The sequence below is a fragment of the Bradyrhizobium sp. CCBAU 45389 genome (assembly GCF_028128625.1).
Lineage (GTDB): Bacteria > Pseudomonadota > Alphaproteobacteria > Rhizobiales > Xanthobacteraceae > Bradyrhizobium > Bradyrhizobium liaoningense_B.
Map to the genome: position 1 here is coordinate 56124 of NZ_LBIY01000081.1, position 55617 is coordinate 111740.

The following is a 55617-nucleotide window of genomic DNA, read 5'->3' on the forward strand; positions in this document are numbered from 1 at the left end:
CCCTCGCGCGGCATCGCCGCCGATGCCGGTGAACGCGCTTGGCGCTTGCGTCCGACGGCGCATTCGGTCAATCGTAGCGAGCGACATCCAGGAGGTCATATGAGCGCACATGAAAGCATGGAGCATGCCGAGCACGCCGAGCACGCGTCCGGATCGAACAAGAAGATCGCGCTCCTGATTGCCGTGCTGGCGCTGTTCCTGGCGATCTCGGAGACGCTCGGCAAGGGCGCCCAAACCGAAGCGATCAGCAAGAACGTCGAGGCCGCCAATCTCTGGGCGTTCTTCCAGGCCAAGAGCATCCGCCGCACCGTGGTCGTGACCGCAGCCGAGCAGGGCAAGCTCACGCTCGGCGCCACCGCCGACGACGCCCAGAGGGCGGCGGTGCAGAAGCAGGTCGACGACTGGACCAAGACCGCGGCGCGCTACCGCTCCGAGCCCGAGACCGGCGAAGGCACCGAGCAGCTCGCCGAGAAGGCCAAGCATGCCGAGCACCAGCGCGACGAGGCGACCGCGAAGTACCACCACTTCGAGCTGGCGTCCGCTGCCTTCCAGATCGGCATCGTGCTGGCGTCCGCCACCATCATCACCGGCATGATCGCGCTGGCCTATGTCGGCGGCGTGCTGACCCTCGCCGGCCTGATCATGACCGCCCTCGGCCTGTGGTGGCCGCACCTGGTGCATTTGCATTGAGAGGCTGAGCGCAACAAACTCCGCCTTCGCCGGGACGACACCCGGAAAGCTCAGCGCGCCTGGTGCACGCTCTTCCTAAAACGCTGGATCATACGCAGCGTGCGGGCGGACCAGCCTTCGCCGTTGCCGGCGATCAGCTCGCGGATGCGGCGCTTGATCGGGTCGACCAGCAGGTGCGCCTTGGCGCGCACCTTCATCACGAGATCATAGATCCGCTCGAACCAGGGCATCTCCAACAGCTTGTCGCGCGTGACGTCGAACACGAAAGCGGTGACGCCGACGCCGGCGAGCTTTGCGAACACGATCGTGACGACCGCGCTGGTCCAGTACTCATGCGTGAGCAGCCACAGGCCGACCAGCTTGAGCGGAAACAGCGGAATGATGGGGACCGCGAACACGATCAGCGTCATGGCCGGCGACAGCGCGTCGACACGCTCCGTCAGCCACTGCTTGAAACGTGCGAGCGGGATGGCTGCGACAACCCGCGCGACGATCGGTTCGAGATGGTCCCACAGCCAGGCTTCGATCAGAAAGACGATCGCAAGCAGGACCCAGACCGGTTGAAGAAGGCGGCGCAGCATGTGTTTCCCGCCCGATTCCTCGCTAGGCGCGAACCTACATATGGATGGCCCGCTTGCCGACTGCAAGCGCGGCTTCCTTGACGGCCTCCGAGCGGGTCGGATGGGCGTGGCAGGTGCGCGCGAGATCTTCCGCACTGCCACCAAATTCCATGAGAACGCAGGCTTCATGGATCATTTCGCCGGCCTCTATGCCGATAATGTGCACGCCGAGCACGCGATCGGTCTTCGCATCTGCGAGAATCTTCACAAAGCCGTCGGTGGTCTGGTTGACCTTGGAGCGGCCGTTGGCGGTAAAGGGAAACTTCCCGACGGTATAAGCGACACCCGCCTGCTTCAGCTCCTCCTCGGTCTTGCCGACGGAGGACACTTCCGGCGTGGTATACACGACGCCCGGGATCACATCGTAATTCACGTGACCGGCTTGGCCGGCGATGATCTCCGCAACCGCAACGCCTTCATCCTCGGCCTTGTGCGCGAGCATCGGGCCGGCGACGACGTCGCCGATGGCATAGACGCCCTTCAGGCTGGTGGCGAAATGCGGGTCGATCTGGACGCGGCCGCGCGGATCGAGCGCCACGCCGGCTTCCTTCAAGCCGAGCCCGTCCGTGTAGGGCGTGCGGCCGATGCAGACCAGAACGACATCGGCCTCGATGGTCTCGGCAGCGCCGCCGGCTGCCGGCTCGATTTTCGCGAGCAACGTCTTGCTGTTCGCTTCGACGCCGGTGACCTTCGACCCCAGCTTGAACGCAAATCCCTGCTTTTCAAGGATGCGCTGGAATTGCTTGGCGATCTCGCCGTCCATGCCGGGCAGAATGCGATCGAGGAATTCGACCACCATGACTTCGGATCCAAGCCGGCGCCACACAGAGCCAAGTTCGAGCCCGATCACGCCGGCGCCAATGACCAGCAATCTGCCTGGCACCTTCTCCAGCGACAGCGCGCCGGTCGAGGACACGATGCGCTTCTCGTCGATCTCGATGCCCTTGAGCCGCGCGATGTCGGAGCCTGTCGCGATCACGATGTTCTTGGTCTCGACCACCTGCGACTTGCCGTCGGCGGAGACTTCGACCTTGCCGGTGCCGAGGATCTTGCCGGTGCCCTTGAGCACGTCGATCTTGTTCTTCTTCATCAGGAACTCGACGCCCTTGACGTTGCCGTCGATGCCCTGCTGCTTGAAGTTCATCATCGCAGGCAAATCGAGCTTCGGCGACGACACCGACACGCCCATCTTGGCGAAGGAATGCCCGGCTTCCTCGAACATCTCGGACGCGTGCAGCAGCGCCTTCGAGGGCATGCAGCCGACATTGAGGCAGGTGCCGCCGAGGGTGGCGTTCTTTTCGACCACGGCGACTTTCATGCCGAGCTGGGCTGCGCGCACTGCGCAGACATAACCGCCCGGTCCGGTGCCGATGACGACGAGATCGTAGGTAGCCATGAGAGAAAGTCCCGTAGGTTTAGCGTGATGAGGATGTGTCAGCGTCCGCGCGGCGCGTCAGCGTCCGCCGGACACATCGAGAATGGCTGAGGTGACATAGGAGGCCTCGTCCGACATCAGCCAGACGATGGCATTGGCGATTTCGTCGGCGGTGCCGACACGCTTCATCGGCACCATGTGGGCCAGACGATGGGCGCGGTCGGGCTCGCCGCCGGCGGCGTGGATTTCGGTGTCGATCAGGCCGGGACGGATCGCGGCGACACGGATGCCTTCGTTCGCGACCTCATAGCCGAGGCCGACGGTGAAGGAATCGACCGCGCCCTTGGACGCGGCATAGTCGACATAAGTGTTGGGGGCGCCGAGCCGGGCTGCGACCGAGGACAGGTTGACGATGACGCCGCCCTTGCCGCCATGCTTGGTCGACATCCGCTTGACGGCTTCGCGCGCGCAGAGGATGGAGCCGGTGACGTTGACGGCCATCACGCGCTGGATGCGCTCGGCCGACATCTCGTCGACGCGCACGCCGCTCTTGCCGACGATGCCGCCATTGTTGACGAGCGCTCCCAGCGTGCCGAACTTGTCGGCTTCCTTGAACAGCGCCAGGATGTCGCTTTCCTCGGCGACATCGCATTTCACCGCGATGGCCTTGCCGTTGCTGGCCTCGATCTGCGCGACCACTTCGTCGGCGGCCTTCTTGTTGCTGGCATAGCCGACCACGACGCGAAAGCCGCGCGCAGCCGCCGCGATCGCGGTCGCCCGCCCGATGCCGCGGCTGCCGCCGGTGATGACAACGACTTTATCCGTCACGCGCGCCTCCATGGTTCGACACGCGCCGCCGCACGAAAGAGCGACGGCGCTCGCAGAGCATCAGGGATCAGAGATCGAGCACCAGGCGCGCCGGATCTTCCAGGCTCTCCTTGACGCGGACCAGGAAGGTGACGGCTTCCTTGCCGTCGATGACGCGGTGATCGTAGGACAGCGCCAGATACATCATCGGGCGGACCTCGATCTTGCCGCCGACGACCATCGGCCGCTCCTGGATCTTGTGCATGCCCAAAATGCCGGACTGCGGCGCGTTCAGGATCGGGGTCGACATCAACGAGCCGTAGATGCCGCCGTTGGTGATGGTGAAGGTGCCGCCCTGCATCTCGTCGATCTTGAGCTGGCCGTCACGGGCGCGGCGGCCGAAATCGGCGATGCCCTTCTCGATGTCGGAGATCGACTTGTGGTCGCAGTCGCGCACCACGGGCACGACAAGGCCCTTGTCGGTGCCGACGGCGACGCCGATGTGATAGTAGTTCTTGTAGATCAGGTCGCTGCCGTCGATCTCGGCGTTGACCGCCGGAATGTCCTTGAGCGCCTGCACGACGGCCTTGGTGAAGAAGCCCATGAAGCCGAGCTTGGCGCCATGCTTCTTCTCGAACGCGTCCTTGTAGTGGGCACGCAGCGCCATGACGTTGGTCATGTCGACCTCGTTGAAGGTCGTGAGCATGGCCGCGGTGTTCTGCACGTCCTTGAGGCGGCGCGCGATGGTCTGGCGCAGGCGGGTCATCTTGACGCGCTCTTCGCGGGCGGCGTCATCGGCCGGCGACGGCGCGCGGACCTGCACGGCGGCGGCGGGCTGGTTGACCGGGGTCGGCGCGGACGCGGCGCGCTCGATCGCAGCGAGCATGTCGCCCTTGGTGACGCGGCCATCCTTGCCGGAGCCGGGAACGGTCGAAGCATCGATGCCGGTCTCGGCCGACAGCTTGCGCACGGACGGGGCAAGCGGCGCATCGGCCGGCGGCGCCTTCGGCGCAGCAGCGGCAGCAGCCGGAGCCGCAGCGGCGGGCGCCGGAGCAGCGGCAGGCTTGGCGGGAGCAGCGGCGGGCTTGGCAGCGCCGGCACCATCGGTGATCTGACCGAGCAGCGCGCCCACAGCAACGGTCGCGCCATCGGCCGCGATGATCTCGCTCAGCGTGCCGGCGGAGGGCGCGGGGACCTCGATGGTGACCTTGTCGGTCTCGAGCTCCACCAAGGGCTCGTCGACGGCGACGGGATCGCCGGCCTTCTTGAACCAGCGGCCGATGGTGGCCTCGGTGACGGATTCGCCGAGCGTCGGCACACGAATTTCAGTCATGGTCTCTTCCTTAAGGGATCGCCGGTAGCGGTCATGAATTCAGGTGTCATCGGCCTGCGAAAAGCAGGCCATCCAGCAAGCCGGGACGTTCGCATTCACGTCACGGCTACTGGATGCCCCGCCCCGGTGCGCTGGTTGCGCACAAGGCGGGGCATGACGCAGTTCAAAAAGTTCAGCTCAGCGCTTCGTCCAGGAACGCCTTCAGCTGAGCCTGATGCTTGGACATCAGACCCGTGGCGGTCGCGGCGGAAGCAGCGCGGCCGACATAACGCGGACGCCGGCTCACGCCGTTCACCTGGTTCAGCACCCATTCCAGATAGGGCTCGATGAAGTGCCAGGCACCCATGTTGCGGGGCTCTTCCTGGCACCACACCATTTCGGCCTTCTTGAAGCGGGACAGCTCGGCCACCAGCGCCTTCAGCGGCACCGGATAGAGCTGCTCGACGCGCATCAGATAGATGTCGTCGATGCCGCGCTTCTCGCGCTCCTCGTAGAGGTCGTAATAGACCTTGCCGGAGCACAGCACGATGCGGCGGATCTTCTCGTCCGGAACGAGCTTGATGGCCTCGTTCGGCAGCATCTGGGCGTCATCGTACAGGATGCGGTGGAACGTCGTGCCCTTCGCGAGCTCCTCGAGACGCGACACCGCCCGCTTGTGACGCAGCAGCGATTTCGGCGTCATCATGATCAGCGGCTTGCGGATCTCGCGATGCAGCTGCCGGCGCAGCACGTGGAAGTAGTTGGCCGGCGTGGTCGGGTAGACCACCTGCATGTTGTCTTCCGCGCACATCTGCAGGTAACGCTCGAGGCGCGCCGAGGAGTGCTCCGGTCCCTGGCCCTCATAGCCGTGCGGCAAGAGGCAGACGAGGCCGGACATGCGCAGCCATTTGCGCTCGCCCGAGGAGATGAACTGGTCGAACACGACCTGCGCACCATTGGCGAAGTCGCCGAACTGGGCTTCCCACAGCGTCAGCGTGTTCGGCTCGGCGAGCGAATAGCCGTATTCGAAGCCGAGCACGGCTTCTTCCGACAGCAGCGAGTTGATGACCTCGTAATGGCCCTGCTCGTGGCCGAGATGGTTGAACGGCGTGTAGCGGCTCTCGTCCTCCTGGTCGATCAGGACCGAATGGCGCTGCGAGAAGGTGCCGCGCTCCGAATCCTGTCCGGACAGACGGACGTGATGGTTTTCGTTGAGCAGCGAGCAGAACGCCAGCGCCTCGCCGGTCGCCCAGTCGATGCCGGCGCCGGTGTCGATCGCCTTCGAGCGGTTATCGAGGAAACGCTGGATGGTGCGGTGAACGCGGAAGCCGTCCGGCACCTTGGTGATCTTGCGGCCGATATCCTTCAGTGTGGCGATGTCGACGCCGGTGACGCCGCGCCGCGCATCCTCTTCCTGATCGGCGATCTTGAAGCCGGACCACTTGCCGTCGAGCCAGTCGGCCTTGTTCGGCTTGTAGGAGGTGCCGGCCTCGAACTCGGCATCAAGCCGCGAGCGCCAGTCGGCCTTCAGCTTGTCGACCTCGCCCTCGGTGACCACGCCTTCGGCGATCAGGCGCTTCGAGTAGAGAGTGAGGGTCGAGGGATGGGCCGCGATCCGCTTGTACATCACGGGCTGAGTGAACGCGGGCTCATCGCCCTCGTTGTGGCCGTAACGACGATAGCACCACATGTCGATCACGACCGGCTTGTGGAACTTCTGCCGGAATTCGGTCGCGACCTTGGCGGCGAACACCACGGCTTCCGGATCGTCGCCATTCACGTGGAAGATCGGCGCGTCGATCATCTTCGCCACGTCCGACGGGTAAGGCGAAGAACGAGAATAACGCGGATAGGTGGTGAAGCCGATCTGGTTGTTGACGATGAAGTGCACGGAGCCGCCGGTGCGGTAGCCCTTCAGGTCCGACAGGCCGAAGCACTCCGCGACCACGCCCTGGCCGGCGAACGCAGCGTCGCCGTGCATCAGGAGCGGCATCACCGAGATGCGCATGTCCGGGGGATCGCCGTGCTGGTCCTGCTTGGCGCGCACCTTGCCGAGCACCACGGGATCGACGATCTCGAGATGCGAGGGGTTGGCGGTCAGCGAGAGATGGATGCGATTGCCGTCGAACTCGCGGTCCGAGGAGGCGCCGAGGTGATATTTGACGTCGCCGGAGCCTTCGACCGCGTCGGGGTTGGCCGAGCCGCCCTTGAACTCGTGGAACAGTGCGCGATGGGCCTTGCCCAACACCTGGGTCAGCACGTTGAGGCGGCCGCGATGCGGCATGCCGAGCACGATTTCCTTCACGCCGAGATTGCCGCCGCGCTTGATGATCTGCTCGAGCGCGGGGATCAGCGCTTCACCGCCATCGAGGCCGAAGCGCTTGGTGCCGGTGAACTTGGTGTCGCAGAATTTTTCGAAGCCCTCGGCTTCGATCAGCTTCGTCAGGATGGCTCTGCGACCTTCAGGCGTGAACGAGATCTCCTTATCGGGTCCCTCGATGCGCTCCTGGATCCAGGCCTTCTGCGCGGCATTGCTGATATGCATGAACTCGACGCCGAGCGTCTGGCAGTAGGTACGCTCGCAGATCGCGGTGATCTCGCGCAGCGTGCCGTATTCGAGGCCGAGCACGTGATCGAGGAAGATCTTGCGGTCGAAATCGGCTTCACTGAAGCCGTAGGTGCGGGGATCGAGCTCTTCGCGGTTGCGCTGGGCTTCGATGCCGAGCGGATCGAGCTTGGCGTGGAAGTGGCCGCGCATGCGGTAGGAGCGGATCAGCATCAGGGCGCGGACGGAGTCGCGCGTGGCCTGAAGCACGTCGGCGGAGGAGATGTCGGCGCCCTTGGCCTGCGCCTTGGCGGCGATCTTGGCGCCGACCGCCTTCTCGACTTCGGCCCAGTTGCCGTCGAGGGCGGAGGTCAGATCATCCTTGGGCGTCAGCGGCCAGTTGTCCCGCTCCCAGGACGGGCCTTCCGCGTTCTTCCGGACGTCGGCGGGCTGGTCGTTGAGGCTCTTGAAGAACTCCTGCCACTCGGCGTCGACCGAGGACGGGTCCTTCTCGTAGCGGGCGTAGATTTCGTCGATGTAGGTGGCGTTGGTGCCCTGCAAAAAGGATGACAGGGCAAAGGCTGCGTTCGCGTCCTGGCGAGACATACTTGAGTTCCTGGCGATTTCGGTTCGCGCATAACAAACGGCGCTGGCGCCGAGCTCCCCGGCAGAGGCTCGGCGCGACAGGCACCCTTTACCCTATTTGCTGCGAAACTTCGCCCGGAAAAGCACGAAGAAGTGAATTAGCCCTTCAACTTTTCGGCAAGCGTATGCCCGAGGCGGGCGGGCGACGGGGACACTGTAATCCCTGCCGATTTCATCGCCTCGGTCTTGGAACCGGCGTCGCCCTTGCCGCCCGAAATGATCGCGCCGGCATGGCCCATGCGGCGGCCGGGAGGGGCAGTGACGCCAGCGATGAAGCCGACCATCGGCTTCTTGCGGCCGCGCTTGGCCTCGTCCTTGAGGAACTGGGCGGCGTCCTCCTCGGCGGAACCGCCAATCTCGCCGATCATGATGATCGATTCGGTCTTGGGGTCGGCGAGCAGCATCTCCAGCACGTCGATGAACTCGGTGCCCTTGACCGGGTCGCCGCCGATGCCGACCGCGGTGGTCTGGCCGAGGCCTTCCTGGGAGGTCTGGAACACGGCCTCATAGGTCAGCGTGCCCGAGCGGGAGACGATGCCGACCGAGCCGGTCTTGAAGATGTTGGCGGGCATGATGCCGATCTTGCACTCGCCGGCGGTCATGACGCCCGGGCAGTTCGGCCCGATCAGGCGCGACTTGGAGCCGGCTAGCGAACGCTTGACGCGGACCATGTCGACGACCGGAATACCCTCGGTGATGCAGACGATCAGCGGGATCTCGGCGTCGATTGCTTCGCAGATCGCATCCGCCGCGCCCGGCGGCGGCACGTAGATCACCGACGCGTCGGCGCCGGTCTTCTCACGCGCATCGCGCACGGTGTCGAACACCGGCAGGCCCAGATGCGTCGAGCCGCCTTTGCCCGGCGAGGTGCCACCGACCATCTTGGTGCCGTAGGCCATCGCAGCCTCGGAATGGAAGGTGCCGTTCTTGCCGGTGAAGCCCTGGCAGATGACCTTGGTGTTCTTGTCGATCAGGATGGACATGAGGTCTGCTTTCGCGAAACTAACTGAGTGAGAGGGTCAGTGGATGCGGCGGTAGACGCCGGTGAGCACGTCAGCCCAACCTTCCGCGTCCGGCGAGAACTGGATCTTCAACGAGTAGGAATCCTCATTGATGATCTCGTAGACGTGGCGCGCATTGCCGCGGAGCGAGCCGCGCACCAGCGTCAGGGTCTGGCCGACCCACCCGCCGGAGGCGGGCGAGGGCGGCGTGTAACCGAGCGAGTCGTACCAGAACAATTTGTAGGTCCGGTCGTCACGGTCGAAGGTGAAGAGGCCGTGGGTGGCGAAGACCTGCTTGCCGTCGCGCATCTGCACCGCGTCCTGGATCAGATAAAATCCATTCAGGTCCATGCGCGCGACGACGTGAGAGGTTGCCGGCCCGCCCGCCGTCCAGCGCGACGGGAAGACCACCTCTTCGCCATCCCATTCGCCGGCGAACGCGGCGAGGCGCGTGTGCTCGGGGAGCGGAGATGATGCGGCGAGATGGTCCTGGGCCATGGCCTTAGCCTCCCTTGACGGCCTTCACGATCTTCTGCGCGGCGTCGTCGAGATTGTCGGCCGGCACCACGTTCAGTCCGGATTCACGGATGATCTTCTTGCCGAGCTCGACATTGGTGCCTTCGAGGCGCACCACCAGCGGCACGCTGAGGCCGACCTCGCGAACCGCAGCCGTGACGCCCTCGGCGATCACGTCGCACTTCATGATGCCGCCGAAGATGTTGACCAGGATGCCCTTCACGTTGGGATCGGCGGTGATGATCTTGAACGCGGCCGCGACCTTCTCCTTGCTGGCGCTGCCGCCGACGTCGAGGAAGTTCGCCGGCGCCATGCCGTAGAGCTTGATGATGTCCATCGTCGCCATGGCGAGACCGGCGCCGTTGACCATGCAACCGATGTTGCCGTCGAGCGTGACGTAGTTGAGGTCGTACTTCGACGCCTCGATTTCCTTGGCGTCTTCCTCGGTCTCGTCGCGCAGCGCGAGCACCTCGGGATGACGGAACAGCGCGTTGTCGTCGAACGACACCTTGGCGTCGAGCACGCGGAGCTGGCCCTGCTTGGTCACGACCAGCGGGTTGATCTCCAGCATCGACATGTCCTTGGCGACGAACGCGGCGTAGAGCTGAGCGGTGAGCTTTTCGGCCTGCTTGGCGAGGTCACCGGAGAGCTTCAGCGCGTTCGCAACCGTGCGGCCGTGATGGCCCATGATGCCGGTGGCGGGATCGACCGAGAAGGTCACGATCTTCTCGGGGGTGTTGTGCGCGACGTCCTCGATGTTGACGCCGCCCTCGGTCGAGACGACGAAGGAGACGCGCGAGGTCTCGCGGTCGACCAGGATCGAGAGGTAGAACTCCTTGTCGATGTCCGAGCCGTCCTCGATGTAGAGGCGGTTGACCTGCTTGCCGGCGGGGCCGGTCTGGATCGTCACGAGGGTTGCGCCCAGCATCTGCTTGGCGAATTCGGAGACCTCTGCTGCCGACTTGGCGATGCGGACGCCGCCCTTGTCGCCGGCCGAGGCTTCCTTGAACTTGCCCTTGCCGCGGCCGCCGGCATGGATCTGGCTCTTCACCACATAGACCGGACCGGGCAGCGCCTTGGCGGCGGCTTCCGCATCAGTGGCCTTGAGGACCGGGACGCCCTTGGAGATCGGGACGCCGAACTCACCCAGCAGCGCTTTGGCCTGATATTCATGGATATTCATATGGTCGCTCCCTGAACCCGCGGGCGGTGACCTCTTGGGCCCACCTCAGTCTTGTGGCTGGCATACCATATACCACAGGAACTGCAACCCGGATTCTTTGACTTCGAGATCTCTGGACTGCTGACCGGGAACCCGCCCCGGCAGTGGGGTCCCGGAAGTGAAACCGCCGAAGACCGGTTTTTCGATCTTCGGCGGGGTATTGTCTGAGCCTTAGCGGCCGAGAAGATCGGGGGCGATCTTCTTGCAGGCATCGACCAGGCCCTGCACGGCGCCGACCGACTTGTCGAAGGCTTCGCGGTCCTTGCCGGCGAGTTCGATCTCGACGACGCGCTCGACGCCCTTGGAGCCGATCACGACGGGCACGCCGACATACATGTCCTTCACGCCGTATTCGCCGTTCAGGTACGCGGCCGAGGGCAGCACGCGCTTCTTGTCACGCAGATAGCTCTCGGCCATCGCGATCGCGGAAGCGGCCGGGGCGTAGAAGGCCGAGCCGGTCTTGAGCAGATTGACGATCTCGGCGCCGCCGTTGCGGGTGCGGTCGACGATCTCGTCGAGGCGCGCCTGCGAGGTCCAGCCCATCTTGACGAGGTCGGGCAGCGGGATGCCGGCGACGGTGGAGTACTTCACCAGCGGCACCATGGTGTCGCCGTGACCGCCGAGCACGAAGGCGGTGACGTCCTCGACCGAGACGTTGAATTCGTCGGCCAGGAAGTAGCGGAAGCGCGCGGAGTCGAGCACGCCGGCCATGCCGACGACCTTCTTGTGCGGCAGGCCCGAAGCCTTCTGCAGCGCCCAGACCATCGCATCGAGCGGGTTGGTGATGCAGATGACGAAGGCGTCGGGGGCGTACTTCTTGATGCCGGCACCGACCTGCTCCATGACCTTGAGGTTGATGGAGAGGAGGTCGTCGCGGCTCATGCCGGGCTTGCGCGGCACGCCGGCGGTGACGATGCAGACCTTGGCGTTGTCGAGCGCTTCGTAGGAGTTCGCGCCGGTGTAGTGGGCGTCGAAGCCGTCGACCGGCGAGGACTGCGCGATGTCGAGCGCCTTGCCCTGCGGCACGCCCTCGGCGATGTCGAACATCACGACGTCGCCCAGTTCTTTCAGGCCGATGAGGTGAGCCAGCGTTCCGCCGATTTGACCGGAGCCAATCAAAGCAATCTTGTCGCGCGCCATGTGAACCTGTCCTTTAGACATCCGAAGGAGGGAAAACTGATGGGTGGTTATCCCTTTCGCTTCCCGCGTTCAAGTCGGCGGATGCCCATTTGTCGGGCTTGCCGATGCCTCGGGCACGCAGCCCTGTCATTCCGGGGCGCGCGAAGCGCGAACCCGGAATCTCGCGCGATAATCTCGGGCTTCCGGGTTCGCCCGCATTTTGCGCGGGCGCCCCGGAATGACAGCGGTACCTTCGACGGGAATAGGACTTAAGTCTCCACCAGGCCCTTGGTGGAGCCGCTGGCGGTGGAATCCTTGCGGCCGTGAGGCAGCGCCAGATAGGATTCCGAGCTCATTTCGATCAGGCGCGAGGCCGTCCGCTTGAACTCCATGGCTTCGGTGCCCTCGGTGGCGAGGTAGAGCGAGATCGGGTTGGCGTCCGCCGAGGCCATCAGCTTCACGGCATTGTCATAGAGCGTGTCGATCAGCGTGATGAAGCGCTTGGCGGCGTTGCGCTGGGAGAAATCCATCACTGGAATATGGTCGACCAGGATGGTGTGATAGTCGTGCGCCAGCCTGAGATAGTCGGATGCGCCGAGCGGCTTCTCGCAGAGATCGGCGAAGGAGAATCGCGCCACGCCATGGGCCGAGCACGGCACGTGCAGGATGCGGCCCTTGATCGAAATGTCGCGCGACCTGCATTTGGCGCCGCCCGACATCTTCGACCAGGCGCGGTCGAGCGCGGCATCCGCATCGCCGTCGGCCGGCGTCAGCCACATCGGCACGCCCTGCAGCTTCTCCAGCCGGAAGTCGGTGCGCGCATCGAGCCGCGCGACGTCCATGTGGTCGGTGATCTGCTTGATGAAAGGCAGGAACAGCGAGCGATTGAGGCCGCCCTTGTAGAGATCGTCGGGCGCGACGTTGGAGGTCGCGACCACGACGGTGCCGAGCTCGAACAGCTTTGCGAACAGGCGTCCCAGGATCATCGCATCCGCGATGTCGGTGACGTGGAATTCGTCGAAGCAGAGCAGCCAGCTCTCCTCGAAGATCGCAGTCGCCGTCAGCACGATGACGTCGCCGTCGGCGATCTCACCGCGTGCGATGCTCTGGCGATAATCGTAGATGCGCTCATGCACATCCGCCATGAATTCATGGAAATGCGCGCGGCGCTTGTGCTCGACCGAGGAGTGCTGGAAGAACAGATCCATCAGCATTGTCTTGCCGCGGCCGACCTCGCCATGGATGTAGAGCCCGTGCGGCGCATCGTCCTTGTCGCTGCTGAACAGGCGGCTGAGCAGGCCCTGCTTGCGCGCGGGCTTGTAACTTGCGAGCCGCTGGTCGAGCGCCGCATAGGCCTCGGCGACCTCGGCCTGCGCGGCATCCGGCTCGATCGCGCCCGATGCGATCTCGGCCTGGTATGCCTCGTGGAATGAGGAATTTTGGGTGGAGAGCATGGCCCCTTACCGCCAGAGATGGGCGGAAATTGCAAGCCGTGAATTGGTGCGGGGCGCTATGCGTTCCGTGCCCCGGACGCGGTGCGGCGTGCAACGCTGCTACGCAGAGCCGGGACGCACTGTTTCGTTCATTGCCGTGGAGCGATCAGCCCCGGCTCAGCAGTGCACCACTTCGTGGCGCACTGCGTCCGGGGCACGAAAGCGGATCATTCACACAGCTCGTAGGCGTCCTCGACGATGTACGGGCCGCCGCCCGTCGATGCCCGCGACGAGAACAAGACAAAACGTTCCGCCATGAACGCCTTGCTCGGGAAGTAGCCGCGGATCGAGAGATAGTCGGCGACGTCGCGGTCGGAAGCGTCGTGCAAGCGTGCCAGCGTGACGTGCGGGGTGAACTTGCGTCCCTCCGGATCAAGACCGATCCGCTGCATCATGCGTTCGAGCTCGGCCTGCAATTCCATCAGCGGCTTGCTCGGCGCGATCGTGGCGACCACCGCGCGCGGCTTGCGGCCGCCGAAGCTGGTGAGGCCCTGCACCTTCACCTCGAACGGCTTGCGGTCGACGCGAAACAGCATCGAAGCAATCTCGTTGGCGGAGACGCCGTCGATATCGCCGATGAAGCGCAGGGTGACGTGATAATTTTCGGGATCGATCCATCGGGCGCCGGGAAGGCCGCCCCGCAAGTTGGAAAGCGACTGGCCGATGTCGGCCGGGATTTCCAGACCAGTGAACAGACGCGGCATCGTTTCGCACTCCCGATGCTTGGGTACGGCCCTCGACCGAGAACCATATCCAAATTAGAGCCGGCGACGAATCACCGGTACCCTGATTCCTATCGCAGTTGTGTGACTCTGCGAAGCATCGCGCGGCCCACCCCGTGAAAACCCTGGGAATTAGGGTTAGCGTTGCCTGCTTTTCAACGCCGTTGCTCGGTTATCGTGCCAAGGAATGCCTCCACCATGGGCATGATGTTGCCGACGATGATGTCGACGCCCGCCGCGGTCGGATGGATGCCGTCGGCCTGGTTGAGCTTGGCGTCGGCAGCAACGCCCTCGAGGAAGAACGGATAGAGCGGCACGTCGAATTGTTTCGCCAGATCCGGATAAATCGAATTGAAGCGCGCCGCGTATTCGGCGCCGTAGTTCGGCGGCGCCAGCATACCGCACAGCATCACTGGAATCTTCCGCGCCTTGAGCCGCTGCACGATGTCGGTCAGCGCCGTGCGCGTCAGGGCGGGATCGATCCCGCGTAGCGCGTCGTTGGCGCCGAGCTCGACGATGACGCCATCGGTTCCATCGGGCACGGACCAGTCGAGCCGGTCGCGCCCGCCGGAGGTAGTGTCGCCGGACACCCCGGCATTGGTCATGTCAACCGCTATGCCTTTGGCCTGCAAGGCTTTTTGGAGTTTTTGAGGGAACGCCTCCTGGGCCGGGAGGCCGAGACCGGCGCTCAAGGAATCGCCGAGAACCACAAGCTTGATCGGTTTTGTCGCCTCGGCCCAGGCCGGGTTCGCGACCGTCATCAAGGCGAACATCAACACGGCTATGTGCATGAACAATCCGTAACGCCTCTCGACCGCGCTATCGGAGTTGCCATATGACCGGACCATGGACACCTATTCCTCTTCGCTCGCCACGACCGCGATGGACACCATCGCCATCTCCAACGTCAATCTCTCATTGGGCACGGGCGCGGCACGCGTTCACATCCTCAAGGACATCAGCCTGCGCGTCGCCTCGGGCGAGACGATCGGCCTGATCGGCCCGTCAGGCTCGGGCAAATCCACGCTGCTGATGGTGATGGCGGGGCTGGAGCGTCCTGATAGCGGAGAGGTGGTGGTGAGCGGCACGCCTTTCAATGCCCTCGACGAGGATGCGCTGGCCCGCTTCCGCGGCCGCCAGGTCGGCATCGTCTTCCAGTCCTTTCATCTGATCCCGACCATGACGGCGCTCGAGAACGTCGCCGTGCCGCTCGAGCTCGCCGGCAATCCCGACGCCGCCAAGCGCGCGGCGCAGGAGCTGCAATCGGTCGGCCTCGGCGATCGCCTGCATCACTACCCGACGCAGCTCTCCGGCGGCGAGCAGCAGCGCGTGGCGCTGGCGCGCGCGCTGGCGCCCGACCCCGCCATCCTGGTCGCGGACGAGCCGACCGGCAATCTCGACGAGGCCACCGGAAAGCAGATCGTCGACCTGCTCTTCACCAAGCATGCCGAGCGCGGCATGACCTTGGTGCTGGTGACGCACGATTCCTCGCTGGCGCATCGCTGCGATCGCGTCATCCGTCTGCGCTCGGGGCGCATCGACACGCAGTCTGCGCCGGCATGAGCGCCGCTGTCGAACCGTTCACTAAGCCGAACGCCGTGGCACTGTCGCTGCGCTACGCGCTGCGCGAATTGCGCGGCGGCCTGCGCGGCTTCTACGTCTTCATCGCCTGCATCGCGCTCGGCGTGATGGCGATCGCCGGCGTCGGCTCGGTCTCGGCGAGCCTCTCCGACGGGCTCGCCCGCGAGGGGCGCACGCTGCTCGGCGGCGACGTCTCCTTCGTGCTGTTCCAGCGCGAGGCCAAGCCCGAAGAGGTCGCCTTCCTGCGTTCGCGCGGCACCGTCTCGACCGCGGCGACCTTGCGCGGCATGGCGCGCTCGGCCGAGGGCAAGCTCGCGCTGGTCGAGATGAAGGCGGTCGACAGCACCTATCCAATGCTGGGACAGCTGACACTGGCACCGCAGCTGGCGATGTCCGATCTCGTCGCCGAGCGCGACGGCGCGTTCGGTGCCGCCGCCGATCCGACCCTGCTGGCGCGGCTCTCGCTGAAGACCGGCGACCGCGTCACCATCGGCTCCGCAACCTTCCAGATCCGCTCGACCGTCGAGGCCGAGCCGGACAAGCTGGCCGGCGGCATCGGCTTCGGTCCGCGCTTTTTGATCAGCGAGGCGGGCCTGCGCGCCACCGGGCTGATCCAGCCCGGCAGCCTGGTGCGCTGGGTCTACCGGGTGAAGCTGCCTGATGCCGCCAACAACGAGCGCGCCACCGAGGCCTTCATCGCGGATGCGCGGAGCGCCGCGCCGCAGGCCGGCTGGGAAGTCCGCAGCCGCTCCAATGCCTCGCCGCAGCTGGAGCGCAACATCAGCCGCTTCACGCAGTTTTTGACGCTGGTCGGCCTCGCCGCGCTGCTGGTCGGCGGCGTCGGCGTCGCCAACGCTGTCAAGAGCCATATCGACCGCAAGCTCGAGGTGATCGCGGCCTTCAAGGCCGTCGGCGCCACCGGGCGGGACGTGTTCGGCATCTACCTGGCGCAAGTCATCCTGCTGGCGGCGATCGGGTCCGTGATCGGCCTTGCGCTCGGCGCCGCCATGCCCTTCGCCATCGTCGGGCTGTTCGGCAAGCTGCTGCCGCTGCCAGTGGTGCCGGCCGTGCATGCCGACGAGCTCGCGCTGTCCTTCGTCTATGGCCTCCTCACCGCGCTCGCCTTCGGCCTGTGGCCGCTCGGGCGCGTGCATGACGTGCCGGTGGCGGCGCTGTTCCGTGACACCATCAGCTCCGAATGGCACCGGCCGCGGGCGAGCTATCTCGTGTTCATGGGCGTCGTGATCGTCCTGCTCATCGCAGTCGTGATCGGCCTGTCGTTCGACAAGCGCATTGCCGCGGTGTTCGTGGCCTCCTCCGTCGTGGTGTTCGCGTTGCTGCGCGGCATCGCCGCGCTGCTGATGACAATCGCGCGGCGGCTGCCGCGGACGCGGCAGCCGATGCTGCGGCTGGCGATCGCCAACATCCACCGGCCGGGCGCGTTGACGCCCTCGGTGGTGCTGTCGCTCGGTCTCGGGCTCGCCGTGCTCGTCACCATCACCCAGATCGACGGCAATCTGCGCCGGCAGTTCCTCGCGGCCCTGCCCGACCGCGCACCGTCGTTCTTCTTCATCGACATCCCGAGCACGCAGGCCGAGCAGTTCGACTTCTATCTGCGCCAGATCGCGCCGGGCGCGAAGGTCGAGGACGTGCCGATGCTGCGCGGGCGTATCGTCGCCGCGCGCGGGGTGCGCGCCGAGGAGCTCAAGCCGACCACGGATTCCGAATGGGTGCTGCAGAGCGACCGCGGCCTGACCTACACAGCCGAGCTGCCGAAGGGCTCCAAGGTGGTCGAGGGCGAGTGGTGGAGCGCCGATTATTCCGGCCCGCCGCTGGTCTCGATGGAGAAGAAGATCGCCGACGGGCTCGGCCTCAAGCTCGGCGACGAGGTCGTGGTCAACGTGCTCGGCCGCGACATCCCGGCGAAGATCAGCAACCTGCGCAACATCGACTGGCAGGGCATGGGCATCAATTTCGTCCTGGTGTTCTCGCCCAACGCCTTCAAGGGCGCGCCCCACACCCATATCGCGACGCTGACGGAGACCGGCGGCGATGCCGCGGGCGACGGCAAGATCATCAAGCAGGTGGCCGACGCCTATCCCATGGTGACGAGCGTGCGCGTGCGCGAGGTGATGGAGACGGTCGGCTCGGTCGTGACCAATCTGGCGCTGGCGATCCGCGGCGCCAGCGCCGTAACCCTGATCTCGGCGATCCTGGTGCTGGGCGGGGCGCTTGCCGCCGGCCACCGTCACCGTGTCTACGATGCGGTAATCCTGAAGACCCTGGGCGCGACGCGCCTGCGGCTGCTCGGCGCCTATGCGCTCGAATACCTCCTGATCGGGCTCGCCACCGCCGTGTTCGGCGTGATCGCCGGCAGCATCGCGGCCTGGATGATCGTGACGCGGCTGATGACGCTCAGCTTCGTCTGGCAGGCCGGCAGCGCGGCCGGCGTGGTGGCGGCCGCCCTGATCGTCACGGTTGGGCTCGGGCTCGCCGGCACGCTGCTGGCGTTGAACAAAAAGCCCGCCACGGTGTTGCGGAATTTGTGACAAATGGTAGCGGGCAGCCGTGCGGTAGCGAAATCGCACGATTCCTGCGATTAACCACGCTCCGCCCGTCTGGATTGTAGCCAAGGGCGACATTCAGCCGCGCGTGGACGGTTGCAGCGAATGTGTTAGTTTCCCACATATCGAATGGGTTCGGAGCCCCGATTGTTAGCCAAAATTTAGTCGGCAGGCAGCGGTATCCGAGATAGAGTTTGACGAACCGGCGGCATGGCGACCCTCGTGCCGGACCGGCCAACCAGCGGGAATTCGACCATGTCGGACCTAGACCGTAACTACGCTTCTCCTTTCGGCAGGGCCGCCGGGCGTGTTGACGCCGCGACGGTCGATGCCGGCCTGCGCGCTTACATGCTGCGCATCTACAATTACATGAGCATTGGCCTCGCCATCACGGGCCTTGCCGCGCTCGGCGTCTACATGGCCGCCGTGACCGACGTTCCGACCGCGGACGCCGTCCGTGTCGGCAAGCTGTTCCTGACGCCGTTCGGCTACGCGATGTTCGTCAGCCCCCTGAAGTGGCTGTTCATGCTCGCGCCGCTTGCGATGGTGTTCGTGATCTCGGCGGGCATCAACCGTCTCGCCCCCTCGACCGCCCAGATCCTATTCTGGGTGTTCTCGGCGCTGATGGGCATCTCGCTGTCGTCGATCTTCCTGGTGTTCACCCACACCTCGATCGTGCGGGTGTTCTTCATCACCGCGGCGACCTTCGGTGCGCTCAGCCTCTACGGCTACACCACCAAGCGTGACCTGACCGGCATGGGCTCGTTCCTGTTCATGGGCCTGATCGGCATCATCATCGCGAGCCTGGTGAACCTGTTCCTGGCGAGCTCGATGCTGCAGTTCATCGTGTCGGTGGTCGGCGTGCTGGTGTTCGCGGGCCTCACCGCCTGGGATACGCAGCGGCTGAAGAACGACTACATCTACGGCTACGCTTCGGCCGGCGGTGACATCGCAGAGCGTGCGGCCATCACCGGCGCGCTGTCGCTGTACCTGAACTTCATCAACCTGTTCACGCTGCTCCTGCAGCTCCTCGGCCAGCGCGATTAAGCGACAGGCCCGAGAGAACGGACACGAACCCCGGCCGGGAGGCCGGGGTTTTTGTTTGGGGCCGCGGTGGCAGCCACATACGCGGTGTCATCGCCCGCGCAGGCGGGCGATCCAGTATTCCAGAGGCAGTCGTGATTAACCGAGAGGCCGCGGGTACTGGATTCCCCGCCTTCGCGGGGAATGACGGCGGAGAAAGTGGTGGCTAAGCTCGCAATGACGGAGGATGTGGGATGCGCCCAGGCCCCTTCCAGCGCCCGCGGGAAGGCTCTAATCTTGCCCTTATGTCCGCACCTGAAATCAGGCCCACGACCGAGGCCGACCTTCCCGCAATCACCGCCATCTACCAGCAGGCCGTCCGCGAGGGCACGGCGACGTTCGAGTTGGATCCGCCCGACCTCACTGAGATGACGCGCCGCTACCGCGCGCTGGTCGACGGCGGCTATCCCTATTTCGTCGCGATCCTCGACGGGCGCGTGGCTGGCTATGCCTATGCCGGCGCCTACCGGCCGCGGCCGGCCTACCGCTTCACGGTGGAGAACTCGATCTATCTCGACCCGTCCTTCCACCGCCGCGGCCTCGGCTCATTGCTGCTGGAGCGGCTGATCACCGAATGCGAGGCGCGCGGTTTTCGCCAGATGATCGCGGTGATCGGCGATTCCGCCAATGCCGGCTCGATCGGCGTGCACACCAAGGGCGGCTTCAAGATGATCGGCACGCATCCCAATGTCGGGCTGAAATTCGGCCGCTGGCTGGATACGGTGATGATGCAGCGCGACCTCGGCGAGGGCGCGCGCACGGTGCCGACAAAATAGCGCAGTCCCGTAGCCCGGGTGAGCGTAGCGATACCCGGGAACATCATAAGCAAAGACCCGGATGTCGCTTCGCTCATCCGGGCTACGAAGACTTCGCCACATCACCGGTGTCGTAGGGTGGGCAAAGCGGAGCGTGCCCACCATCTGCGGCGATGGAGAAGGGACGTGGGCACGGCGCGTTGCGCCTTTGCCCACCCTACGGCACCGTTCGCTTGGCTACACCACCGCCAATTTCCGATCGATCACCAGCAGCACGCGCTCGAGTTCGTGGCCGCGGCGCAGAATCAAACCCGTCGCCGAGATCACGCTGTACATGCCCTGCTTGCGTGCAAGGCGCGGATCCTTCTCGATGCGATAGATCGGCACTTCCGAGGCGCGGCGAAACACCGAGAACACCGCCCGGTCCTTCAGGAAGTCGATGGCGTAGTCGCGCCACTCGCCGTCGGCCACCATGCGGCCGTAGAGATTGAGAATACGATGCAGCTCGAGCCGGTTGAAGGTCACCCGGTTCGCCTGCGCGTTCGCAGCGGCGGGATACGCCGCCGCGCGCTGCCCGCTTGGATCGGCATCCTCCGGCATCAGACTCATGGGAAGCGCCTCCTCATCGCACGGCATGACCGCGTCCGCGAAAACCGTCCCCGGAACCGCGGATCATGACAGTTGCATGATTGCGCCAACCGCTGTCCTCCGCAAGGGCTCTCGATGGAACCCGGGAAAAGTGCCCTAAAGAGTCTCTAAAGGGTCTGGGGGCTCAACCGATGGAATCGGGTACGGACCAGACCACACGCAGGGGTGGAAATCCGTCGCGACGAACCGTCACGGGATCGTGCTCAAGAATCTTAGTCTCGCCGCTTTTCCGCCCAGCGCCTGCCGCCCTGCATTGCGAAAAGAACGATGTGCGTTGACCCGGTCCTTTCGGTTCCGGATTCCTCAGCCCCCAGCCCCCCGGGGTCGAACAGGATCGGGTCTGTACGCGCGACAAGGAGGGCCAACGCGAGTTGGTCCTTTTTTGTTTGTGTCGGGATGTTGCTGGGCTCGACGAACTCTCCCTCATCCGCGCGAGTACTTTCCCTCCTCATCCTGAGGAGCCGCGAAGCGGCGTCCCGAAGGATCGAGGCCGAGCTGCATCAGCGGGGCCTTGCATGGTTCGAGACGCGCGCGAGGGCGCGCTCCTCACCGTGAGGAGCGAAAGCGAATGCGACGCTAGGGAGAATCAGTGCAGCGACGTGTACGCCGCGCCGAGCATCGGGCCCGGCCTCTCGCGGCTGCCGTCCTGGACGTAGACCACCGCACCGTCGACGCCGTCGCGCGTAAGGTTCTCGATCGGCACGGTCCAGCTCTCCGGGCGACCGGTCCAGTCGCCGACCTTGAGCAGGTTGCGCACCACGTTGTGATAGGTGATCTGCTGTCCGCGATTTTCGCCCTTGGCGATCGAGATCGGCACCGACTTGGAGATCGAGCAGATCCAGACCTCGCCGTGCGAGACCGCCGGCTCCTTGCTCGCGGCCACCGACACGTTGATCTGCTTGCCCGAGAGCGACATCGTCACCGGCACGCTCATCACGCCGATGCCCTTGTCGGTCTTGCCGATCGCGTTTTCGATGCCGGCGCGATCGCTGCCGATGACATGCGTCGAGCCATTCACCACGACCTGCGGCGTGTAGACCTCGCGGTCACCGCGCATGCGCGAATAGGCACGCTGCCGTGCAGAGAAACGCGAATCCGCCAGCGTGTCCTTCCAGCCGAGATAGTCCCAATAATCGATCGGCATGCTCAGCGCGATGATCGAGGGATCGCTGGAAAGATCGCCGATGATCTTGTCGGCGGGCGGACAGGACGAGCAGCCCTGCGAGGTAAATAATTCGACAACGGCGCGGGGATCGGCGTGGGCGGGACGGATGACGGCGACGATTGCACAGATGCCGAGTGCTCCCGACCAGAGGGCACCGGACCAACGTGAAATCAGGGGAGAAGCCGTCATTGTTGTCATGTCGAACGCCGCACACCAAAGCTCGTGGGAGGGGGAATCTTATCGATTGATGGTCACCGTAGTCTTACGGGGCGCGGCCTGCTCAACCATCCAGGAAACCGTGCCAGGCCGATTTTCGCCAAGCCGATTTTCCGCCGGATGGGCCCATCCAAAGCATGCCGCAAACGCGCGAAGGCGGCCTTGTGATAGGCCGCCTTCGTTTAACCTTCTACTCACGTCGCAGTGAGCCACCGTTCACAAATTCGCGCTTAGGCCGCGAGCTTGCGCAGCACGTAGTGCAGAATGCCGCCGTTACGGTAGTAATCGAGCTCATCCAGCGTATCGATGCGGCAGAGCAGCGAAACGCGCTGCAACGAGCCGTCGCCGGAGACGATCTCCGCGGTCAGCTTCTGGCGCGGCTTGAGATCGCCGACCAGACCGCGCAGCGTGACCTTCTCGTCGCCCTTGAGGCCGAGCGACGACCACGAGGTGCCCTCCTCGAAGGTCAGCGGCAGCACGCCCATGCCGACCAGGTTGGAGCGATGGATGCGCTCGAAGCTCTGGCAGATCACGGCGCGCACGCCGAGCAGACGCGTGCCCTTCGCGGCCCAGTCGCGCGAGGAGCCGTTGCCGTATTCGGCGCCGGCGAACACGACCAGCGGCACCTGCTCCTGCTGGTACTTCATCGCGGCGTCGTAGATCGACATCTGCTCGCCGTCCGGCCAGTGCTTGGTGAGACCGCCTTCCGGAATGTTGCCGTCGGCGCCCTTCAGCATGAAGTTCTTGATGCGGATGTTGGCGAAGGTGCCGCGCATCATCACTTCATGGTTGCCGCGACGCGTGCCGTACTGGTTGAAGTCGGCGGGACGCACCTGGCGCTCGCTGAGATACTTGCCCGCGGGCGAGGTGAGCTTGATCGAACCGGCCGGCGAGATGTGGTCGGTGGTGATCTTGTCGCCGAACATGGCGAGAATGCGCGCCTCGACAATGTCGGTGACCGGCTCCGGCTCCTTCTTCATGCCTTCGAAATAGGGCGGGTTCTGCACATAGGTCGAAGACATGTTCCAGCGATAGGTCTCGCTCTCGACCGTCTTGATCTTGCGCCAGTTGGTGTCGCCCTTGAACACGTCGGCATACTTCTTCTTGAAGATCGCCGAGGTCACGAACTTCTTCATGAAGGCGTTGATCTCCTTCGTCGTCGGCCAGATGTCCTTGAGGTACACCGGCTTGCCGTCCTTGCCTTCGCCGATCGGCTCGACGGCGAGGTTCTTGGTGACGCTGCCGGCGAGCGCGTGGGCGACGACCAGCGGCGGCGAGGCCAGATAGTTCGCCTGCACGTCCGGCGAGACGCGGCCTTCGAAGTTGCGATTACCCGAGAGCACGGCGGCGGCGACGATGCCGTTGTCGTTGATCGACTTCGAGATCTCCTCCGGCAGCGGACCGGAATTGCCGATGCAGGTGGTGCAGCCGAAGCCGACCAGGTTGAAGCCGACCTTGTCGAGATCCTTCTGCAGACCGGAGTCGGCGAGATAGCCCGCGACCACCTGGCTGCCCGGGGCGAGCGAGGTCTTCACCCACGGCTTGGCCTTGAGGCCCTTCGCGGCGGCGTTGCGCGCCAGCAAGCCGGCGCCGATCAGCACGCTCGGATTCGAGGTGTTGGTGCAGGAGGTGATGGCGGCGATCACGACGTCGCCATGGCCGATCTCGAAGTTCTTGCCCTCAACGGTGAAGCGCTTGGTCGGCTCCTCGGCCTTCTTGTACTCGGTGCCGAGCGCCAGCGAAAAACCTTCGGCGACCGAAGGCAGCGCGATGCGGCCTTCGGGACGCTTCGGGCCGGCCATCGACGGCACGACGTCGGCGAGGTCGAGGGTCAGCGTTTCCGTGAACACCGGATCGGCCGACTTGGCGGTACGGAACAGGCCTTGCGCCTTCGCATATGCCTGCACCAGCGCGACGCGCGGCGCCGCACGGCCGGAGGTCTTGAGGTAGTCGATCGCAGCGGCGTCGACGGGGAAGAAGCCGCAGGTCGCGCCATACTCAGGCGCCATGTTGGCGATCGTGGCCTTGTCGGCGACCGAGAGATTGTCGAGGCCGGGGCCGAAGAACTCGACGAACTTGCCGACCACGCCGAGCTTGCGCAGCATCTGGGTCACGGTCAGCACGAGGTCGGTGGCGGTGACGCCTTCCTTCATCGCGCCCTTCAGCTTGAAGCCGACGACGTTGGGCAGCAGCATCGACAGCGGCTGGCCGAGCATGCAGGCTTCCGCCTCGATGCCGCCGACGCCCCAGCCGAGGACGGCCAGACCGTTGACCATGGTGGTGTGGGAGTCGGTGCCGACCAGCGAGTCGGGGTAGGCGACCTCGAAGGTGCCGGTCTTCTTGCCGACCGTCATCTTCTCCTTCTTGGTCCAGACCGTCTGGGAGAGATATTCGAGATTGACCTGGTGGCAGATGCCGGTGCCGGGCGGCACGACCGAGAAGTTCGAGAACGCCTTCTGGCCCCACTTCAGGAACTCGTAGCGCTCCTGGTTCTGCTTGTATTCCTCGGTGACGTTCTTGGCGAAGGCCTTGTTGTCGCCGAAGAAGTTCACGATCACGGAGTGGTCGATGACGAGATCGACCGGCACCAGCGGGTTGATCTTCTCGGCGTCGCCACCAAGCTTCTGCATGGCGTTGCGCATCGCTGCCAGGTCGACCACGGCCGGAACGCCCGTAAAATCCTGCATCAGCACGCGGGCCGGGCGGAAGGCGATCTCATGCTCCAGCGACTTCTTGCGCAGCCACTTCGACACCGCGACGATGTCTTCCTTCTTGACCGAGCGGCCGTCCTCATTGCGCAGGAGGTTCTCGAGCAGGACCTTCATCGAATAGGGGAGTTTCGAAATTCCCTTCAGACCATTCTTCTCGGCCGTGGGCAGGCTGTAATAGACATAGGTCTTGGCGCCGACCTTGAGGGTCTTTTTGCATTTGAAGCTGTCGAGCGAGGTCATGTAGGAAATCCCAATTGTTAGTTATACCCGGCAGGGTATTTTAACACCGTCAGCGTAGCAGGCTGGGTCGCTTGCAGGGGCAGGTTGAGTTGCTGCATCAAGTAGTTCCGGGCTTATAGAAGCTTTCTAACCGCACCGCCACAGCCACAATCGTGCCGCAGCAATTGCTGAGCCAAAAATTCCCATGCGCTACCCCAAGATTTCCTGAGGCCTGGCTTTGAGCGGATTGGACCAAGGCAAGATGCAGCTGTCCGGACGCGGGGTCGCCTGCGTGCGCGGCGGCCGCGAGGTGTTTTCGGGGCTCGATTTCGCTGCCGTCTCCGGCGAGGCGGTGGCGGTGACGGGTCGCAACGGATCGGGCAAGACCTCGCTGCTGCGGCTGATCGCAGGCCTGCTCATTCCGGCCGGCGGGACGATCGTACTGGACGGGGGCGACACCGAAATGACGCTGCCCGAGCAGTGCCACTATCTCGGCCATCGCGATGCCCTGAAGCCGGCGCTGAGTGTGGTGGAAAATCTGGCATTCTGGGCTGATTTTCTGGGCGGGGAGCGCGGCGACGCCGCCGAGAGCCTCACGGCCGTCGGCCTCGACCACGCCACCCATCTGCCCGCCGCCTTCCTGTCCGCCGGCCAGCGCCGCCGCCTCTCGCTGGCCCGGCTGCTCACTATCAGGCGCCGGATCTGGCTGCTGGACGAGCCGACCACGGCGCTCGACGTCGCCGGCCAGGACATGTTCGGCGGTCTGATGCGCGAGCACCTTTCGCGCGGCGGCATGATCATCGCCGCCACCCACGCGCCGCTGGGGATCGATTCGCGGGAGCTTCGAATCGGGGGTGCGGCGTGATTCCCATGGACCCTCAGCTTTCCAAGCGGCCGGGTGCCGGCCTCTCCGTTCCCTCCCCCCTTGCGGGGGAGGGTCAGGGAGAGGGGTGCCACACGGGGATTCTCTCGTTCGGTCCAAGTCCTGTTCTGACCCAACGCGCACCATTTCCTGGGCTACCCCTCTCCCCCGCCCTCCCCCGCAAGGGGGGAGGGAGCACACCGCCTTTGCGGCACGATGGGAGCGCCCCATGACCGCCCTTGCCGCCCTGATCCGCCGGGACATCAGGATCGCGCTGCGCGTCGGCGGCGGGGCCTTGATCGGGGTGCTGTTCTTCCTGACCGTGGTGGTCCTGATGCCGTTCGCGGTCGGGCCGGACCTGGCGCTGCTGTCGCGGCTGGGGCCGGCGATCCTCTGGCTCGGCGCGCTGCTGGCGAGCCTGCTCACGCTGGACCGGCTGTTCATGGCCGACCATGAGGACGGCTCGCTCGACCTGATCACGATGAGCCGGACGCCGCTGGAACTCGCCTGCGCGGCCAAGGCGCTGGCGCATTGGCTGGCCGCCGGCCTGCCGCTGATTGTCGCAACCCCCGTGCTCGGCCTGCTGCTGAACCTCGACATGGTCGCGACCGGCGCGGTGGCGCTGACGCTGCTGGCGGGCACGCCGGCCCTCACCTTCACCGGCATGATCGGCGCGGGACTGGCGGTGACGCTGCATCGGGGCGGGCTGTTGATGGCCGTGCTGGTGCTGCCGCTGTCGATTCCGGTGCTGATCTTCGGCGTTGCCGCCTCGCAGGCCGCAATCGTCGGTCCCATGACGTTCGGGGCGCCGTTCTCGATCCTGTGCGCGCTGTCGCTGGTCAGCCTCGTGGTCGGCCCCTTCGCGGCGGCGGCGAGCCTGCGGCATGGACTGGATTGAGTGGGATCGGACTGACCTTGACCCCGATCAACTTTCGTGACGCGCTTTTATGCTGATTGCGTGAGCATCAACCGGTGATTATCAGGATACCATGACGCTGATCGACCTCGCCAACCCCACGCGGTTCCTCGCGCTGACAGCGCGGGTGTTGCCGTGGCTTGCGGCCGCGACCGTCATCCTGCTCACCATCGGCCTCTATCAATCCGCCTACGCGCCCGACGACTACCAGCAGGGCGCGACCGTCAAGATCATGTTCATCCACGTGCCCAATGCCTGGCTGTCGATGTTCGTCTGGGGCGTGATGAGCATCGCCTCGCTGGGCACGCTGGTGTGGCGGCATCCGCTCGCCGACGTCGCGGCGAAAGCCGCAGCCCCGATCGGCGCCAGCTTCACCTTCCTCGCGCTGCTGACGGGCTCGCTGTGGGGCCGGCCGATGTGGGGCACCTATTGGGAATGGGATGCGCGTCTCACTTCTGTGCTGATCCTGTTCCTGATGTATCTCGGCCTGATGGCGCTGTGGCGCGCGGTCGACGATCCCTCGCGCGCGGCGCGCGCCGCGGCGGTGCTGACGCTGGTCGGCGCGATCAATCTTCCGATCATCAAGTTCTCGGTCGACTGGTGGAACACGCTGCACCAGCCGGCCTCGGTGATGCGCGTGGGCGGCTCGACGCTCGACAAATCCTTCCTGATTCCGCTGCTGCTGATGGCGATCGGATTCACGCTGCTGTTCGTCACGCTGCATCTGGCGGCGATGCGCAACGAGATCCTGCGCCGCCGGGTCCGCTCGCTGCAGATGATGCAGGCGAGCCGGGTCGCGTTTTCGAGCGAAATGGGCACCGGTTCGCATCAGGAAAACGCATCAACAGGAGCGGCGTGATCATGTCGCTCGGTCCCTACGCCTCCTTCATCGTAACGTCCTATGCCGCTGCGGCTCTCGTGATCGCGATCCTGATCGGCTGGATCGTGCTCGACTATCGCAGCCAAACCCGGCGCCTGCGCGAGCTCGACCGTAGTGGCGTCACCCGCCGCTCGGGCCGCAGCGCGATGGACGCGTCATGAGCCATCAGTCGACCTCCGTCCCACCGCAGCGCCGCACCTTCCTCATGGTGCTGCCGCTGATCGCTTTCATCGGCCTCGCCGTGCTGTTCTGGTTCCGGCTCGGCAGCGGCGATATCTCGCGGATTCCCTCCGCGCTGATCGGACGACCGGCGCCGCAAACCGTGCTGCCGCCGCTGGAGGGATTGCAGGACAACGGCACGCCGGTGCCGGGGCTCGATCCCGCTGCGTTCAAGGGCCAGGTCAGCCTGGTCAATGTCTGGGCATCCTGGTGCGTGCCTTGTCATGACGAAGCGCCGCTCCTGACCGAACTGGCAAAAGACAAGCGCTTCCAGCTCGTCGGCATCAACTACAAGGACGCCGCCGACAACGCGCGCCGCTTCCTCGGGCGCTACGGCAACCCGTTCGGCCGGGTCGGCGTCGACGCCAACGGCCGCGCCTCGATCGAATGGGGCGTCTATGGCGTGCCGGAGACGTTCGTCGTCGGGCGCGAGGGCACGATCGTCTACAAGCTGGTCGGCCCGATCACACCAGACAATCTGCAGAAGGTGTTGTTGCCGCAGATGGAGAAGGCGTTGAAGGCGGGGAGCTAGCGCCGCGCGCTCGTGCCACATGCTCAACTGTCATCGCCCGACTTGATCGGGCGATCCAGTATTCCAGAGACGTCAGTCGTATACGGAGAAGCCGCGGCGTACTGGATGCCCCGGTCAAGCCGGGGCATGACAGCGGTATGCTGGGGGGCGCTTCGCCCTACCCCTTCCTCACATCCCCGGCTTCGGCCTCGCTGGTCTCCAGCGAGGCCGGCTCGATCCCGTAGCGCTTGGTCAGCGGCATCTGGGCGATGGCGAAGATCATCGTGATCGGGGTGACGCCGAACACCTTGAAGTTCACCCAGAAATCCGTGCTCTGGGTGCGCCAGACGATCTCGTTCAGCACTGCCATGCCGGCAAAGAACAGCGCCCAGCGCAGCGTGAGGATACGCCAGCCCTGCGGCGTCAGGTTGAACATCTGGTCGAACATCACGGCGATGAAGGAGCGGCCGAACAACAGGCCGCCGCCGAGGATCGCGGCGAACAGACCGTAGATGATGGTCGGCTTGACCTTGATGAAGGTCTCGTCATGCAGCACCAGGGTCAGCGTGCCGAACACCAGCACGATCACGCCGGTCACGATCGCCATGATCGGGATGTGGCGCGTCACCACGTAGGAGGCGGCCATCGCCGCGACGATCGCGACCATGAAGGCGCCGGTCGCGGCGAACAGGTTGAATTTCGCATTGACGAAGAAGAACACGAGCAACGGACCGAGCTCGGTCGCAAGCTTGAACAGCGGATGCGGCTGGGTCTTGTCCATTCTCAGCTTTCGATTCCGGCGATGGCGCGGGCGAAATCGCGCGCAGTGAACGGCGCGAGATCGTCGACGCCTTCGCCGACGCCGATGAAATGCACCGGCAGTTTGAACTTCTCCGCAAGCGCCACCAAAATGCCGCCGCGCGCGGTGCCGTCGAGCTTGGTCATCACGAGGCCGGTGACACCGGCGGTGCGATGGAACGCCTCGACCTGCGACAGCGCGTTCTGGCCGACTGTAGCATCGAGCACCAGCAGCACGGCATGCGGCGCAGTGTCATCCACCTTGCGGATCACGCGCACGACCTTTTCGAGCTCGTTCATCAGCTCGGCCTTGTTCTGCAGCCGGCCGGCGGTGTCGATCAGCAGCACGTCGATGCTCTGCTCCTTCGCCGCGGTGAGCGCGTTGAAGGCAAGACTGGCCGAATCCGAGCCCTGCGCGCCCGCGATGACCGGCGTCTTCGTCCGCTCGCCCCACACCTTGAGCTGCTCGATGGCGGCCGCGCGAAACGTGTCGCCGGCGGCGAGCATCACCTTGCGGCCTTCGGATGCGAATTTCTGCGAAAGCTTTCCGATGGTGGTGGTCTTGCCGGAACCGTTGACGCCGACGACGAGGATGACGAACGGCTTCTTGGCCGCATCGATCTCGAGCGGCTTTGCCACCGGCGACAGCACCTTCTCGACCTCGGTGGCAACGACGTCCTTGACCTCGTCCGCCGAGATCGCCTTGTCGTAGCGGCCTGCGCCGACGGCATCGGCAATGCGCACCGCGACGGAGGTCCCGAGGTCGGCCCGCAAGAGCACGTCCTCGATGTCGTCGAGCATGGCGCGGTCGAGCTTGCGCTTGGTGACGAGGTCGGCGACCGCGGTCCCGAGCGAGGACGAGGTACGCTTCAGCCCGTTGGACAGGCGGCGCCACCAGCTCAGCTTGGGGGTCTCGGAGGTGGTATCGTTCATGGTGGCGTGTTAGCCGTTCCGGCTCGCAAACGAAAGCCTTGACCGAAAGTCTTGCAATTGCTCGATGTTCCCGCATTGACCGCCGACGAGATCCTGGCCCGCGTGCTCCATCGCGATGGGTTGATGCTGATCATCGACAAGCCGGCCGGCCTGCCCGTGCATCGCGGCCCCAAGGGCGGCGCCAATCTGGAGGATTCCTTCGACGCGCTCCGCTTCGGCCTGCCGCGGCCGCCGGTGCTGGCCCACCGGCTGGACAAGGACACCTCCGGTTGCCTCGTGCTCGGGCGCCATCGCAAGGCGACCGCCTCGCTGGGCCTGCTGTTCAAGCATGGCAAGATCGGCAAGACCTACTGGACCGTGGTCGAGGGCGGCCCTGCCGAAGATGAGGGCACCATCGACATGCCGCTCGGCCGGCTCAATGCCGAACGCGGCTGGTGGCAGAAGCCGGATCCGGACGGGCAGAAGGCGATCACCAACTGGAAGGTGATGGGCCGGGGCGATGGTTTCACCTGGCTCGCCATGGAACCGGTGACCGGGCGGACCCATCAATTGCGCGTGCATTCGGCGGAGAGCGGCTGGCCGATCTTCGGCGATAACATTTACGGCAACGGCCCGCGCTTCGGCGAGCCGAAGCTGCATCTGCATTCCCGCGAGATCGTGGTGCCGATCTCCCGCAACAAGGAGCCGGTCCGCGTGGTCGCGCCGGCCCCGCCGCATATGCACGAGAAGCTCCGTGCCTGCGGGTGGAATGGGGAATAGGTGTCGACCCTCATGGTGAGGAGGCGCGTCGGCGCAGTCTCGAACCATGAAGGCCCAACTGTCGCCCGCGGCCATCCTTCGAGACGCCGCTACGCGGCTCCTCAGGATGAGGAGTGGTGGCCGGTCTGGGAGCAGGGCAGTGCTCCGCCATCCGCGCCATGGTTTACGAAACGTTCAGGGCTCGCCTCTAATGATAACGGTCGCTTAGAACAAGCTTCCGTCAATTCGCTCAGGACGAGCCGCGCGTCATGCCCAAGGCCGAGCTATCGATCATCGACGAGGTCGAATCCGCACTTCGGATCGGCTCGCCTGAAAAGGGCCTGGAAACGGCGCGGCGGGTCACCGACCTGTTCCTGTCCTCCGCCGGCAGTTTCAGCGACGAGCAGATCGCGTTGTTCGACGACGTGCTCGAGCGTCTGATCCGCACCATCGAGCTGCGCGCGATTGCCGACATGGGCGCACGCGTGGCGCTGGCCGAGATCAGCGCCCAGCTTGCGCCGATCGCGCAGGCGCCGCCTTCCGTGATCCGCCGCCTCGCCAACAATGACGAGATCCGCATCGCCGGTCCCGTGCTGCAGGAATCCGCGCGCCTCGACGATGGCGAGCTGGTCAAGATTGCCTCCAGCAAAGGCGAGCCGCATCTGCTCGCAGTCGCCGGCCGCTGGTGGCTGAAGGAGATCGTCACTGACGCATTGCTGGCGCGGCGCTATCCCAGCGTCAGCCGCCGGCTCGCCGCCAATCCCGGCGCGCGTGTCTCCGGAAGCGGATTCACCGTCATCGTCGGCCAGGCCGAAAGCGATCCCGAGCTCGCCGTGAGCGTCGGCGTCCGCGTCGACCTGCCGTCGGAGCTACGCCGCCAATTGCTGCGCTCGGCGACGGACGTGGTCCGCACGCGCCTGTTGTCGCGCGCGCCGCCGCATCTGTTCGAGGAAATCCAGAGCGCGATCGCCGCCGTCACCGTCGGCGTCGAGCGCGAGATGTCGAGCGTTCGCGATTTCGAAGGCGCCAAGCGTGCCATCGCCCATCTCAAAGCCACCGGCCAGCTCAACGAGGCGACGTTGCTCGGCTTCGCCAGGCAGCGGCGCTATGAAGAGACCGCCGCCGCGCTGGCCGCGTTGTCCGGATCGACCGTCGAGGTGATTCGCCCGCTGATGCAGAGCCTGCGCGAGGACGGCCTGCTGGTGCCGTGCAAGGCGGCGCAGCTCAGCTGGGACACGACGGTCGCCGTGCTCGAAAGCCGTTTTGCGACCGGTGCGATGAAGCCGGCCGACCTTGCCAAGGCGCAGGGGCATTACGCGCGCATGACGCCGGACAACGCAAGGCGCACGCTGCGGTTCTGGCAGGTAAGGGCGTCGTAGAGCGCGCGTCAGGCCCGCGCTGCGTGCCAAGCCCTCCGCTGTCGTCCTGGCGAAAGCCAGGACCCATTACCACCGAATTCGGTTTGACGAAGACTGGTGGTTATCAATCGCATTCAACAACTACGCCCTGGGGTAATGGGTCCTGGCTTTCGCCAGGACGACGTTGGGGATGCAATTGTGGGATGACCGCAGATTACGTCGTCAATCGCTCGCCATCACTGCCGGCAATCTTCCGCGGCACGATGCTCCCCACCCGCTCGTCCGCAATCGCCACCGGCAGATAATGCTCCGTGCGGCCCTGCCCCTCGCTCTCGATCAGCACATCGCGCGTCGCGCCGATCTCGGCTTGCAACCGCTGCCGTAATGCCGCGTCTCCCACCGCGCGCAGCCGCTTCGCACGCTCCTTGATCACGCCACCCGCCACCTGCGGCATCCGCGCGGCGGGCGTGCCGGGGCGCGGGGAATAGGGGAAGATGTGCAGGAACGTCAGTCCGCATTCTTCGACGAGATCGAGCGAGCGCGAGAACATCTCCTCGGTCTCGGTCGGGAAACCCGCGATGATGTCGGCGCCGAAGGCGACATCAGGGCGCAGGCGGCGGACCTGGTTGCAGAACGCGATCGCATCCTGCCGCAAGTGCCGTCGCTTCATGCGCTTCAGGATCATGTCGTCGCCTGACTGCAGCGACAGGTGCAAATGCGGCATCAGCCGCGCATCCTCAGTGATCGCGTCGAGCAGGTCGCTGTCGACCTCGATCGAATCGATCGAGGAGATGCGCAGGCGCTTCAACTCCGGCACGTGCCGCAAAATCTGTTTCGTCAGCATGCCGAGCTTCGGAGCGCCGGGCAGGTCAGCGCCATAGCTGGTGAGATCGACGCCGGTCAGCACGATCTCGGCATGGCCGCGCTCGGCCAGGGTGCGCACCTGCTCGACCACGGCACCCATCGGCACCGAGCGCGAATTGCCGCGACCGAACGGGATGATGCAGAAGGTGCAGCGATGATCGCAGCCGTTCTGCACCTGCACGAACACGCGGGGCAGGCCGGTCGCAAAGCCGTCGACGAGATGCGGCGCCATCTCCCGGACGGACATGACGTCGCTGACGGCGATCTTTTCGCTGGCGCCGATGTCGAACGCATCACGCGTCTGCTGCCACGCCTCGCTGCGCATCTTGTCGTCATTGCCGACGACGCGATCGACCTCGGCCATGCCGGCGAACATCGCAGCTTGCGTCTGCGCCGCGCAGCCGGTGACGACGATGCGCGCCTCGGGGCGCTCGCGCTTCAATTTGCGGATCGACTGGCGCGCCTGTGCCACCGCCTCGTTGGTGACGGCGCAGCTGTTGATGACGATGGTGTCGGAAAGGCCTGCGCCCTCCGCCTCACGGCGGATCACCTCGGCCTCGAAAGCGTTGAGGCGGCAGCCGAAGGTGACGATGTCGACGGCCATCAGCCGACCGGCGCGAACAGCGCCGGATCGAAATTGCCCTCAAATTCGAAGGTCGCCGTGCCCGTCATCAGCACATGGTCGTCGCGCTCGCGCCATTCGATGCCGAGCTTGCCGCCGGGCAGCGTGATCTCGACCTTGCGCTCAGCGCGCTTCAGCCGCGCGGCCGCAACCGCCGTCGCACACGCCGCCGAGCCGCAGGCCCGGGTCAGCCCCGCGCCGCGTTCCCAGGTACGGATGGTGATGTGCTCGCGATCGACGATATGGGCCAGCGTGATGTTGGCGCGCTCGGGGAAGATCGGGTGGTTTTCGAGCAGCGGACCGAAGCGCCCGAGATCGTAGGCGTTGACGTCGTCGACCCAGAACACCGCGTGCGGATTGCCCATGCTCACCGCTGACGGCGAATGCAGGATCGGATTGTCGATCGGCCCGATCTGCAATTCGATGTAGCGGGTGTCGCGAAACTCTTCCGCCAGCGGAATGTCCTGCCAGCCGAATTTTGGCGCGCCCATGTCCACCGTGTAGAGCTCCGGCGCGGGGCCCTGCCAGGCGTTGAGCAGGCCGGCGGCGGTTTCGAACGTCGCCGTGCTCTGGCCGGTCTTCTCGAAGATGCGGCGGACCACGCAGCGCATGCCGTTGCCGCAGGCGCCGGCTTCGGAGCCGTCATTGTTGTAGATGCTGATGAAGGCCTCGGTGCCGTCGAGCCGCGGCTTCTGCAGCACCATGAGCTGGTCGTAGGGCACGCCGCCCTGCGCGGACGCCACGGCGCGGGCGTCGTCCGGCGTCACCCGGCCTGCGGAATCGCGCATGTCGACAACGACGATCTCGTTGCCGATGCCGTTCATCTTGGCAAATGCGTGGTTGGCCAGCGCGCTCATGAAAATTCCCGAATTTCGCCTGCCTTATATGGCGATCCTTGGCCGCTTGGCCAGTGATTTGCCACCCCGAGCAGGACATCTGCCATGACGCATCTGTCATGGGACGAATTCGGCGCTCGCGTGTTAGAACGGCGCGGTTCGCGCGACCCGGGATACGCGGCCCGGTTAAGGCCTTGGTGGGCAAGGTCTGGGGAGAATAAAATGAACATTTTTCGTCGTTTCGCTATGGCTGCGCTGATCCCGGCGGCGGCCATGTCGTTTGGGCTGTCCAGCGTGCTGGCGCAGACCCCGAGCCCGGCGCCGGCGGCATCGGCAAGCCCCTCTTCGACAAGTCCTGCGCCGGCCTCGCCCGCTCCGGCTGCAAGTGCCTCGCCCGCCCCCGCGGCGACACCCTCGCCTGCGGCGAGCGCCTCACCCGCTCCTGCAGCATCGCCAGCGCCCGCAGCCAGCGCCTCGCCCAGCCCGCCGCCGGCTGCGGCCGCCACCCCTGCCCCGGTGCAGACCGCCGACCCCTTCGGCCTCGAGACCACGCTGGAGCCGAAGAAGGTCGTGATGGTCAAGGGCACTGCCAATTGGGATTCCGCCTTCGACACGCTGATCGACGCCTTCAAGGCGCTGAACACGCTGCTGGACAAGCAGGGCATCAAGCACGCCGGCAATTCGATGATCGTCTACACCTCGACGGATGACACCGGCTTCACCTTCCTCGCCGAGATCCCGGTCGAGCAGGACCCGAAGAACCTGCCCAAGGACATGAGCGTCGGCAAATCGCCGGAGGGCAAGGCACTGAAATTCGTCCATCGCGGCTCCTACGACAACATGGACAACACCTATGAGGCGATCACCAATCACCTCGACGACAAGAGACTGGAAGCCAAGGACACCTTCATCGAGGAATACCTCACCGATCCCCTGAAGACGGCCGAGGACAAGCTCGTGATCAACGTTTTCGTGCCGCTGAAGTGAGAGTGATGAAAAAGCCTGCCGTACTCGCCGCCGTCCTTGCCACCACTTTGCTGGCCGCACCCGCGCGCGCCGACGATTTTCCCGCCGCGATCTCGGTGAGCGGCGAAGCCTCCGTGTCCGCGGCACCTGATCTCGCGCAACTCGACGCCGGTGTCGCCAGCGACGCCAAGACGGCGAAGGAGGCCTCCGATGCCAACAACGCCGCGATGGGCAAGGTGCTACTGGCGCTGAAGGGCGCCGGCATCGCCGAGAAGGACTACCAGACCTCGCGGCTGTCGCTGCAGCCGCAATACGGCCAGAACAAATCCACCGGCGCCTCGCCTGTCGTCGGCTTCCGCGCCTCCAATCGCGTCACCGTGAAGATCCGCGACGTGACCAAGGTGGCAACCATCATCGACACGCTGGTCAGCGCCGGCGCGAACGACATCGGCAACATCTCGTTCGAGGTGACGCAGGCCTCAAAGCTGCTCGACGACGCGCGCGAGCAGGCGGTGGCCGACGCGCGGCGCAAGGCGGAGATCTATGCGAAGGCCACCGGCGTGACGCTTGGCACGCCGCTCAGCGTCTCCGAAGGCGGTGGCCCGGTGCCGCTGTTCAAGGCACGAGTCGCAGCAGCGCCGATGGCCGCGCCTGCCGCCGTCGCACCGGGCGAGGAGACCCTGTCGGTGACGGTGAATGTGAGCTGGGCGATCAAGGCTGGGCAATAGTCTCGTTCGTAAGAGGCACGTCGGCGCAACACCTAATCAGTCATTCGCGCTGATATCTGTAAAAAGGAACCCCGCCTGCGTCTTGGTAAAGACGAAGATGAGCTCGCCGCAGAAGACGAAGTAACTGTCGTTCTTATAATCATCGCGATCGTAGACGGCCTTGCCGCGCTGGATACACGCGCGATTTTTTGCCGTGAACGAGGTCCGATAGGTCTTGGCGCCAAATTGCGCGGCGTCGCGAATTGCGTTGTCGTTCATGAACGGCAATCGTGTCATACCGGCGACGGCGACGGAATCGTTTGCCTTCAGCGCCGCGCGAAACTTCTCGATGAAGCCATCGAATTCCTTCTGCAAGGCAGGAGAAGCGACGGCGTCCTTCGCCCGGGCGACGGCTGGAGCAAGGTTCACAAGAGCGGTTGCGAGCACAATTCTCAGCAAAAATCCCACAGGTCGGCTCCGTCCGTCGATCGATCAAGGTCTTCCGACCGAAAGAAATTCATGGTGTTTTGTTGCGTCAGGGGCTTTCTGGTTCAACGGCGCAGAGCCGCACGAACTTGTCGCGATAGGAGCAAAGCGGACATTGCTTCCGTCGCATCACGCCGCCGGGTTTACGGGTACACGACCTAAATCTCCACCACCTGCCCGGGCTTCATCGCCACGAACCGCTCCTGCGGAATCTTCGCAGCATCGAGCGCTTCGACAAGCGCTTTCGCCGGCGCGTCGATCGCCTCGTCCGTCAGCTGGAACGTGCCGTGATGATGCCCGAGCGCTTGTTGCGCGCCGCAATCGCCTAGCGCCTTCACGGCATCTTCCGGATTCATGTGCTGGTCGCGCATGAACCAGCGCGGCTCGTAGGCGCCGATGGGGAGGATGGCGAGGCGTAGGGCCCCGTGCTTCTCGGCGACGCGGCGGAAATGCCGGCCATCGCCATAACCGGAATCGCAGACCACGTAGATTTTCCCAGCCGGCGTCTCCAACACGAAGCTCGCCCACAACGCCTTGTTGCGGTCGAACAGGCCGCGCGCGGTCCAGTGCCGGGTCGGCACCAGATGCACGGCGACGCCTTCGCCGAGCTCGACGCGGTCGTGCCAGTCGAACGCTTCCGCCCTGATCGTGGGATCGACGCCGCGCATCGTCACATCGTTGCCGAGCGGGGTCACCACGCGCGGGCCAAAATTCTTCGCGAGGCGCGACAGCGTCGCCATGTCCAGATGATCGTAATGGCCGTGCGAGACCAGCACGACGTCGATCTTCGGCAGCTTCTCGAAGGCGACGCCGGGATCGTTGTGCCGCTTCGGCCCGGCCCAGGCGACCGGCGAGACCCGCGAGGACCAGACGGGATCGACCAGGATGTTGACGCCGCCGGCCTGGATCAGCCAGCTGGCGTGGCCGACGAAGGAGAGCCGCACCTTGTCACCGTCGACCCGCGCCGGCGGGGTGTCGGCATGGGGGCTCGGAACCCAATCCGGCCAGGCCGCCCGCTGCCGCTTGCCGCTGAACTGCCAGCGCAGCACCTCGCGAAGCGATTTTGGCGGCGCCCCATCCGGATCGAAGAAGTGCAGGCCGTTGAAATGGTCGGAGGCGGGTCCGTCATAGGTCTTCATGCGGGACATCCAGAGGGAGGGGACGCCGACCAGGGCACCGGCTCCGGCAAGCAGTCCGAAAAGGCGGCGGCGGGTGACCGGCACGGGCGGGCTTCTAGGGATGGTCGGGATGGTAAGACATCACCCGCCTATATGGGCCGGGCCGCCAAAAAAGGAACCTGTCGCAAAAAGGGGCATATTTTCAGTATCTTGCCCTACCAAAGGCGTCCCGGCACCCTAACTTTCCTTGACTTTTAGGCGGGAGCGGCGTTTAACCCCGCCACTTTCTCGGAAAGGCTTTCTTTTCGACCCGCCGACCGGTCCTCGAGGCCGGAGGTCAACGCCCGACAGCGCTATGCGCCCTCGGGCGCAAAGGTGTTTGGAAGATCGCCATTCTGGCGAGCAGGACAAGGACAACGGCATTGTTCGACAATCTGTCGGAACGGCTTGGTGGCATTCTCGATCGCCTGACGGGGCGCGGCGCGCTGACCGAAAAGGACGTCGACGCCGCGATGCGCGAGGTGCGCCGCGCGCTGCTGGAGGCAGACGTCGCGCTCGAGGTCGTGCGCAGCTTCACCGAGCGCGTGCGCGAGCAGGCGATCGGCGCCACCGTCGTCAAGTCGGTCACGCCCGGCCAGATGGTGGTCAAGATCGTCCATGACGAGCTGATCAACACGCTCGGCGCCGAAGGCCAGACCATCGACGTCAATTCCGTGCCCCCGGTGCCGATCATGATGGTCGGTCTCCAGGGCTCCGGTAAGACCACCACCACCGCGAAGCTCGCCCGCCGCCTGGTCCAGCGCGACAAGCGCAAGGTGCTGATGGCCTCGCTCGACGTCTATCGCCCGGCGGCGATGGAGCAGCTGGCCGTGCTCGGCCGCGACCTCGACATTCCGACCCTGCCGATCGTGGCGGGCCAGCAGCCGCCGCAGATTGCGAAGCGCGCGCTCGAAGCCGGCAAGCTCGGCGGCTACGACATCGTGCTGCTCGACACCGCCGGCCGCACCACGCTCGACGAAGAGATGATGGCGGAAGCCGCGGCGATCAAAGCGGCGGCCAATCCGCACGAAGTGCTGCTGGTTGCCGACAGCCTCACCGGCCAGGACGCGGTAAACCTCGCGCGCTCGTTCGATCAGCGCGTCGGCCTCACCGGCATCGTGCTGACACGCGTCGACGGCGACGGCCGCGGCGGCGCTGCGCTGTCGATGCGCGCGGTCACCGGCAAGCCGATCAAGCTGATCGGCACCGGTGAAAAGACCGATGCGCTGGAGGATTTCCACCCCGATCGTATCGCCGGCCGCATCCTCGGCATGGGCGACGTGGTCTCGCTGGTCGAACGCGCCGCCGCCAATATCGACGCCGAGAAGGCCGCGCGCACCGCCGAGCGCATGCGCAAGGGTCAGTTCGACCTCAACGACATGCGCGAGCAGCTGCTGCAGATGTCGAACATGGGCGGCATCAGCGGGCTGATGGGCATGATGCCCGGCATCTCCAAGATGAAGAACCAGATCGCGGCCGCCGGCATCGACGACAAGATCTTGAAGCGCCAGGTCGCGATCATCGATTCCATGACGCGCGACGAGCGCCGTCATCCGGACCTGCTGAAAGCAAGCCGCAAGAAGCGCATCGCGGCCGGCAGCGGCCAGAGCGTCGAGCACGTCAACAAGCTCTTGAAGATGCACCGGAACATGGCCGACGTGATGAAGGCCATGGGCTCGGGCAAGCGCGGCCCGCTCGCCGGCATCGCGCAGGCGATGGGCTTTGGCGGCGGCATGAAGATGCCGTCGCCGGAAGAAATGAAGGCGATGCAGGAAAAGATGCAGGCCGGCGGCGGTGGCCTTCCGAATCTGCCGAAGGATCTGCCGCCCGGGCTTCGCGGCGGCCTGCCCAATCTTCCTGGACTGACCGGGCTGAGCGGCAAGCCGACGTTGCCGGGCCTCGGCGGTTTCCCTGGCAAGAAGAAATGAGGAATTCGTCGCGGGGGATCTCAACCGGTCTCGCGTGACGCGGAATACCAATCAACCGAACAAAACGTACTTTGAAGGAGAACTGAATGTCCGTCGTTATCCGCCTCGCCCGTGCAGGCACCAAGAAGCGTCCCGTCTATCACGTCGTCGTCGCCGATTCGCGTTTCCCGCGCGATGGCCGCTTCATCGAGCGTCTCGGCTATTTCAACCCGCTGCTGCCGAAGGACAACGAGACTCGCCTGAAGCTCGACATGGACAAGGTGAAGTCCTGGCTCGCCAAGGGCGCGCAGCCGTCGGACCGCGTGATGCGCTTCCTCGACGCCGCCGGCGTCAAGAAGCGCGAAGCGCGCAACAACCCCGAGAAGGCCGTGCCGCGCAAGGAGCGCAAGGCGCAGGCCGAAGCCGCCGCGAAGGGCTAAGGCTAGACCATGTCGGCGCTGGTCTGCGTCGCGCGGATCGGCGCCGCGCATGGTGTGCGCGGTGCGGTCAAACTATGGACCTTCACCGAAGATCCGTTTGCCGTGAAGCACTACGGTCCGCTTCTCGCCAAGGACGGCAAGCGCCAGTTCGAGGTCGCAACGGCGCGCGAGGCAAAAGATCATCTGGTCGCGACGTTCAAGGGCGTCACGACCCGCGATGAGGCCGAGCGCCTCAACGGCATCGAGCTCTACGTCCCGCGCGAAAAACTGCCCGCGACGGACGAGGACGAATATTACCACACCGACCTGATCGGGCTCGCCGCTGTCACCACGGATGGCGATGCGCTCGGCCGCGTGCTCGCGATCCATAATTTCGGCGCCGGCGACATCATCGAGATCGCACCGCTCAAGGGCGCGACGATGCTGCTGCCGTTTTCGAATGCGGTGGTGCCGGAGGTCGACCTCAAAGGCGGACGCGTCGTGATCGCGCTGCCGCAGGAGATCGAGGGCGATCGGGACGAGGACGAGACCCCTTCCGCGAGTCGTCCCGGCGAAAGCCGGGACCCATAACCACAAATCGTGGTTTTGGCTAAGCTGGCAGCTCCAGCCGTCGCACAATTGAGTGCGATGGCTATGGGTCCCGGCCTTCGCCGGGACGACAACAACTGAGATCCGATGACATCCCCCTCACCCTGGCGCGCGACGGTGCTGACGCTGTTTCCGGAGATGTTTCCGGGGCCGCTCGGCGTGAGTCTGGCCGGGCGGGCGCTGGCCTCCGGACTGTGGGAGATCGAGGCGCGGGACATCCGGGCCTCCGCCACCGACCGCCATCGCAGCGTCGACGACACCCCTGCGGGTGGCGGCCCGGGCATGGTGCTGCGGGCGGATGTTCTGGCGGCTGCCATCGATGCCGCGGAGATCGGGCCTGAGCGGCCACGTCTGCTGATGAGCCCTCGCGGTCGGCCATTGACCCAGGCCCGCGTCACCGAGCTCGCCCAGGGGCCCGGCCCGCTGATCGTCTGCGGGCGGTTCGAGGGGATCGACCAGCGGGTGATCGACGGGAGGGGCCTGGAGGAGGTCTCGATCGGCGATTACGTGCTCTCAGGGGGCGAAATCGCAGCTTTGGCCCTGATCGACGCCTGCGTCCGGCTGCTGCCGGGGGTGATGGGCAAGGAAGCCTCGGGGACCGAGGAAAGTTTCGCCGACGGCCTGCTCGAATACCCCCAATACACCCGCCCCCAGCTGTTCGAGGGGGTCCCGATCCCGGAAATCCTGACCTCGGGCGACCACGCCAAGGTTGCCAGCTGGCGGCGGGCGCAATCCGAGGCCCTGACAGAGGCCCGGCGGCCGGATTTATGGGCCCAAATCCCGCCCAAGCCCCCGATTCGGCCCCGTCGCCAAAAAACGCCAAAAAACAAGACAGACGGGTGACAAACGCTCCGGCTTGCCTTATAGGAGCGGCCAAATCCGCAATAGCTGGATAGACGAATTTCGCGCAGCCCCCGATCTGCGGCTGGGCGCGCCGATGGAGATTACCCCATGAACCTGATCCAACAGCTTGAAAAAGAGCAGTTCGAGAAGCTCTCCGCCACCAAGGAGATCCCGGAATTCGCCCCCGGCGACACCGTGATCGTCAACGTGAAGGTCGTCGAAGGCGACCGCACCCGCGTGCAGGCCTATGAAGGCGTCTGCATCGGCCGTTCCGGCGGTGGCCTCAACGAGAGCTTCACCGTCCGCAAGATTTCCTATGGCGAGGGCGTCGAGCGCGTGTTCCCGCTGCTCTCCCCGATGATCGACTCGATCAAGGTGGTGCGCCGCGGCAAGGTGCGTCGCGCCAAGCTCTATTATCTCCGCAACCTCCGCGGCAAGTCGGCCCGCATCGTCGAGAAGCAGGACCGTCAGGCCGCCGTCGGCGAGTAAGCATCGCCATCAGGCAAGTCTTTCGAAAGCGCGGGGCTCGGCTCCGCGCTTTTTTGTTGCGTCAGTGCGGCGCGCAAGGTGCCCGGCCCTCACCCTGAGGAGCGCGGAACGCGCGTCTCGAAGAGCGAGGCCACCAGCCGGGCCTTCATCCTTCGAGACGCGCGCCAAGAGCGCGCTCCTCAGGATGAGGGGCATGCATGGCGCGCGTTGGCGGGCATTTGAAACCACTCGCGATTCCAATTCGGCCTGCTATATATTCTTGGAATGTTTCCAGATCTGACCAGCTTCGCACCCGTCCGGCGCATCGTCATCGACGATCGCTCGCGGCTGCCTGGCCGGTTCTTCGGACGCTTCGCGACCTCGGCAACGTCAGAGCTTACGCGCGCAGCCTAAAAGCTGCGCTGACGATTTTGTTGCCCGCGCGCGAGGCGCGCAATCCGCTTTCATAACATTCCCGGAGCTCAAGCTCATGTCCAAGCCGACCACCCTGTACGACAAGATCTGGAACGACCATCTGGTGCACGAAGCCGACGACGGCACCTGCCTGCTCTATATCGACCGTCACCTGGTCCACGAGGTGACCTCGCCGCAGGCGTTCGAAGGCCTGCGCGCGACGGGCCGCAAGGTCCACGCACCCGAGAAGACGCTCGCGGTCGTCGACCACAACGTGCCGACCACCGATCGCACCAAGCCGAACCCCGATCCTGAGAGCATCGAGCAGATCAAGGCGCTGGCCGAGAACGCCAAGGAATTCGGCATCGAATATTACAACGAGTTCGACAAGCGCCAGGGCATCGTCCACGTCATCGGCCCCGAGCAGGGCTTTACCCTGCCCGGCACCACCATCGTCTGCGGTGACAGCCATACCTCGACGCATGGCGCGTTCGGCGCGCTCGCGCACGGCATCGGCACGTCCGAGGTCGAGCACGTGCTGGCGACGCAGACGCTGATCCAGAAGAAGGCCAAGAACATGCGCGTCACCGTCGACGGCAAATTGCCCGACGGCGTGACCGGCAAGGATATCATCCTGGCCATCATCGGCGAGATCGGCACCGCGGGCGGCACCGGCTACGTGCTGGAATACGCGGGCGATGCGATCCGCGCGCTCTCGATGGAAGGCCGCATGACGGTCTGCAACATGTCGATCGAAGGCGGCGCGCGCGCCGGTCTCGTTGCACCCGACCAGAAGGCCTACGACTTCCTGCGCGACCGTCCGAAGTCGCCGAAGGGCGCGGCCTGGGACGCGGCGATGCGCTATTGGGAGAAGCTGCGCTCCGACGAAGGCGCGCATTTCGACCACGAGCTGCGCCTCGATGCGGCAAAACTGCCGCCGATCGTGACCTGGGGCACGTCGCCTGAGGACGTCATCTCGGTGACCGGCATCGTGCCTGATCCGGACAAGATCGCGGACGAGGCCAAGCGTCTCTCCAAGCACCGCGCGCTGAAGTACATGGGCCTGACCGCGGGCACGAAGATCACCGACATCAAGCTCGACCGCGTCTTCATCGGCTCCTGCACCAACGGCCGCATCGAGGACCTGCGCGCCGCCGCCAAGATCGCGGAAGGCAAGCAGGTCGCAGGCAGCGTCAACGCCATGGTGGTGCCGGGCTCCGGCATCGTGAAGGAGCAGGCCGAAGCTGAAGGCCTCGACAAGATCTTCATCAAGGCCGGCTTCGAATGGCGCGAGCCGGGCTGCTCGATGTGCCTCGCCATGAACCCGGACAAGCTGAAGCCGGAAGAGCGCTGCGCCTCGACCTCGAACCGCAACTTCGAGGGCCGTCAGGGCTTCAAGGGCCGCACGCATCTGGTGTCGCCGGCAATGGCGGCGGCTGCCGCGATCGCGGGTCACTTCGTCGACGTCAGGGACTGGCGGTAAGCCGGTTCCTGCAATTGTAGCGATCGCGGCAAACCGCCGTTAATCGCCCGCAACGACACTGCGTCCTCGCGACGGTTCGCGAGGATGCAAAGCCATGGCCAACAAGCCTGAATATGTCGATCTGATCAGCGAGGCGACGCGCCAGCACCGGCGGCGCGCCGCGCCGCTTCGCATCGTCGCCAAGCCCGAGGTCGAGGAGACCTCCAAGCTCAGCCGCTGGCCGCCGGCGATGTTTCGGCAGTGGAAGGTCGAGAACCTGATGCGCTGGAAGTCGGCGTCGTGGAAGCTGAAGGATTGGCTGTAATGACCGGATGAACAAAGGGCGCCGTCACGGCGCCCTTTTCATTTCGATCGTGCTTACCAATAGCGGTACGGGTTGTGCCAGCGGCGCCAATGGTGCCAGCGGCAAATGCGGCGCGGGCCGTAATAGGTCCAGATGATCCGGCAGCGGCGCGGATAGTGGTAGTAGGGATAGTAGCCGCCGTAATAATAGCGCCGGTGGAAGTGGCGATAGCCGTAATGGGGACGATAGCCCCAGTGGCGGTGATAGCCGCCGTAATGACGAAATCCGCCGTAGCGAATGCCGCCGCCGTGAAAGGCCGGCGCGGCGCGGAAGCCGCCGCCATGAAAGCCGCCGCCGCGGAATCCGCCGAAATGTCCGCCGCCACCGCGGAAGCCACCGCCGCCGTGAAAATGTCCGCCACCACCATGTCCGCCGCCGCCATGCCGGACCTGCGTGACGAGGTCGTCGGCCGCGGCCTTCGTCGCCGGTGACGTCGCCGGATTGATCAAGCTGAGCGCTTCGGCGCGGCGCGCCGTCCCGGCCGTCAGCATCAGCGTCGCGGCAGCCGCAATCCCGAGCAAGCGCATCGGGCTTGCCCTGAGGCCCCAACTCCTCGGCATGGAATTCTCCCTGAATGTGGACAGCGGCATTGCGGCGCAACGTCTCGCGCCGCCACTGTTCATTTGCAGTCGCTCCCGAGATTAAATTACGGACAGCGACGTGAACGCGTTATGAATAGACGAGGTTTCCGAGCGGCACGACGCCGTAGCCCGGATGAAGCGCAGCGCAATCCGGGAATGGTGTCACACGCCGCACGAAATTCCCGGATTTCGCTACGCTCCATCCGGGCTACAAGATTGCGAAGGAATTCTTGCGATGACGGTCTACGCGATTGCGCAATTGAAGATGACTGACCGCGCTGCCTATGACCGCTATCAGGCGCGGTTCTTCGACGTGTTCAGGAAGTACAACGGGCGTCTGCTCGCCGCCGATGAACATCCGCGCGTGCTCGAGGGCGCATGGCCGCACGACAAGCTCGTCATGATGTCGTTTCCCGACGAGGCGGCATTCCTCGCCTTCTCGAACTCGCCCGAATACGAAGACATCTCGCGCGACCGCAAGGCGGGGGCGCAGGCGACGGTGCTGCTGGTGAAGGGATTTGCGCCGGCCGGTTAGCGGATCACCAGAACGGCCCGTAGCCGAACACGAAGGGGGCGGGCACGGCGTAGGGATAGGGACGATAATAGGCCGGGCGCGCGTAATAGCGTGGATCACGGCGCACGGCAGGCCGCACGATGTCAGAGGTTCGCACGTGTCGCCGCGCATCGAAAACCGCGATCCCCGCCGAGGCCTCCGGCACCGTCACCCTTGGCGCAGTAGATCTTGGTGCCGCAGAAGCGCGAGGCAGGCCGGCGGCAAGCGCGACGGCAACGGCGGCCAGTGCAATCCATCTCGCCATGATGACCCTCACGAGGCCTCCGCGCTACCGGCGTCAGCCCCGGCGCCAGTAGCAGCTCATATGCGGCGTGATTACTGTGCCGCTGGGCCTGTGTTCCTGCACATAGGCGACGTTGCATTCGCGGACCGCGTCGGGACCGGGATTGTAGCGGGGATAGACGCCATCAGGGGTGTAATAGGGCGTGACGCGCAGGCGCGCCGGGGGCCGCCTGCGCGGTGGAGGGACGTCGTCGGGCAAGACCGCCTGGGCCAGCCGGATCTCGGGAGCAGCCATCTGCGCCTGGGCATTGGCCTTCGTGCCGACAAAAAAAGTCGAAAACAACCCCATGCACAGTAGAACCGGTACTGCTGTTCCCGCCCGCATCACATCACCACCGATCTGAGCCAACCCCTTGATGCGCCGTACGCTCCTCGTTTTCGCGCGCGGCGTCAACGCCCCGATCCTATAAAGCGGGATGCATCGCCGCGGAACCCGCGCTATGACGGTCTCATGTGGACGGAATTGAAAGCGCCCTCGCTGGCCGAAATGGAAGCGACGGCCCATGACATCTTCGACCGCCTGCCGGCGGAATTTCGCAAGCTCTGCGAGGGCGTGATTCTCCGCGTCGACGACTTCCCGACCGACGAGGTCCTGGACGAGATGGAATGCGAGAGCGAGTTCGACCTGCTCGGCCTGTTCCAGGGCGTCGGCCTGCCCCAGCAGAGTCTTGGCGACGTGGCGCGGCTGCCCAACATGGTCTGGCTCTACCGCCGCCCGATCCTGGACTACTGGGCCGAGCACGACGAAAGCCTCGGCCATATCGTCCGCCACGTCCTGATCCACGAGATCGGCCACCATTTCGGTCTCTCGGACGACGATATGGCCGCGATTGAGGCTAAGGCAGACTAGATCTGCCGAATTCGGCCTAGGATTCCCGCCCCGATCGCGATAAATAGCGGTTCCCCCAGACCTACCCGGGAAAGCGCAACCATGGACAAGTTCACCACGCTGGAAGGCGTCGCGGCGCCGCTGAAGATCATCAATGTCGACACCGACATGATCATTCCGAAGCAGTACCTCAAGACCATCAAGCGCACCGGCCTTGGCAAGGGGCTCTTCTCCGAGCAGCGCTACAAGGACGACGGCAGCGAGAACCCGGATTTCGTCCTCAACCAGCCCGCCTATCGCAATGCGAAGGTGCTGGTGGCCGGCGACAATTTCGGCTGCGGCTCGAGCCGCGAGCATGCGCCCTGGGCGCTGCTCGACTTCGGCATCCGCTGCGTGATCTCGACCTCGTTCGGCGACATCTTCTACAACAACTGCTTCAAGAACGGCATTCTGCCGATCCGCGTTTCGCAGGAAGACCTCGACAAGCTGTTCGACGACGCCGAGCGCGGTGCCAACGCGACGCTGACGATCGACCTGCCGAACCAGGAGATCCGCGGTCCCGACGGCGGCAAGGTCAAGTTCGAGATCGATCCGTTCCGCAAGCACTGCCTGATCAACGGCCTCGACGACATCGGCCTCACGATGGAGAAGAAGACCTCGATCGACACCTATGAAGAGAAGCTCAAGCGCGAGCGCGCCTGGGCCTGATCGTAAGTTTTCGTCCGAGCCCCGGCGTTGCAAGCGCCGGGGCTTTTTCTTTGCCCCGCTCGTCTCCTATAGCTTCGCTGCATGCTGCCCGAGATCGTCACCTTCTGGCATGGCCCGATGGACGCACTGCGCCAGACCTGTCTGCGCTCGCAGCTCGCGGCCGGCCACAAGGTCACGGTCTACAGCTTCGACCCCATTCCCGGCCTGCCGGCGGGTGTCGAGAATGCCGAGGCCGAAGCGATCCTGCCGCACGCGTTCTCGGAGCGGCTGCGGCCGCCGCAGCCCGACGGCAGCTGGCGCGACTGGACCACGCTGCAGTTCAGCGACTTCTTCCGCATGAAGCTGATGGCGAAGGGGCTCGGCCTATGGCTCGATGCCGACGTGCTGCTGCTCAAGCCCGCCGAGATCGATCCGGCAAAACCCTATTTCGCCTGGGAGCGGCCACGCCAGCTCGGCAATTCCGTGATCTACCTGCCGCCCGACCACGGCATCGTTGCCGCCTTTGAAGAGCTGATGGAGCAGGAGGAGCTGACGCCGAACTGGCTGTCGGTGCGCCACCGCATCACCTTCATGATGCGCCGCCTGCGCGGCGGTTCGAACCGGCTCTCGGATATTCGCGTCGCGATCTACGGCCCCGCGGCACTCACCGCGCTCGCGCGTCGTACCGGCGAATTGCAGAACGCGCTGCCGAAGCAGTCGTTCTATGCCGTGCATGCCGAGCCAAAACTGTTCTTCGATCCCTCGAGCTATCTCGGCCTCGTCACCAACCCCGAGATCATCGGCCTGCACATCTCGCCCAAGGGGCGCGGCGGCGAGAAGCCGATTCCGGGCAGCCTGTATGCCTGGGCGGCGGAGAGATTTGCGTAGCTCTCGTCGCGTGTCCCGGACGCGGTGCGGCGCGAAGTGCCGCTCCGCAGAGCCGGGACACGACCTTGATCGCTTCTCAATTTGATCCAGCGCAACGCGCTCCTGCACCATTGTGCCTAATCTGGCTCCAATTCCACGATCCCAACGGAGCCTCGCATGAGCACCGCAAGCAGGCCTTATCCCATCGTTCAGGACCTCATCGAGTCCTTCGCAAACTGGCTGAAGCATCGCCGCGAGATGAACGAGATGCGGCAGCTCGACCGCGCCGATTTCGACCGCATCGCGAGCGATCTCAGGATCGCGCCTGATGATCTCGAAGAGCTGGTCCGCCACGGCAAGCATGCCGCGGACGAGCTGCCGAAGATGCTGGAACAGCTCGGCATCAGTGCCGAGGGGCTCGGCCGCGCACAGCCGCTGCTGCTGCGCGACATGGAGCGGGTCTGCGCGCTCTGCAATCACAAGGGAGAGTGCGACCGCGATCTCACCGAGGGCACCGCCGCGGAGAACTATCACGGCTACTGCGCCAACGCCGCGACGCTGGAGTCGCTCGACCGCGCCGACCTCGCGCCGCGGTGACGCGGTGCGGACACCCGCTACTGGACTGCTGAGAGCGGCGCTATAATAGGCTTCCTACGGGTCTGACACGAGACAGTCTGCACTCTTGCCTGTACGCTTCATCATCGCTCGATTCGCATGGTGAACCGAACATGCTTGATGTGCATGCGCTTCTATTGTTTTCGTTAGCGTGCTTGGCTCTGACCGCGACCCCGGGGCCGGATATGCTGCTGATCGCGAGTCGTAGCATCGCGCAGGGGCGCTCCGCGGGATTTGCAACACTCGCGGGAATACAGGCCGGCACCTATTGCCACGCATTGGCTGCGGCCTTTGGCCTCTCCGAGTTATTCTTGCTGGTCCCGGTCGCCTACGACGCTGTCCGCTATGCAGGCGCCGCATATTTGTTGTTCCTGGCGTGGCACGCGCTTCGTTCGAATCAACTGCTCGCTCTACCACCTGGCGAAAGCCGAAGCCGCTCCACGCTGGTCGTATTTCGACAGGGACTCCTCACGAACTTGCTCAATCCGAAGATGGCCCTGTTCGTGCTCGCCCTTTTTCCCCAATTCGTCCGAACTGACGCCGGATCAGTCGCGCTGCAAGTGATGACGCTGGCCACGGTGCTCAACGCAATCGGTCTCATCGTGAACGGGCTCGTCATCGTCCTCGCAAGCCGTGTCGGCGCGAGGTTCTTTGGGAACGGCAACCTTGGTCGCTGGCCTCAATATTTGCTGGCAACCGTGTTCGGCAGCCTCGCGCTGAAGCTGGCTTTCGACGGGAAACGGTAGGGCCCCCTCACCCCTTTCCCATCGCAGCGATCGCATCCGCGATCTCGCCAGCGCTACCCTCACCGGGAAAGACCTCGACCATCTGCCGGACCGCCGATAGCGGCGCACAGCAGAGCTCCCACCTTGTGGGCACTTCGCCGCGTGGCGACGGGCGCCAATAGTATGATGTATGCAACATCCTGTTCGCGCGGCGAGGAGGCCGGAAAGCTCTCCGCAATAGTCCGTGCTTGATCTCGACTATTGGCTCTGTTTGGATGATTGCATTCGGCAATTCATACTTTGGACAATTATGGCAAATGGAATCGACGGATACAGTCGTTCATTGGGGGCTCGTCCACAAACGAATATCGTGACCGCCCAACGCAAGGAGATCGGGAACCGGCTCTTGGCGGCGTTGCCGCCGGCGGACCTCGGTTTGCTCACGCCCCACTTCCAGAAGGTCTCGTTCGAACCCGATGCCGTCCTGGTGCGATCGGGCGATGAGCTCGACCCGGTCTATTTTCCCCATAGCGGCGCAATCGCCTTCATGCTCGATATGCCGGACGGGCAAACGGTCGCGACCACCTTGATGGGACGGGAGGGCGCTTTGGCCTCGTTCTCCGTGCTCGGCCCGTCGCCTTCATCGGTGACCGCGATTGCCCGCGTAGCCGGCACTGCATCGGTGATCTCCGCCGCCAAATTTCGCGCTGCCCATGCGCAAAGCGCAGCCATCAGGAATGTCGTGCAGGTCCACGCCCGCGCCGTGCTGTTGCAGCTCCAGCACGTCGCCGCTTGCAACGCGCTGCACCGGGTGGATGGCCGCATGGCGCGGTGGCTCCTGCAGCTTCACGACCGCGTTCCCGAGGACCTGCTTCCGGTGACGCAGGAGGCGCTGGCGCAATTGGTCGGGGTGCGGCGGACGACAGTGACCCTGACGATGAGCAAGCTGCGCGAGGCCGGCGCCATCCCGTCCGAGCGGCGCGGGTTTGTCGAGATCCATCGGGGGCGGCTCGAGAGGATCGCATGCGATTGCTATGCGCTCATGCAGCGCAAGATCGATCGGATGTATTGCCAGGAGTTGGCCGCGCCGCCGCCTGCCAATACGCCGTTCCGGGAAAGGGCCATGGTCGCCTCCGACTGAGCGCGCGACTTCCTCCAGGCGCGAGATTGCGCTAGGTGCTCGATAGCCGATGCGCCCCGGAAATCATGCGTCATTCACGGCGTAGCGGATCAGTCGTTCACAAGCCGCTTCGCTAACATCCGCTCCTGGTGCGCCGATGTCATCAAGGAAGTCGCGCGCGATGAAGCCCTCAAGAAAATAATCATACCGCGTGCCGGCTCGGAAGACCGGATCGGCGGTGTCAGGGGATTCACTCGAAACAAGGACTTCGGCGCTACAGCTCCACGGCTGGACCATGTAGATCGTTTCCGTCTCCGACCAGTTCTGTCGAGACAAGAGCAATTCTTGCAGAGTCACCTCATTCCCCCCTCGGCATCAGAAGAGCCGATACGGCACTCTTAGGTGTACGCTCTAGCCCTTCCCCATCGCTGCGATTGCATCCGCGATCTCGATCGTGCGCCTGGCCATGTCGGCGTGCAGGCGCTCCACCATCGCACCATCCAGACGGATCGCGCCGCGCGCGGCGTTCTCCGGCAATTCGAACGCCGCGATGATCTTTCGGGCGCGTGCGACTTCCTCCTCCGGCGGGGTGAAGATCGCGTTGCAGGCGTCGATCTGCGAGGGATGGATTAGCGTCTTGCCGTCGAAGCCGAGGTCGCGGCCCTGCGCGCATTCGGTGGCGAAGCCGTCGGAATTGGCGATGTCGCTATAGGGGCCGTCGAGAATCTCCAGGCCATGGGCGCGCGTCGCAAGGATGCAATGGGTGATCATCGGGATCATCGCGGCGCGGCCGGGCAGCATCCGGATGCGCGTCTCGCGCGAGATGTCGTTCGGGCCGAACACGAAACCGGAGAGCCGCGTTTTGGGATTGCGGCCGGCGGCGGCCAGCTCCTCGGCATGCAGCACGGCGCGCGCGGTCTCGATCATGGCCCAGACCTTGACGGTGGGCGCGGCACCGAGCTCGGCGAGACGGCGGCCGATGGCGTCGAGATCTTCGATGCTTGAAACTTTTGGAACCAGGATGCCGTCGGGCGAAGCCTTGGCCGCCATCGCGACGTCATCGGCCCACCAGGGCGTGTCGAGGCCGTTGGTGCGGATCAGGACCTCGCGCTTGCCGAACCCCTTGGCCGCGATCGCGGCGGCGATCCCGTCGCGGGCCACCGCCTTGGCCTCGGGGGCGACGGAGTCTTCGAGATCGAGGATCAGGCCGTCGGCGGCCAGATTCCGCGCCTTTTCCAGCGCGCGGGGGTTGGAGCCGGGCATGAACAGATGGCTGCGGCGCGGGCGGGTCATGCGATCGTTCCTTCCAGTTTCCTCGTCTCTCTTATGACCTGAGCCGATAGCACTTGGCATGCCTATTCGAAAGGCTTGTTCGTTCCCGGGCTCTATGGTTAGGCATAGGTCATGATGGCATTCCCGAAGCATTTGCTGGAAGGCTACAAGGCCTTCGCCACCCAGCGGCTGCCGACCGAGCAGACCCGCTATCGCGAGCTGTCGGTGAAGGGGCAGTCGCCGGAAGTGATGGTGATCGGCTGCTGCGACAGCCGCGTCTCGCCCGAGGTGATCTTCGACGTCGGCCCGGGCGAATTGTTCGTCGTGCGCAACATCGCCAACCTGGTGCCGGTGTACCAGCCCGACGGCAACGCCCATGGCGTGTCGGCGGCGCTGGAATATGCGGTGACGGTGCTGAAGGTGAAGCACATCGTGGTGCTCGGTCACGCGCAATGCGGCGGCATCCGCGCCTTCGTCGACAAGATCGAGCCGCTGACGCCCGGCGACTTCATCGGCAAATGGATGCAGATGTTCATCAAGCCCGGCGAGGTGGTCGAGCAGCGCGACCACGAGAGCATGGCGCAATTCGTCGAGCGCATCGAGAAGGCCGCGGTGTTCCGCAGCCTGGAGAACCTGATGACCTTCCCGTTCGTGCGCAAGGCCGTGGATGCCGGCCAGATGCAGACCCACGGCGCCTATTTCGGCGTCGCGGAGGGATCGCTGTTCGTGCTGGACAAGGTCGCGAAGGAATTTCGCGCGGCGTAGGCTGCCGCTCTCGTAGGGTGGGCAAAGCGAAGCGTGCCCACGACCTATCGCAATCGGAAAGAATGGTGGGCACGGCGCTACGCGCCTTTGCCCACCCTACGAGACCTATGACGACCCTTACGCCGCCTTCTTCTTCGCGGTGATCAGCTTGCGGTTGATCAGCACTTCCGCGATCTGGATGGCGTTGAGGGCTGCGCCCTTGCGCAGATTGTCGGACACGCACCACAGCACGAGACCGTTCTCCACCGTCGCGTCCTCGCGGATGCGGCTGATATAGGTGGCGTCCTCGCCGGCCGCCTCATAAGGCGTCGCGTAGCCGCCGGGCTCCTGCTTGTCGATGACGAGACAACCCGGCGCCTTGCGCAGGATCTCGCGGGCTTCGTCCGCGGTGATCGGATTCTCGAACTCGATGTTGACGGCCTCGGAGTGGCCGACGAACACGGGCACGCGCACGCAGGTCGCGGAGAGCTTGATCTTGGGATCAAGGATCTTCTTGGTCTCCGCCATCATCTTCCACTCTTCCTTGGTGTAGCCGTCCTCCATGAAGACGTCGATGTGGGGGATGACGTTGAAGGCGATGCGCTTCGGAAACTTCTTCGCGACCAGCTCGTCATTGGTGTAGACGGCCTTGGTCTGCGAGAACAGTTCGTCCATCGCGTCCTTGCCGGCGCCCGAGACCGATTGATAGGTCGAGACCACGACGCGCTTGATCGTCGCCTTGTCGTGCAGCGGCTTGAGCGCGACGACGAGCTGCGCGGTCGAGCAGTTCGGGTTGGCGATGATGTTCTTCTTCTTGAAGCCTTCGGTCGCGGCCGCGTTCACTTCCGGCACGATCAGCGGCACGTCCGGATCCATGCGCCAGGCCGAGGAATTGTCGATCACGACCGCGCCGGCGGCGCCGATCTGCGGCGACCATTCCTTCGACACCGAGCCGCCCGCCGACATCAGGCAGATGTCGACGTCCGAGAAATCGTAATGCTCGAGCGCTTTGACCTTCAGGGTGCGGTCGCCATAGGAGACCTCGACGCCGACGCTGCGGCGCGACGCCAGGGCCACGACCTCGTCCGCTGGGAATTTGCGCTCATCGAGAATGTTGAGCATTTCCCGTCCGACATTGCCGGTCGCGCCGACGACTGCGACTTTGTAACCCATCGTTCACTCTCCGATGAAAAAGCCCGTTCCTGAAGCTGACGCTTAAACAGGAAGAGCAGCGCTTCTATGCGAGAACCGGCCTCAAGACAACGTTGGACCATGCCCGAAGGCCGTGGATGCAGTCGCCAGAGGCCAGGACGGCCGTTAGCCCTACCCAGATCCATCTGACGCTCGCAGCCTTCGCCGACGAGGTGGTCGGCACGGTGGCACGCCTGTTCGCCTATGTGGGGGCGCTGCTCCTGTTTGCCATCCTGGGCCTCGCCGCCCTCGGCCAGCTGCCTGCCTTGCGCGATGATGAGCCCGCCTCCAGGCCCGGCTGGAGCATCGCCGACCGCTCGCATCCGGCCTTCGCCCTCAGCCGGCTCGATTCATCCGAGAAAACAGCATCTTACGCCATCCTCCGGCATCCCGAAGGGGGCCGCAAGGACGTGATGCGCTGGGCGAGCGAGGCGGAAAAGCCGCTGGCCCAGCTTGAGATCTACCGCAAGGGCGGCGAATTCGACGTGGCCCGCCCGGCGGCGGCCGACCTCGCCGTCCAGATGGGTTTGGCTGCGGACACCCCGCTCGAACAGGCCGGCCTGATCGACACCAAATTCGGTCCCGTCGCCCTGTTCCGGCCGACCGGCACGGCGAAGGCGGCCTGCCTCGGCTACCTCAAGCGCAGCGAGGAGCCGGCGCTGCAGATCTCCGGCTTCTCCTGCCAGGGCGATACGCTGCCGGCGCAGCGCGCGGCGATCGCCTGCACGCTGAACCGGCTGACGCTGCTGACCTCCGGCAACGAGCCGAAGCTGGCGGAATTGTTCGCCCGTGCCGAGCTGAGGCGCCGGGGTTGCGATACCCAAGGGTCGTCTCAGGGCTCGCCGGACTGGCTGCTCGGCGCCGCCAACGCGCAATTGCGCGGGGCGCTTTGACCTGCGTCAAGGATCTGCATCAAGCTCAAGTGGCTGGTTTGCATGCAACTTTTGCCGGCGGGCACGATTATTCCGCGCTGGTGTGACCCAATAGACCTAGTTGCAGCCACCCCGGCCGGGCTAGTATGGGGCGAAATCGACTGGCGGCGTGCCGCCTGAAGGGGACGTGATGAGCTCGAAATTCTCTGCCGCGAACAAACTGGCGACCTGGCTTGCGGCGGGCGCCGTGGTTGCGATCGCCTTCGCGGCGCCGGCTGCGGCCGACACCAAGACCAAGCGCTATGACGAGCGCGGCCGGCCCTATTACGGCCCGAGCGGTCCCAACGCGGTCTATCAGCAGGGCCGCACCCGTATCTATGTGAGCAAGCGCTCCTGGCTCGACGGCGGCACCGAGGTCAATCCGGGCGACCGCAAGTTCATGGATTACGCCTTCCCGCCGGAGATCGGCTATCCGACCTTCGCACGCGAGAACAACAACCGGCCGATCGATCGCCAGCCGCTGAGCACGCCGGCCGACGTCGGCGGCTATCCGCGGAATTTCCCGCTGTACTGAGCGGACTGATTTCCGAATCAAAATGGCCGGGCTCACGCCCGGCCATTTTTTTGTGCGAGATCTTGTAGGGTGGGCAAAGGCGCCCTTGCGCCGTGCCCACGATCTCTCTCGATCACGAAAAATGCGTGGGCACGCTTGCGCTTTGCCCACCCTACGATTCCTGTTGCTTGGGTGAGATGCGTGCGCATCACGCGTTCGCAGCCGGATCGTACCGCCTGCAAAATTCCTCGATTGCCTCGGAGCGGAAATCGCCGAGCCGTTCAAAGATGAGCGCATCCGGCCAATCCCACCAGGCAATCCGGCGCAGGCTTGCCGCGACGGCATCAGGAAAGCGCT

At 64.9% G+C, this 55617-nt stretch carries 59 protein-coding genes (1 of these 59 cut by a window edge); 31 read left to right on the forward strand and 28 right to left on the reverse strand.

Features of this window, described 5'->3' with window-relative positions:
- Window positions 1-99: 99 nt before the first annotated feature.
- The gene (locus XH79_RS12700; protein ID WP_271581890.1) at window positions 100-690 is read left to right on the forward strand and encodes a DUF4337 domain-containing protein; all 591 of its coding nucleotides are present in this window, start codon (window positions 100-102) and stop codon (window positions 688-690) included.
- A gap of 50 nt (window positions 691-740) precedes the next feature.
- On the opposite strand, the gene XH79_RS12705 is transcribed toward XH79_RS12700, so the two are convergent.
- The 12 genes from XH79_RS12705 to XH79_RS12760 form a co-directional block, all read right to left on the reverse strand.
- Complete coding sequence (locus XH79_RS12705) at window positions 741-1271, reverse strand: hypothetical protein (protein WP_271581891.1); 531 nt, start codon at window positions 1269-1271, stop codon at window positions 741-743.
- 34 nt (window positions 1272-1305) lie between these two features.
- Complete coding sequence (gene lpdA / locus XH79_RS12710; RefSeq protein ID WP_271581892.1) at window positions 1306-2706, reverse strand: dihydrolipoyl dehydrogenase; 1401 nt, start codon at window positions 2704-2706, stop codon at window positions 1306-1308.
- 57 nt (window positions 2707-2763) lie between these two features.
- On the reverse strand, window positions 2764-3525 hold the full coding sequence (locus XH79_RS12715; protein WP_271581893.1) for an SDR family oxidoreductase: 762 nt from the start codon (window positions 3523-3525) through the stop codon (window positions 2764-2766).
- Between the two features lie 55 nt (window positions 3526-3580).
- The gene (gene odhB, locus XH79_RS12720; RefSeq protein ID WP_212346460.1) at window positions 3581-4825 is read right to left on the reverse strand and encodes a 2-oxoglutarate dehydrogenase complex dihydrolipoyllysine-residue succinyltransferase; all 1245 of its coding nucleotides are present in this window, start codon (window positions 4823-4825) and stop codon (window positions 3581-3583) included.
- 172 nt (window positions 4826-4997) lie between these two features.
- Window positions 4998-7955, reverse strand: a complete 2958-nt coding sequence (locus tag XH79_RS12725) for a 2-oxoglutarate dehydrogenase E1 component (protein ID WP_212346457.1) — start codon at window positions 7953-7955, stop codon at window positions 4998-5000.
- A 137-nt stretch (window positions 7956-8092) separates the two neighbouring features.
- Entirely contained in the window at window positions 8093-8977 is an 885-nt protein-coding gene (sucD, locus tag XH79_RS12730; RefSeq protein WP_018643898.1) for a succinate--CoA ligase subunit alpha, read from the reverse strand.
- A gap of 36 nt (window positions 8978-9013) precedes the next feature.
- Window positions 9014-9493: a DUF1579 family protein gene (locus XH79_RS12735; RefSeq protein ID WP_271581894.1), complete on the reverse strand. Its 480-nt coding sequence runs from the start codon at window positions 9491-9493 to the stop codon at window positions 9014-9016.
- Window positions 9494-9497: 4 nt separating this feature from the next.
- Window positions 9498-10694 carry an ADP-forming succinate--CoA ligase subunit beta gene (gene sucC, locus XH79_RS12740; protein ID WP_271581895.1) on the reverse strand — a complete coding sequence of 399 codons (1197 nt, stop codon included), beginning with the start codon at window positions 10692-10694 and terminating at the stop codon, window positions 9498-9500.
- A gap of 210 nt (window positions 10695-10904) precedes the next feature.
- Window positions 10905-11873, reverse strand: coding sequence for a malate dehydrogenase (gene mdh, locus XH79_RS12745; RefSeq protein WP_008145224.1), 969 nt, complete (start codon window positions 11871-11873; stop codon window positions 10905-10907).
- A 248-nt stretch (window positions 11874-12121) separates the two neighbouring features.
- Window positions 12122-13306, reverse strand: a complete 1185-nt coding sequence (zapE, locus tag XH79_RS12750; protein WP_212346448.1) for a cell division protein ZapE — start codon at window positions 13304-13306, stop codon at window positions 12122-12124.
- 206 nt (window positions 13307-13512) lie between these two features.
- Window positions 13513-14049: an RNA 2',3'-cyclic phosphodiesterase gene (gene thpR / locus XH79_RS12755; protein WP_212346444.1), complete on the reverse strand. Its 537-nt coding sequence runs from the start codon at window positions 14047-14049 to the stop codon at window positions 13513-13515.
- A 173-nt stretch (window positions 14050-14222) separates the two neighbouring features.
- Window positions 14223-14858: an arylesterase gene (locus tag XH79_RS12760; protein ID WP_271581940.1), complete on the reverse strand. Its 636-nt coding sequence runs from the start codon at window positions 14856-14858 to the stop codon at window positions 14223-14225.
- Window positions 14859-14913: 55 nt separating this feature from the next.
- On the opposite strand from XH79_RS12760, the gene XH79_RS12765 reads away from it, so the two are divergent.
- The 4 genes from XH79_RS12765 (at window position 14914) to XH79_RS12780 (ending at window position 20071) form a co-directional block, all read left to right on the forward strand.
- Complete coding sequence (locus XH79_RS12765; RefSeq protein ID WP_271581896.1) at window positions 14914-15630, forward strand: ABC transporter ATP-binding protein; 717 nt, start codon at window positions 14914-14916, stop codon at window positions 15628-15630.
- Window positions 15627-18197, forward strand: coding sequence for an ABC transporter permease (locus XH79_RS12770; protein ID WP_271581897.1), 2571 nt, complete (start codon window positions 15627-15629; stop codon window positions 18195-18197). The genes XH79_RS12765 and XH79_RS12770 overlap by 4 nt, the downstream gene beginning before the upstream one ends.
- 270 nt (window positions 18198-18467) lie before the next feature.
- Window positions 18468-19259 carry a Bax inhibitor-1/YccA family protein gene (locus XH79_RS12775; protein WP_026312126.1) on the forward strand — a complete coding sequence of 264 codons (792 nt, stop codon included), beginning with the start codon at window positions 18468-18470 and terminating at the stop codon, window positions 19257-19259.
- A 281-nt stretch (window positions 19260-19540) separates the two neighbouring features.
- Window positions 19541-20071: a GNAT family N-acetyltransferase gene (locus XH79_RS12780; RefSeq protein ID WP_212346433.1), complete on the forward strand. Its 531-nt coding sequence runs from the start codon at window positions 19541-19543 to the stop codon at window positions 20069-20071.
- Between the two features lie 216 nt (window positions 20072-20287).
- Here the strand turns inward: XH79_RS12780 and XH79_RS12785 are convergent, their stop codons facing one another.
- The 3 genes from XH79_RS12785 to acnA form a co-directional block, all read right to left on the reverse strand.
- A complete protein-coding gene (locus XH79_RS12785; RefSeq protein WP_212346430.1) occupies window positions 20288-20659 on the reverse strand; it encodes a DUF2794 domain-containing protein in 372 nt (123 codons plus the stop codon).
- Window positions 20660-21284: 625 nt separating this feature from the next.
- The gene (locus XH79_RS12790; RefSeq protein ID WP_271581898.1) at window positions 21285-22061 is read right to left on the reverse strand and encodes a DUF1223 domain-containing protein; all 777 of its coding nucleotides are present in this window, start codon (window positions 22059-22061) and stop codon (window positions 21285-21287) included.
- Between the two features lie 248 nt (window positions 22062-22309).
- On the reverse strand, window positions 22310-25030 hold the full coding sequence (gene acnA / locus XH79_RS12795) for an aconitate hydratase AcnA (RefSeq protein ID WP_271581899.1): 2721 nt from the start codon (window positions 25028-25030) through the stop codon (window positions 22310-22312).
- Window positions 25031-25271: 241 nt separating this feature from the next.
- Here acnA and ccmA point away from each other — a divergent pair, with 241 nt between their 5' ends.
- From ccmA to XH79_RS12820, 5 genes are all read left to right on the forward strand, one after another.
- Complete coding sequence (ccmA, locus tag XH79_RS12800; RefSeq protein ID WP_271581941.1) at window positions 25272-25874, forward strand: heme ABC exporter ATP-binding protein CcmA; 603 nt, start codon at window positions 25272-25274, stop codon at window positions 25872-25874.
- 226 nt (window positions 25875-26100) lie between these two features.
- The gene (ccmB, locus tag XH79_RS12805) at window positions 26101-26769 is read left to right on the forward strand and encodes a heme exporter protein CcmB (protein WP_080139572.1); all 669 of its coding nucleotides are present in this window, start codon (window positions 26101-26103) and stop codon (window positions 26767-26769) included.
- Window positions 26770-26860: 91 nt separating this feature from the next.
- Window positions 26861-27646: a heme ABC transporter permease gene (locus tag XH79_RS12810; protein WP_271581900.1), complete on the forward strand. Its 786-nt coding sequence runs from the start codon at window positions 26861-26863 to the stop codon at window positions 27644-27646.
- Window positions 27643-27828, forward strand: coding sequence for a heme exporter protein CcmD (gene ccmD / locus XH79_RS12815; RefSeq protein WP_212346422.1), 186 nt, complete (start codon window positions 27643-27645; stop codon window positions 27826-27828). The genes XH79_RS12810 and ccmD overlap by 4 nt, the downstream gene beginning before the upstream one ends.
- Window positions 27825-28418, forward strand: coding sequence for a DsbE family thiol:disulfide interchange protein (locus XH79_RS12820; protein WP_212346419.1), 594 nt, complete (start codon window positions 27825-27827; stop codon window positions 28416-28418). Before ccmD ends, XH79_RS12820 begins: the two co-directional genes overlap by 4 nt.
- Before the next feature lie 157 nt (window positions 28419-28575).
- Here the strand turns inward: XH79_RS12820 and XH79_RS12825 are convergent, their stop codons facing one another.
- Both XH79_RS12825 and ftsY read right to left on the reverse strand, forming a co-directional pair.
- Window positions 28576-29178 carry a septation protein A gene (locus XH79_RS12825; RefSeq protein WP_018643916.1) on the reverse strand — a complete coding sequence of 201 codons (603 nt, stop codon included), beginning with the start codon at window positions 29176-29178 and terminating at the stop codon, window positions 28576-28578.
- Window positions 29179-29180: 2 nt separating this feature from the next.
- A complete protein-coding gene (gene ftsY / locus XH79_RS12830) occupies window positions 29181-30128 on the reverse strand; it encodes a signal recognition particle-docking protein FtsY (protein WP_271581901.1) in 948 nt (315 codons plus the stop codon).
- 57 nt (window positions 30129-30185) lie between these two features.
- Here ftsY and XH79_RS12835 point away from each other — a divergent pair, with 57 nt between their 5' ends.
- Both XH79_RS12835 and XH79_RS12840 read left to right on the forward strand, forming a co-directional pair.
- A complete protein-coding gene (locus XH79_RS12835; RefSeq protein WP_212346646.1) occupies window positions 30186-30887 on the forward strand; it encodes an RluA family pseudouridine synthase in 702 nt (233 codons plus the stop codon).
- A gap of 248 nt (window positions 30888-31135) precedes the next feature.
- Window positions 31136-32245, forward strand: coding sequence for a DUF2336 domain-containing protein (locus tag XH79_RS12840; RefSeq protein ID WP_271581902.1), 1110 nt, complete (start codon window positions 31136-31138; stop codon window positions 32243-32245).
- Between the two features lie 193 nt (window positions 32246-32438).
- Here XH79_RS12840 and mtaB read toward each other — a convergent pair whose 3' ends face one another.
- Both mtaB and dapF read right to left on the reverse strand, forming a co-directional pair.
- Window positions 32439-33692 carry a tRNA (N(6)-L-threonylcarbamoyladenosine(37)-C(2))-methylthiotransferase MtaB gene (gene mtaB / locus XH79_RS12845; RefSeq protein WP_271581903.1) on the reverse strand — a complete coding sequence of 418 codons (1254 nt, stop codon included), beginning with the start codon at window positions 33690-33692 and terminating at the stop codon, window positions 32439-32441.
- Window positions 33692-34567 carry a diaminopimelate epimerase gene (dapF, locus tag XH79_RS12850; RefSeq protein WP_271581904.1) on the reverse strand — a complete coding sequence of 292 codons (876 nt, stop codon included), beginning with the start codon at window positions 34565-34567 and terminating at the stop codon, window positions 33692-33694. The genes mtaB and dapF overlap by 1 nt, the downstream gene beginning before the upstream one ends.
- 201 nt (window positions 34568-34768) lie before the next feature.
- On the opposite strand from dapF, the gene XH79_RS12855 reads away from it, so the two are divergent.
- Entirely contained in the window at window positions 34769-35533 is a 765-nt protein-coding gene (locus XH79_RS12855) for a GyrI-like domain-containing protein (protein ID WP_271581905.1), read from the forward strand.
- Window positions 35534-35538: 5 nt separating this feature from the next.
- The gene (locus XH79_RS12860) at window positions 35539-36240 is read left to right on the forward strand and encodes an SIMPL domain-containing protein (RefSeq protein ID WP_271581906.1); all 702 of its coding nucleotides are present in this window, start codon (window positions 35539-35541) and stop codon (window positions 36238-36240) included.
- Window positions 36241-36276: 36 nt separating this feature from the next.
- On the opposite strand, the gene XH79_RS12865 is transcribed toward XH79_RS12860, so the two are convergent.
- Both XH79_RS12865 and XH79_RS12870 read right to left on the reverse strand, forming a co-directional pair.
- Window positions 36277-36687 carry a hypothetical protein gene (locus XH79_RS12865; RefSeq protein ID WP_271581907.1) on the reverse strand — a complete coding sequence of 137 codons (411 nt, stop codon included), beginning with the start codon at window positions 36685-36687 and terminating at the stop codon, window positions 36277-36279.
- Window positions 36688-36863: 176 nt separating this feature from the next.
- Window positions 36864-37928 (reverse strand): MBL fold metallo-hydrolase, encoded by a 1065-nt coding sequence (locus XH79_RS12870; protein ID WP_271581908.1) that lies wholly within the window; start codon window positions 37926-37928, stop codon window positions 36864-36866.
- A gap of 317 nt (window positions 37929-38245) precedes the next feature.
- On the opposite strand from XH79_RS12870, the gene ffh reads away from it, so the two are divergent.
- The 7 genes from ffh (at window position 38246) to XH79_RS12905 (ending at window position 44309) form a co-directional block, all read left to right on the forward strand.
- Window positions 38246-39790, forward strand: a complete 1545-nt coding sequence (gene ffh / locus XH79_RS12875) for a signal recognition particle protein (RefSeq protein ID WP_271581909.1) — start codon at window positions 38246-38248, stop codon at window positions 39788-39790.
- An 86-nt stretch (window positions 39791-39876) separates the two neighbouring features.
- Complete coding sequence (rpsP, locus tag XH79_RS12880) at window positions 39877-40209, forward strand: 30S ribosomal protein S16 (protein WP_018643926.1); 333 nt, start codon at window positions 39877-39879, stop codon at window positions 40207-40209.
- A 9-nt stretch (window positions 40210-40218) separates the two neighbouring features.
- Complete coding sequence (gene rimM, locus XH79_RS12885; protein ID WP_212346399.1) at window positions 40219-40779, forward strand: ribosome maturation factor RimM; 561 nt, start codon at window positions 40219-40221, stop codon at window positions 40777-40779.
- 105 nt (window positions 40780-40884) lie between these two features.
- Window positions 40885-41640 carry a tRNA (guanosine(37)-N1)-methyltransferase TrmD gene (gene trmD, locus XH79_RS12890; protein WP_271581910.1) on the forward strand — a complete coding sequence of 252 codons (756 nt, stop codon included), beginning with the start codon at window positions 40885-40887 and terminating at the stop codon, window positions 41638-41640.
- Window positions 41641-41748: 108 nt separating this feature from the next.
- On the forward strand, window positions 41749-42129 hold the full coding sequence (gene rplS, locus XH79_RS12895) for a 50S ribosomal protein L19 (protein WP_018643929.1): 381 nt from the start codon (window positions 41749-41751) through the stop codon (window positions 42127-42129).
- A gap of 469 nt (window positions 42130-42598) precedes the next feature.
- Window positions 42599-44005 (forward strand): 3-isopropylmalate dehydratase large subunit, encoded by a 1407-nt coding sequence (gene leuC, locus XH79_RS12900; protein WP_271581911.1) that lies wholly within the window; start codon window positions 42599-42601, stop codon window positions 44003-44005.
- 94 nt (window positions 44006-44099) lie between these two features.
- Complete coding sequence (locus XH79_RS12905) at window positions 44100-44309, forward strand: hypothetical protein (protein WP_271581912.1); 210 nt, start codon at window positions 44100-44102, stop codon at window positions 44307-44309.
- 53 nt (window positions 44310-44362) lie between these two features.
- Here XH79_RS12905 and XH79_RS12910 read toward each other — a convergent pair whose 3' ends face one another.
- Window positions 44363-44908, reverse strand: coding sequence for a hypothetical protein (locus XH79_RS12910; protein WP_271581913.1), 546 nt, complete (start codon window positions 44906-44908; stop codon window positions 44363-44365).
- Between the two features lie 256 nt (window positions 44909-45164).
- Here XH79_RS12910 and XH79_RS12915 point away from each other — a divergent pair, with 256 nt between their 5' ends.
- Window positions 45165-45464, forward strand: coding sequence for a DUF1330 domain-containing protein (locus XH79_RS12915; RefSeq protein WP_212346384.1), 300 nt, complete (start codon window positions 45165-45167; stop codon window positions 45462-45464).
- 4 nt (window positions 45465-45468) lie between these two features.
- Here the strand turns inward: XH79_RS12915 and XH79_RS12920 are convergent, their stop codons facing one another.
- Both XH79_RS12920 and XH79_RS12925 read right to left on the reverse strand, forming a co-directional pair.
- A complete protein-coding gene (locus tag XH79_RS12920) occupies window positions 45469-45747 on the reverse strand; it encodes a hypothetical protein (RefSeq protein WP_271581914.1) in 279 nt (92 codons plus the stop codon).
- Between the two features lie 33 nt (window positions 45748-45780).
- Window positions 45781-46074, reverse strand: a complete 294-nt coding sequence (locus tag XH79_RS12925; RefSeq protein WP_271581942.1) for a hypothetical protein — start codon at window positions 46072-46074, stop codon at window positions 45781-45783.
- Between the two features lie 162 nt (window positions 46075-46236).
- Between XH79_RS12925 and XH79_RS12930 the strand changes: the two genes are divergently transcribed.
- From XH79_RS12930 to XH79_RS12955, 6 genes are all read left to right on the forward strand, one after another.
- Window positions 46237-46635 (forward strand): metallopeptidase family protein, encoded by a 399-nt coding sequence (locus XH79_RS12930; protein ID WP_212346379.1) that lies wholly within the window; start codon window positions 46237-46239, stop codon window positions 46633-46635.
- Window positions 46636-46716: 81 nt separating this feature from the next.
- Window positions 46717-47322 (forward strand): 3-isopropylmalate dehydratase small subunit, encoded by a 606-nt coding sequence (gene leuD / locus XH79_RS12935; protein ID WP_212346377.1) that lies wholly within the window; start codon window positions 46717-46719, stop codon window positions 47320-47322.
- Window positions 47323-47403: 81 nt separating this feature from the next.
- Window positions 47404-48189 (forward strand): hypothetical protein, encoded by a 786-nt coding sequence (locus XH79_RS12940; RefSeq protein ID WP_271581915.1) that lies wholly within the window; start codon window positions 47404-47406, stop codon window positions 48187-48189.
- Window positions 48190-48345: 156 nt separating this feature from the next.
- Entirely contained in the window at window positions 48346-48765 is a 420-nt protein-coding gene (locus tag XH79_RS12945; protein ID WP_271581916.1) for a hypothetical protein, read from the forward strand.
- Window positions 48766-48896: 131 nt separating this feature from the next.
- Complete coding sequence (locus XH79_RS12950; protein ID WP_271581917.1) at window positions 48897-49529, forward strand: LysE family translocator; 633 nt, start codon at window positions 48897-48899, stop codon at window positions 49527-49529.
- 349 nt (window positions 49530-49878) lie between these two features.
- On the forward strand, window positions 49879-50649 hold the full coding sequence (locus tag XH79_RS12955) for a Crp/Fnr family transcriptional regulator (protein WP_271581918.1): 771 nt from the start codon (window positions 49879-49881) through the stop codon (window positions 50647-50649).
- Window positions 50650-50712: 63 nt separating this feature from the next.
- On the opposite strand, the gene XH79_RS12960 is transcribed toward XH79_RS12955, so the two are convergent.
- Complete coding sequence (locus tag XH79_RS12960) at window positions 50713-50985, reverse strand: hypothetical protein (protein WP_212346369.1); 273 nt, start codon at window positions 50983-50985, stop codon at window positions 50713-50715.
- Window positions 50986-51039: 54 nt separating this feature from the next.
- Entirely contained in the window at window positions 51040-51921 is an 882-nt protein-coding gene (locus XH79_RS12965) for an HpcH/HpaI aldolase/citrate lyase family protein (protein ID WP_271581919.1), read from the reverse strand.
- Window positions 51922-52032: 111 nt separating this feature from the next.
- On the opposite strand from XH79_RS12965, the gene XH79_RS12970 reads away from it, so the two are divergent.
- Complete coding sequence (locus XH79_RS12970) at window positions 52033-52665, forward strand: carbonic anhydrase (RefSeq protein WP_271581920.1); 633 nt, start codon at window positions 52033-52035, stop codon at window positions 52663-52665.
- 117 nt (window positions 52666-52782) lie between these two features.
- On the opposite strand, the gene XH79_RS12975 is transcribed toward XH79_RS12970, so the two are convergent.
- Window positions 52783-53817, reverse strand: a complete 1035-nt coding sequence (locus XH79_RS12975; protein ID WP_212346362.1) for an aspartate-semialdehyde dehydrogenase — start codon at window positions 53815-53817, stop codon at window positions 52783-52785.
- A 116-nt stretch (window positions 53818-53933) separates the two neighbouring features.
- Between XH79_RS12975 and XH79_RS12980 the strand changes: the two genes are divergently transcribed.
- Both XH79_RS12980 and XH79_RS12985 read left to right on the forward strand, forming a co-directional pair.
- Window positions 53934-54728, forward strand: coding sequence for a hypothetical protein (locus tag XH79_RS12980; RefSeq protein WP_271581921.1), 795 nt, complete (start codon window positions 53934-53936; stop codon window positions 54726-54728).
- A gap of 169 nt (window positions 54729-54897) precedes the next feature.
- A complete protein-coding gene (locus XH79_RS12985) occupies window positions 54898-55281 on the forward strand; it encodes a hypothetical protein (protein WP_212346358.1) in 384 nt (127 codons plus the stop codon).
- A 187-nt stretch (window positions 55282-55468) separates the two neighbouring features.
- Here the strand turns inward: XH79_RS12985 and XH79_RS12990 are convergent, their stop codons facing one another.
- Window positions 55469-55617, reverse strand: partial view of a DapH/DapD/GlmU-related protein gene (locus tag XH79_RS12990; protein ID WP_271581922.1) — the final stretch only. It continues 487 nt past the right edge of the window; 149 of the gene's 636 nt are visible here — the last part of the coding sequence; its start codon lies off the right edge, out of view; the stop codon is at window positions 55469-55471.

Coding starts and splice junctions, on each gene's coding strand:
- XH79_RS12985 (WP_212346358.1), top strand. CDS start 54,898: ATGAGCTCGAAATTCTCTGCCGCGAACAAACTGGCGACCTGGCTTGCG.
- XH79_RS12735 (WP_271581894.1), bottom strand. CDS start 9,493: ATGGCCCAGGACCATCTCGCCGCATCATCTCCGCTCCCCGAGCACACG.
- XH79_RS12970 (WP_271581920.1), top strand. CDS start 52,033: ATGATGGCATTCCCGAAGCATTTGCTGGAAGGCTACAAGGCCTTCGCC.
- XH79_RS12700 (WP_271581890.1), top strand. CDS start 100: ATGAGCGCACATGAAAGCATGGAGCATGCCGAGCACGCCGAGCACGCG.
- thpR (WP_212346444.1), bottom strand. CDS start 14,049: ATGCCGCGTCTGTTCACTGGTCTGGAAATCCCGGCCGACATCGGCCAG.
- XH79_RS12980 (WP_271581921.1), top strand. CDS start 53,934: ATGCAGTCGCCAGAGGCCAGGACGGCCGTTAGCCCTACCCAGATCCAT.
- XH79_RS12785 (WP_212346430.1), bottom strand. CDS start 20,659: ATGAGTCTGATGCCGGAGGATGCCGATCCAAGCGGGCAGCGCGCGGCG.
- XH79_RS12925 (WP_271581942.1), bottom strand. CDS start 46,074: ATGGGGTTGTTTTCGACTTTTTTTGTCGGCACGAAGGCCAATGCCCAG.
- XH79_RS12965 (WP_271581919.1), bottom strand. CDS start 51,921: ATGACCCGCCCGCGCCGCAGCCATCTGTTCATGCCCGGCTCCAACCCC.
- sucC (WP_271581895.1), bottom strand. CDS start 10,694: ATGAATATCCATGAATATCAGGCCAAAGCGCTGCTGGGTGAGTTCGGC.
- odhB (WP_212346460.1), bottom strand. CDS start 4,825: ATGACTGAAATTCGTGTGCCGACGCTCGGCGAATCCGTCACCGAGGCC.
- XH79_RS12950 (WP_271581917.1), top strand. CDS start 48,897: ATGCTTGATGTGCATGCGCTTCTATTGTTTTCGTTAGCGTGCTTGGCT.
- XH79_RS12940 (WP_271581915.1), top strand. CDS start 47,404: ATGCTGCCCGAGATCGTCACCTTCTGGCATGGCCCGATGGACGCACTG.
- mtaB (WP_271581903.1), bottom strand. CDS start 33,692: ATGGCCGTCGACATCGTCACCTTCGGCTGCCGCCTCAACGCTTTCGAG.
- XH79_RS12770 (WP_271581897.1), top strand. CDS start 15,627: ATGAGCGCCGCTGTCGAACCGTTCACTAAGCCGAACGCCGTGGCACTG.
- XH79_RS12930 (WP_212346379.1), top strand. CDS start 46,237: ATGTGGACGGAATTGAAAGCGCCCTCGCTGGCCGAAATGGAAGCGACG.
- XH79_RS12905 (WP_271581912.1), top strand. CDS start 44,100: ATGGCCAACAAGCCTGAATATGTCGATCTGATCAGCGAGGCGACGCGC.
- ccmA (WP_271581941.1), top strand. CDS start 25,272: ATGCAGCTGTCCGGACGCGGGGTCGCCTGCGTGCGCGGCGGCCGCGAG.
- rpsP (WP_018643926.1), top strand. CDS start 39,877: ATGTCCGTCGTTATCCGCCTCGCCCGTGCAGGCACCAAGAAGCGTCCC.
- zapE (WP_212346448.1), bottom strand. CDS start 13,306: ATGCTCTCCACCCAAAATTCCTCATTCCACGAGGCATACCAGGCCGAG.
- XH79_RS12725 (WP_212346457.1), bottom strand. CDS start 7,955: ATGTCTCGCCAGGACGCGAACGCAGCCTTTGCCCTGTCATCCTTTTTG.
- XH79_RS12760 (WP_271581940.1), bottom strand. CDS start 14,858: ATGCACATAGCCGTGTTGATGTTCGCCTTGATGACGGTCGCGAACCCG.
- XH79_RS12825 (WP_018643916.1), bottom strand. CDS start 29,178: ATGGACAAGACCCAGCCGCATCCGCTGTTCAAGCTTGCGACCGAGCTC.
- XH79_RS12840 (WP_271581902.1), top strand. CDS start 31,136: ATGCCCAAGGCCGAGCTATCGATCATCGACGAGGTCGAATCCGCACTT.
- acnA (WP_271581899.1), bottom strand. CDS start 25,030: ATGACCTCGCTCGACAGCTTCAAATGCAAAAAGACCCTCAAGGTCGGC.
- XH79_RS12780 (WP_212346433.1), top strand. CDS start 19,541: ATGTCCGCACCTGAAATCAGGCCCACGACCGAGGCCGACCTTCCCGCA.
- trmD (WP_271581910.1), top strand. CDS start 40,885: ATGACATCCCCCTCACCCTGGCGCGCGACGGTGCTGACGCTGTTTCCG.
- XH79_RS12855 (WP_271581905.1), top strand. CDS start 34,769: ATGAACATTTTTCGTCGTTTCGCTATGGCTGCGCTGATCCCGGCGGCG.
- XH79_RS12775 (WP_026312126.1), top strand. CDS start 18,468: ATGTCGGACCTAGACCGTAACTACGCTTCTCCTTTCGGCAGGGCCGCC.
- XH79_RS12820 (WP_212346419.1), top strand. CDS start 27,825: ATGAGCCATCAGTCGACCTCCGTCCCACCGCAGCGCCGCACCTTCCTC.
- XH79_RS12915 (WP_212346384.1), top strand. CDS start 45,165: ATGACGGTCTACGCGATTGCGCAATTGAAGATGACTGACCGCGCTGCC.
- XH79_RS12920 (WP_271581914.1), bottom strand. CDS start 45,747: ATGGCGAGATGGATTGCACTGGCCGCCGTTGCCGTCGCGCTTGCCGCC.
- sucD (WP_018643898.1), bottom strand. CDS start 8,977: ATGTCCATCCTGATCGACAAGAACACCAAGGTCATCTGCCAGGGCTTC.
- XH79_RS12705 (WP_271581891.1), bottom strand. CDS start 1,271: ATGCTGCGCCGCCTTCTTCAACCGGTCTGGGTCCTGCTTGCGATCGTC.
- rimM (WP_212346399.1), top strand. CDS start 40,219: ATGTCGGCGCTGGTCTGCGTCGCGCGGATCGGCGCCGCGCATGGTGTG.
- rplS (WP_018643929.1), top strand. CDS start 41,749: ATGAACCTGATCCAACAGCTTGAAAAAGAGCAGTTCGAGAAGCTCTCC.
- XH79_RS12810 (WP_271581900.1), top strand. CDS start 26,861: ATGACGCTGATCGACCTCGCCAACCCCACGCGGTTCCTCGCGCTGACA.
- leuC (WP_271581911.1), top strand. CDS start 42,599: ATGTCCAAGCCGACCACCCTGTACGACAAGATCTGGAACGACCATCTG.
- ftsY (WP_271581901.1), bottom strand. CDS start 30,128: ATGAACGATACCACCTCCGAGACCCCCAAGCTGAGCTGGTGGCGCCGC.
- XH79_RS12910 (WP_271581913.1), bottom strand. CDS start 44,908: ATGCCGAGGAGTTGGGGCCTCAGGGCAAGCCCGATGCGCTTGCTCGGG.
- XH79_RS12945 (WP_271581916.1), top strand. CDS start 48,346: ATGAGCACCGCAAGCAGGCCTTATCCCATCGTTCAGGACCTCATCGAG.
- lpdA (WP_271581892.1), bottom strand. CDS start 2,706: ATGGCTACCTACGATCTCGTCGTCATCGGCACCGGACCGGGCGGTTAT.
- XH79_RS12765 (WP_271581896.1), top strand. CDS start 14,914: ATGGACACCTATTCCTCTTCGCTCGCCACGACCGCGATGGACACCATC.
- XH79_RS12790 (WP_271581898.1), bottom strand. CDS start 22,061: ATGACAACAATGACGGCTTCTCCCCTGATTTCACGTTGGTCCGGTGCC.
- XH79_RS12715 (WP_271581893.1), bottom strand. CDS start 3,525: ATGGAGGCGCGCGTGACGGATAAAGTCGTTGTCATCACCGGCGGCAGC.
- mdh (WP_008145224.1), bottom strand. CDS start 11,873: ATGGCGCGCGACAAGATTGCTTTGATTGGCTCCGGTCAAATCGGCGGA.
- dapF (WP_271581904.1), bottom strand. CDS start 34,567: ATGAGCGCGCTGGCCAACCACGCATTTGCCAAGATGAACGGCATCGGC.
- leuD (WP_212346377.1), top strand. CDS start 46,717: ATGGACAAGTTCACCACGCTGGAAGGCGTCGCGGCGCCGCTGAAGATC.
- XH79_RS12860 (WP_271581906.1), top strand. CDS start 35,539: ATGAAAAAGCCTGCCGTACTCGCCGCCGTCCTTGCCACCACTTTGCTG.
- XH79_RS12975 (WP_212346362.1), bottom strand. CDS start 53,817: ATGGGTTACAAAGTCGCAGTCGTCGGCGCGACCGGCAATGTCGGACGG.
- ccmB (WP_080139572.1), top strand. CDS start 26,101: ATGACCGCCCTTGCCGCCCTGATCCGCCGGGACATCAGGATCGCGCTG.